A 57,671-nucleotide genomic window follows, 5' to 3' on the forward strand; every position below is an offset into this window, starting at 1 on the left:
CCGCAGGCGACACGATCGAGGTGTTCGGCGCGCGTGGCAAGACTGCCGCACTCGCCCACTGATCCCCGCCCAGCAATGTTTCGTTACAGGAAAGCAGCTTTTTGGCCATAATGCCGCGGTAGCGAAAGGGCGTCCGAGCAAGACCGGTGCCCCTTCGCATCCCGCGAGGCGAGCGCGCCGGCGGCGCGGACGCAGGAGGGACCTCCATCCACTCGAAAGGGGTCCCATGAAGTATCTTCTCCTCGCGGCTACCACGCTCGCTGCCGTGACTTCGATGCCCGCCGCGGCGCAGGACACCGCGCCGCCCAAGGCGGTCACCGTCTCCGGCAACGTCGCGCTCGTCTCCGACTATCGGCTGCGCGGCGTGTCGCAGACCGACAAGGAAGGCGCGGTCCAGGGCGGCATCACCATCGCGCACGAAAGCGGCGTCTACGTCGGCACCTGGGCGTCCAACCTCGCCGGCTGGGGCACGTTCGGCGGCTCCAACATGGAGCTCGACCTGATCGGCGGCTACAAACATGCGATCAGCGGCGGCGCGATCGATGTCGGCCTGACCTGGTATATGTATCCGGGCGGCGCGTCGAAGACCGACTTCGCCGAACCCTATGCCAAGCTGTCGGGCACGATCGGCCCGGTCAATCTGCTCGCCGGCGTCGCTTACGCGCCCAAGCAGGAGGCGCTCGGCAAATGGTATAACAGCGGCGCGGACTATGCGACCGGCGTGCCCAACCGTCCGGGCAAGAAGAACGACAATCTCTACCTGTGGGGGGATTTTGCCAGCGCGATCCCGACGACGCCGTTCACCGCCAAGGCGCATATCGGCTATTCGAAGGGCAATTCGGGCCTCGGCCCCAACGGCACCTCGGTGGCGCCGACCGGCGAATATTGGGACTGGCTGCTCGGCGCCGATTACGCGATCAAGGGCACGCCGCTGACGCTCGGCGTCGCCTATGTCGATACCGACATCACCAAGCGCCAGGCGGCCTATCTCCAGCCGAACTTCTCCTCGACCAAGAACGGCAGCAGCATCGCCGCCAGCCAGGTCGTGTTCGCGCTGACCGCGGCGTTCTGACGTCTCCCGTCATTCCTCCCCGCTCGCGGGGAGGTGGCACGCCGAAGGCGTGACGGAGGGGGGCTTCCGTAGGCGATACGGCGGTTGGCGAGCTCTCGCCCAGCGGACCGCTTGAGGAAGCCCCCCTCCGTCACCGCTTCGCGGTGCCACCTCCCCGCGCCGGGGAGGATTTTGGCGATGGAACCACTCCCTCGCCGCCGCGCTGTCGCCGTCATGCATGACGCCCTGATCTTCACCCCCGACGATGTCGATCTGACCCGGTCGCCGCTACGCCGCGGCATCGCCGAACCGACCTATGTGCTCGGCGCGTTCAACCCCGGCTTCACCCGCCTGCCGAACGGCAATCTGCTGCTGATGGTCCGCGTCGCCGAGGCGCTGCGCGAGCCGGTGCGCGACGGCCACGTCCATGCGATCCGCTGGACGCCCGAAGGCTATGTCACCGACGCCTGGCCGCTCGACGCGGTCGACATGACCGATCCGCGCCAGTTCGAGGTCAAGGGCAGCCGTCACCGCATCCTCGCCCTTACGTCGCTGTCGTGGCTGCTGCCGGTCGAGCTCGATCCCGCCGGCGAGCGGATCGTCGCGATCCATTACGACGCGGCGATCGAGCCCGCCGCCGGCTACCAATGCTATGGCGTCGAGGATGCGCGCATCACCCGGATCGGCGACACCTGGTACATGACGACCTGTTCGGTCGGCGCCGAGCGGCACAGCACGACGCTGCACAGCGCGCGCGACGGCCTCCACTACCGGCTCGACGGCATCGTCCTCGATCACCAGAACAAGGACATGATCCTGTTCGAAGGTCTGGTCGGCGGCCGCTTCATGGCGCTGACCCGGCCGCTCGGCGAGGTCTATTTCGCCTATCCGCCCGACAGCCCCTATGTCGGCGGCCCGTCGATCAACTTCGCGCAGAGCCCCGACGCGCTGCACTGGAAGCCGCTCGACGCGCCCGGCCTGCGCGCGCGCAAGGGATCGCAGGCGGCGATGAAGATCGGCGGCGGCACCCAGCCGGTGCTGACCCGCGACGGCTGGATGATGATCTATCACGGCGTCGAGGCGCGCGAGAGCGTCGGCATCTATCGCAGCTTCTGGGCCTTGCTCGACCGCGACGATCCCGCCCGCATCCTGCGCGTCGAGGATGAGGTGCCGTTGCTGGAAGCCAACCCCGCGCTCACCGCGCGGATCGCGCATCAGATGTACCTGCCCACCCCCGTGGTCTTCTCGACCGGGCTGGTCGACATGGGCGACGACTATCTGGTCGCGAGCGGCGAGGCGGACCTCGCCTGCCGGATGACCCGGCTGGCCAAGGAGCGGTTCGCATGACGTGGTGGCGGTCGGGGACGATCTACCAGATCTATCCGCGCTCGTTCCAGGACAGCGGCGGGGACGGCGTCGGCGACCTCCAGGGGATCGAGGCGCGGCTCGACCATCTCGTCATGCTCGGCGTCGAGGCGATCTGGATCTCGCCGATCTTCCCGTCGCCGATGCGCGATTTCGGCTATGACGTCGCCGATTATTGCGGGATCGATCCGCGCTTCGGCACGCTCGCCGATTTCGACAGCCTGCTCGCCGCGGCGCATGATCGCGGGCTCAAGCTGCTGCTCGACTTCGTCCCCAACCACAGCTCGACCGATCATCCCTGGTTCCAGGAGAGCCGCGCGTCGCGCGACAATCCCAGGCGCGACTGGTATATCTGGCGCGATCCCGCCCCCGATGGCGGACCGCCCAACAACTGGATCAGCGACTTCGGCGGATCGGCGTGGGAATATGACGCCGCGACCGGACAATATTACTATCACGCCTTCCTCAAGGAACAGGCCGACCTCAACTGGCGCAACCCCGATCTGCGCCGCGCGATGATGGAGGCGCTGCGCTTCTGGTTCGAACGCGGCGTCGACGGGTTCCGCATCGACGTGCTGTGGCACATGGTCAAGCACGCCGACTTCCCCGACAATCCCGCCAACCCCGACTATCACCCGGCGATGGGAGGGATGCATGCCGTGCTCCAGCAGCATTCGACCGACCAGCCCGAGGTGCACGGCATCGCCGCCGAGATGCGCGCGATCGCCGATTCCTACCCCGGCGACCGCGTGCTGATCGGCGAGATCTACCTGCCGGTCGAGCGGCTGATGCACTATTACGGCCTCGACGCGCCCGAGGTGCATCTGCCCTTCAACTTCCAGCTGATCGATGCGGCGTGGGACGCGCGCCACCTCGCCGGGCTGATCGCCGACTATGAGGCGGCACTGCCCGCCGACGGCTGGCCCAATTGGGTGCTCGGCAACCATGACCGGCCGCGGATCGCCAGCCGCGTCGGCGCCGCGCAGGCGCGCAACGCCGCGGTCCTGCTGCTGACGCTGCGCGGCACGCCGACGCTCTATTATGGCGACGAATTGGGCCTGACCGATGTCGCGATTCCGGCGGAGCGCGTGCAGGACCCGCGCGAGCTGCGCGAGCCCGGGCTCGGCCTCGGCCGCGATCCGGTGCGCACGCCGATGCCGTGGAATGCGAGCGCCCACGCCGGCTTCTCCACCGCCGAGCCGTGGCTGCCGCTCAACCCCGACTGGCCGACGCGCAACGTCGCCGCGCAGGCGGCCGATCCGGCATCGATGCTCGCGCTGCACCGCGACCTGCTGCGGCTGCGGCGCAAGCACGCGGCGCTGGCGGTCGGCGACTTCCGCCTGATCGCCGCGGAGGGCGACGTGCTCGCCTATGAGCGCAGCCACGGTGACGAGCGGATCGTCGTCGCGCTCAATCTCGGCGCGACGCCGCAGCCGGTCGAGCTGCCCGCCGGTACGCTGCTGCTGTCGACGTTGGGCGGCACCGCCGATCCGGCGACGCTGCGCGGCGACGACGCTATCATCCTGCGCGTAACCCGCTAAGCGAGCGTCATGAAAATCGCGATGCTCGCCCCCATCTCGTGGCGCACCCCGCCGCGCCATTACGGCCCGTGGGAACTCGTCACCAGCCTGCTGACCGAGGCGCTGGTCGCGCGCGGCGTCGACGTCACGCTGTTCGCGACGCAGGACAGCCTCACCGCCGGTACGCTCGCCGCCGTCGTCCCCGCGCCCTATTCGGAAGACCCGAGCGTCGATGCCAAGGTGTGGGAGTTCCGCCACCTCGCGCATCTGTTCGAACGCGCCGGCGAGTTCGACCTGATCCACAATCAGGCGGATTTCCCCGCCCATGCCTTCGCGCATCTGGTCGACACGCCGATGGTGACGACGATCCACGGCTTCTCGTCGGACCGCATCCTGCCGATGTACCAGCCCTATCAGGACCGGGTACACTATGTCGCGATCAGCGACGCGGACCGCTCGCCGCAGCTGCGCTATGCCGCGACGATCCACCATGGCATCGTCCTCGACGACTTCCCCTTCGATGCGCAGGGCAGCGACGCCTTGCTGTTCTTCGGCCGCATGCATCCCGACAAGGGCGCCGCCGAGGCGATCGCGGTGGGGCAGGCGACGGGCCGCGAACTCGCCATGTACGGCATCGTCCAGGATCAGGGCTATTACGAGCGCGCCGTCGTGCCGCATCTCGGGGCACGCATCCGCCACCCCGGCGCGGTCGGCGGCGCGGAACGGACTGCCGCGCTCGGCCAGGCCGCGGCGCTGCTCCACCTCATCAACTTCGACGAGCCGTTCGGCCTGTCGGTGATCGAGGCGATGGCCTGCGGCACGCCGGTGATCGCGATCAACCGCGGATCGATGCCCGAACTGATCGACGACGGCGTCACCGGCTTCCTCGTCGACAGCGTCGAGGCGGCGATCGCCGCGGTCGCGCGCCTGCCCGAGATCGACCGCGCCGCCTGCCGCGCGGCGGTCGCCGAACGTTTTACCGTGGAGCGCATGGCCGACCGCTATATCGCTTTGTATCGCGACATCTTAGGTGGTTGAACCGGCCGCGGCGATCGGGCCATAACGGGAATATGATCGCCCGCCTGCGCCGTTTCCTGTCCGAAGAAGACTGGACGTTCGCGCCGCAGGAAGTGCCGGTGCTGCCCGGCTCACCCGGCACGGTCGAGCATCGCACGCGCCATCGCATCGCTTATGGCGTCATCGCGGTGCTGCTCGGCCTGACCGGCGGCTTCGGCAATGCGCTGATCTCCGCCAACACCTATACGCTGCAAGGCGCGCTCGGCCTTGATCCGGCGGAGATCGCCTGGCTGCCGACCGTCTATGTGATGACCAACGTCAGCATCAACCTGCTGCTGATCAAGTTCCGCGCGCAATTCGGCCTGCGCCCGTTCGCGATGATCTTCCTCGGCCTCTACGTGCTCTTCACGCTCGGCCATCTGTTCGTGCGCGAATTCGATACCGCGATCCTGGTGCGCGCGGCGAGCGGCATGGCGGGCGCGGCGGTCTCCAGCCTGTGCCTCTATTACATGATGCAGGCGCTGCCGACCAAATGGCGGCTGAAGGCGGTGGTGGTCGGCATCGGCATTCCGCAATGCGCGACGCCGCTCGCCCGGCTGTTCTCGCCCGATCTGCTCGCCATGTCGCAATGGCGCACGCTGTACCTGTTCGAGCTGGGCCTCGCCTTGCTCAGCCTCGCCGCGGTCGCGCTGCTCCGCCTGCCGCCGACGACGCGGTCCAAGGCGTTCGAGCCGCTCGATTTCGTCACCTTCGTCCTGTTCGCGGGCGCGATGGCGCTGTTCGCCGCGGTGCTCGGCGAGGGGCGGATCGTCTGGTGGGCGAATGCGCGGTGGATCGGCTGGGCGCTGATCGCGGCGATCCCGATGCTCGCCGCGGCGCTGGCGATCGAGCATCACCGCGTCAATCCGTTGCTCAACACGCGCTGGCTCGGCAGCGCCGATATCGTCCGCTTCACCGTCGTCACGATCATGGCGCGCATCGTCCTGTCGGAACAGACCTATGCCGCGGTCGGCCTGCTCACCGTGCTCGGCCAGAACAACGACCAGCTCATCACCTTCTTCTCGATCATCTTCCTCGCCTCCCTCGCCGGCGTGGTGATGAGCGCAGTGACGCTCGACGTCGAGCGGCTGGCGCATCCGATCATGCTGGCGATCGGCCTCGTCGCGATCGCCGCTTATGCCGACAGCCATGCGACCAGCCTGACCCGCGCGCCGCAGCTCTACGCCAGCCAGGCGCTGATCGCCTTCGCCGCCACTTATTTCCTCGGGCCGGCGCTGCTGTTCGGCATGACCCGCGCGCTGAAGGCCGGGTCGGGCCATATCATCAGCTTCATCGCGCTGTTCGGCATGATCAACTCGATCGGCGGCCTTGCCGGGACCGCGCTGCTCGGCAGCTATCAGCAGATCCGCGAAAAGGCAAACAGCGCCGCTCTGGTGCAGGGCATCGACCCGACCGATCCGATCGTCACCCAGCGGTTGCAGGCGGGCGGCGCGGCGGTCGCCCGCGTCGTCGGCGATCCCGGCCTGCGCAGTGCCGAGGGCGCGGCGATCCTGTCGCAGACCGCGACGCGCGAGGCCAATGTCCTCGCCTATGACGACGTGTTCCGGCTGATCGCGCTGCTCGCCGCGCTCACCTTCTGTTATCTCCTCTTCCTCATCATCCGCCGGGCGCATCGCGAACGCCGCGCCGCGTCCAGCCAGAGTGCCGCATGACCGATAGCCGCAGCCCCGTCGATCCCACCCCCGCGACCGAGGAGGCGCAGGCCGCCGCCGCGCCTGCCGCTGCCGCTGCCGCTGCCGCCGCGCCCGTCGGCTCGGGCTGGAAGCCGCAGCCGCCGAGCCGCACCGCGCTCGTCGTCATCGCCGCGCTGGCGGTCGGCGGCGTGCTCGCGGTGCTCGCGGCGTGGCGGCTGCCGCCCTTCGCCACCGCCTATCAATCGACCGACAATGCCTATGTCCGTGGCCGCACCACGGTGATCGCGCCGCAGGTGTCGGGCTATGTCACCACCGTCTTCGTCCGCGACTTCGCCGACGTGAAGGCGGGCCAGCCGCTCGTCCGGATCGACGATCGCATCTATCGCCAGCGCGTCGACCAGGCGCAGGCGCAGGTCGATGCGCAGGCGGCGACGCTCGCCAACGCCAACCAGACCGAGCGCAGCCGGACCGCCAGCCTCGCCGCGCAGACCGCCGCGGTCGCCAATGCCGAGGCGCAGCTGATGCGCGCGCAGGCGGACATGAACCGCGTCAACGACCTCGTCACCGACGGCTCGGTCTCGTTGCGCGAACGCGACCAGACGCTCGCCGCGCTGCGCCAGGCGCAGGCAGCGGTGCAGCAGGCACGCGCGGCACGCGAGATCGCCCAACAGGATATCCGCACCGTGCAGGTCGGCCGCGGTGGCCAGCGGGCCGGCGTATCGGGCGCCGAGGCGGCGCTGCGCCTCGCCCAGATCGATCTCGCCAACACCGTGATCCGCGCGCCGGAGAGCGGCCGGCTAAGCGAGGTCGGCGTCCGCGTCGGCCAATATGTCACCGCGGGATCGCAGCTGATGTTCCTCGTACCGCCCGAAACCTGGGTGATCGCCAATTTCAAGGAGGCGCAGACCGCGCGGATGACGGTCGGCCAGCCGGCGAGCTTCACCGTCGACGGTCTCGCCAATGCGCGCCTGACCGGACATATCGAGCGCATCTCGCCCGCCGCCGGCTCCGAATTCGCGGTGCTCAAGGCGGACAATGCCACCGGCAATTTCACCAAGGTGCCGCAGCGGATCGCGGTCCGCATCCGCGTCGACCCGGGCCAGTCGCTCGCCGCGCGCCTGCGCCCCGGCATGTCGGTACAGGCGCGCGTCGATACGGCGAACGGGCCGGTGGTGAAGTGATGATCCGCGTGAGGGCGCGAAGCCGTGTCGAGGGTGCGCCTGCCGCGCCAGCGGCTCTCCCGTTGCTGCTCGATCGAAGCGTCGGCCTCGCCATAAAGGCCACCTCTTCGCGCCTTCGCGTCTTCGCGTGCACAACCCTTTTCGCCAACGATGCAGGGTTCACGCGGAGGCGCGAAGGCGCGGAGGACGTGCGCCGAGGATGGAACGCCCGCTCCTCCCCCTCTCGTGATCGGGAGGGCCGCTGCGCGGCGGATCAGCCCTGCGCATCCTCTGCGCCGCTACGCGCACCCTATTCAGCGGCCCTTCTCTGCCTCGCCCTCAGCGCCTGCATCGGCCCGCGGCCCGACGCGCCCGCGGCAAGCGCGGTGGTGCCCCCGCCGGCGTGGCGGACGGTGCTCGGCGAGGGCAGTCCGATCCGCGCCGACTGGTGGAGCGCGTTCGGCGATCCGGTGCTGACCAGCCTCGTCTCGCGTGCGCTCGGCAGCAACGTCGATCTCGCCGCCGCGGTCGCGCGGATCGACGAGGCGCGCGCCGCCGCCCGCCTCGCCCGCGCGCAGCAGACGCCGACGCTCGGCGGCGCGGTGCCGGGCACCACCGGCCAGACGGTGAGCCCCTTCGGCACGCCGAGCGACGCCTTCGGCGCGCAGCCCGCGCTCACCGCCAGCTACGACCTCGACCTGTTCGGCCGCCTGCGCGCCGCAAGCCGCGCCGCCCAGGCGCAGGCGCTGGCGAGCGAGGGTGCGCGCGACACCGTCCGCCTCGCCATCGCCAGCGGCGTTGCGAGCAATTACATCACGTTGCGCGCGCTCGACCAACGGCTCGCCGTCGCCCAGCAGACGCTGGCGGCGCGCGCCGAGGCGCTGCGCATCGCCCGCCGCCGCGCCGAGACCGGCTATACCTCCAACCTCGAACTGCATCAGGCCGAGGCCGAATATCGCGCGACGCAGCAGCTCGTCCCCGCCGCGGAGCTGGCGATCAGCCGTCAGGAAAATGCGCTCAGCCTGTTGCTCGGCGCCAGTCCCGGGCCGATCCCGCGCGGCCTGCCGCTCGACCGGCTGCTGTCGCCGGCGATTCCCGACGGGCTGCCCGCGGATCTGCTCCGCCGCCGTCCGGACCTGTTCCAGGCCGAACAGACATTGGTCGCCGCCGACCGCACGCTCGACAGCGCGCGCGCGGCGATGCTGCCCAATCTCGCGCTCACCGGCTCGGCGGGCGTCGTGCTGTCGACCGCGCTCGCCAATCCGATCGGCGTCTTTTCCATCGGCGCGAGCGTGCTGTCGCCGATCTTCGACGGCGGCCGGCTACGCGCGCAGAACGACGTCGCGGTCGCCCGCCGCGATCAGGCCGCTTATGCCTATCGCCGTACCGCGCTCGTCGCGTTCCAGGAGGTCGACAATGCGCTCGCCGGGGTGCAGCGATCGGGCGAGCAGGCGGTGGCGCTGGAGCGGCAGGTCGATGCCCTCGCCGCCGCGCTGCGCAACGCCAGCAACCGGTATCGGGCCGGCTATACCTCTTATATCGAACAGCTCGATGCGCAGCGCGGCCTGCTCACCGCCGAACTCGCGCTGGTCCAGGCGCGCGCCGACCGGATCACCGCCTATGTCGCGCTCTATCAGGCGATGGGCGGCGGCTGGTCGCCGGCGGATGTGACCGCGACGCAACGGTAACGTCAGTATTGCATCGCAATATGCCGACGGCCCGGATCGCTCTCAGATCCGATGCGTTTTGGCGAGCCCCCCCTCTTAACCTCTAGAAGCCTACCGTCGCTTATGCCCGAATCGACCAAGATCGCAGAGACGAGCAGCGTCGGCAGCTGGGATTGGGACGTCGTCGCCGACCGCGTCACCGCCGATGCCGATTTCGCCCGCCTCTACGGCGTCGATCCGGAGGAGGCGCAGCAGGGCGCGGCACTCGCGCGCTTCTTCACCAGGATGCATCCGGACGATGCGCCGCGCGTCCAGGCGGAGATCGCCGAGGCGCTCGCCAGCGGCGAACCGTTCGAGAGCGAATACCGGCTGCAACAGCCCGACGGTCGCGCGCGCTGGGTCGCGGCGCGCGGCCGGGTCAGCTACGACGAGGCCGGCCGTGCGGTGCGTTTCCCCGGCATCAGCTTCGACATCGACGCGCGCAAATCGGCCGAACTGCGCTTGCAGGCGCTGGTCCGGCTCAACGACCGGCTGCGTGGCGCCGGCGATCCCGAGGATCTCGCCTTCGCCACCGTCGAGACGCTCGGCCGGCTGTTCGACGTCAGCCGCTGCGGCTATGGCACGATCGACCGCGAGGCGGAGACGATCGTGACGACGCGGCCGTGGTGCGCGCCGGGGATCGATCCGCTGCCCGAGATCCTCCACTTCCGCGACTATGGCTCCTATATCGAGGACCTCAAGCGCGGCGAGACGGTGGCGATCGGCGACGTCCACCACGATCCGCGCACCGCCAGCACCGCCGAGGGGCTGAAGAGCCTCGCCGCCTTGTCGTTCATCAACATGCCGGTCACCGAACAGGGCGGGTTCGTCGCGCTGCTCTACCTCAACAATGCGCAGCCGCGCGCCTGGCAGCCCGAGGAGATCGCCTTCGTCCGCGACGTCGCCGAACGCACCCGCGACGCGGTCGAGCGGCGGCGCGCCGAACAGGCGCTTGCCGCGCTCACCGCCTCGCTCGAGGAACAGGTCGAGGAGCGGACGCGCGCGCTGATGACCGCCGAGGCGCACCTGCGTCAGGCGCAGAAGATGGAGGCGGTCGGCCAGCTCACCGGCGGGCTGGCGCATGACTTCAACAATATGCTCACCGGCATCTCCGGCGCGATCGAGATGATGCAGGTGCGCGTGCGGCAGGGCCGGTTCGACGAGCTCGACCGTTATGCCAATGCCGCCCAGGGTGCGGCGCGGCGCGCGGCGGCGCTGACGCATCGCCTGCTCGCCTTCTCGCGGCGGCAGACGCTCGATCCCAAGCCGACCGACATCAACCGGCTGATCGACGGGCTGCGCGAGCTGATCCAGCGCACCGTCGGGCCCAATGTTTCGATCGAGACGGTCGGCGCGGGCGGGCTCTGGCCCGCGATGGTCGATCCCAACCAGCTCGAGAATGCGCTGCTCAACCTGTGCATCAATGCGCGCGACGCGATGCCCGACGGCGGCCGCATCACGATCGAGACCGCCAACCGCTGGCTCGACGACCGCGCCGCGCGCGAACGCGACCTCGAACCCGGCCAGTATCTGTCCCTCTGCGTCACCGACACCGGCACCGGCATGACCCCCGAGGTGCAGGCGCGCGCCTTCGACCCCTTCTACACCACCAAGCCGATGGGCGAGGGCACCGGACTCGGCCTGTCGATGATCTACGGTTTCGCCCGCCAGTCGGGCGGGCAGGTCCGCATCTATTCGGAGGTCGGCCAGGGCACGACGATGTGCATCTACCTGCCGCGCCATTACGGCGACGCCGATCCGCATGGCGACACCGCCGTATCGTCCGCGATGCCGGCGGTAACCGAAGGCCGCCATACCGTGCTGGTGGTCGACGACGAGCCGACGATCCGCATGCTCGTCGTCGAGATCCTGCGCGAGATGGGCCATAACGTGCTCGAAGCCGGCGACGGCGCGACCGCGCTGCGGCTGCTCGGCACCGGCGCGCAGGTCGATCTGCTGATCACCGACGTCGGCCTGCCCGGCCAGATGAACGGCCGTCAGGTCGCCGATGCCGCGCTGACCCTGCTGCCGGCGCTCAAGGTGCTGTTCATCACCGGCTATGCCGAGAATGCGGTGATCGGCAACGGCCCGCTCGGCGCCAATATGGCGCTGCTCACCAAGCCCTTCGCGATGGACGTGATCACCGACCGCATCCACACGATCCTCGACAGCTAGGCGGCGAGATCGAGCGCGCACGCAGCTTTGGCGCGATCTCGTATCTTGAGCAACGAATCGCTCTCGCAGCCGCGCAGCTGGATCAATGAAGAGCTCCAGGCACGTATCGTGAGATCGCGTCGAGCGCTTCAGTTTCAGCGCCTCGGTAAGCTTGAACGCCATCGAGGCGCGACATTGCGAGTGCTTGAGTACCTTCGCTCAGCGGGTTAGCCTTGGCTCGCTCAACGAGTAACAAGACTGGGATATCTTGCCCCTGATATTTTTCCAATTCCATTTTGAGGACCAAAGCCTGAAGCCCCTTAGTGTTACTAGTCCCGATGATGACTGCCACAGGCGGCTTATTTGGCACCCTGATGACAGCATCGACAGGAATCGTACTAACTTTAGAAGTTACAGGCGCATTCTCTTCTATCTCTGCAATATCATCGAAACGGACGTGAATGTCATGAAGGGCATCATCCTTCCAAGATTGTTTCACGCGATCCGTGCTGAGCAGCGCTAGATCATGAACGCGCAGCATCAGAGCCGTGAAAGCGACTGATGCCTCTGGTGCTTCGTTCAGACGCATAGAGGACGATCGGATAACGCCCAAATGGTCATCGTAAGACGCCCCGTGTTGGCTCAATAGCTCGGTAAATGCGACAAACCGGCTACCCTTGGCATCAAGCGACACACCCGATGCTTCGAGTAAGGCAATGGTCGCTCCACTGTCCTCAAGATGGACGGCAGCATCCGTCTCGCCGACTATGAAAAACATGATCGGGTCGCCATCTGGCAGCTTGTACGGCGTCTGCACCGCCCAACCGGCGGGGACACGCTCGACGTGAAGCCGGGCGCAGAATGCCTTGCAAAGTTGGTCCTTCATAGACCCAACTCCCCAACGGGCGGGGTCACGTTAAACAGTCTGTAGGCCAATCCAAAAGCGTTGGCTTTCCCAACTGTGATGGTGTGGTCGCCGCAATTGCGGCGGCGTTCTTTGCCATAGGGGGCGTTGATTGCGCCTCGTCCGACCTCGTTCAGCGGACCAGTCTTCCAATGGCAGTGCCAGCCGTCATGTGTCGCATGGAGCTCGACGCGGGCGACAACGGCTTGGTCGGCTCCAAACGCAACACCGAGCCAAGCCATGTACTGGTTCTTTGTCGGCTCGAATGCGACGAGGAGACGATATATGCGCTGTCCGTCCTCAAGGGTATGGACTGACCAGTGCCAAGACCTGCCTAGCCTGATCTTGCCCTTGTGCGACAGCGGGAAAGCGGAATGGCTCACTGGCCCATTCTGCCACGTGGTGGCCTCAACAAACAACTTGGGGGTTCTCAAGGTTGCCAGCGCGTCCATGACATGATGCGTACGGCATGGAAGTTAAGGCTTCAACGCGGCTTTACTATGCACATGATGTTCCTAGCTCGCGAGCAGCCGCTCCGCCTCGGCGAGATGCAGGCGCTCGATCATCGCGCCGTCGAGCTGGATCGCGCCCTGCCCCGCCGCCTCGGGCGCGGCGAAGGCGGTGACGACCGCGCGCGCCCAGGCAAGCTGCTCCGCGCTCGGGCCGAAGGCGGCGTTGGCGGCATCGATCTGGCTCGGGTGGATCAGCGTCTTGCCGTCGAAGCCGAGCATCGCGCCCTGCGCACATTCCGCAGCAAGCCGCGCCTCGTCGCCGATCGCGTTGCAGACGCCGTCGAGTACGGTGAGGCCGCTGGCACGCGCCGCGATGACGAGGTGGCTCAGCGCCGGCAGCAGCGGCGTGCGCGCCGCATCGGGGCGGCAGCGCATCTCCTTGGCGAGATCGTTGGTGCCGGCGATCAGCAGCTCGGTCCGCGTCGCCGCCGCCGCCGCGACGATCTGGCCGAGGGCGAGGATCGCGCCGCAGGTCTCGATCATCGCCCAGATCGGCGGGCCGCCGGCGCCGACCGCCGCGCGCACCGCGATCAGGTCGTCGGCGCGCGCGACCTTGGGCACCACCACCGCCATCGCCCCGCCCACGGCTGCGGCATCGTCGCGGCCCCATGGCGTGTCGAGCGCGTTGATCCGCACCGCGCAGGCGCGCGCGCCCGCCGCCGCCGCGACCGCCGCCTCGCGCGCCGTCGCTTTCGCTGTCGGCGCGACCGCATCCTCGAGGTCGAGGATCACCGCATCGCAGGCGAGCGACGGCGCCTTGGCGAGCGCACGCGGATTGGAGGCGGGCATGAACAGCACGCTGCGGCGGCGGAACGACACATCACTCATCCGCAGCATCCTAGAGCAGCGATCAGGCGCTCACCAGCCGGGCAAGGTCGATCAGCGCGCGCGGCATCGCCGCACCGGAGGGGGTCGCGATATAGCGCGACACCCATATCGGCCCGAACTTCGCCTTGAACGCGCGCAGCCCGGCGAAACCGTAGAGCCGCTCGCCATTGGCGAACAGCGCATGGCCCAGCCGCGCCCACACCGGCGCGAGCCGCCCGCTCGGCATCCCCGACAGCGGCGCCATGCCGAGGTTGAACCGCTCATAGCCGGCGTCGCGTGCCCATTCGATCAGCCGGACGAGCAGCATCTCCATCGTGCCATAAGGCGCATCGGGATGATGGCGCATCAGGTCGACCGACACCTCGTCGCCGTCGCCCGAGGTCCAGATATTGGCGAAGGCGACGATCTCCCCCGCGACCCGCACCACCGCGACCGGGAAGCGGGTCAGATAGGCGGGCTCGAACGCGCCGAGGCTGAAGCGCTTCTCCTGCCCCGCCTTGCCGGCGAGCCATGCCGCCGACACGCGTCCGAGCGCGGGAAGCAGATCGGGTACCGCCTCTGCCGGCTCGACCGCGAAGACCGCGCCCGCCGCCTCGGTGCGCCGTACCGCGTGGCGCAGCGACTTACCGCGCGGCCCGGCGGTGGTGAAATCGGCGAGCACGACATGCGCCTCCTCGCCATATTTGATCGCCTGCAGGCCCAGCTCGACGAACAGCGGCAGCATCCGCTCGCTGGCCTGGTAGAAGCACAGACGCCCGGCGCGCGCGTCGCAGGCGCGGCGGATGCTCCATACCAATTCGCTCCATGCCGCCGCCGGGCCGACCGGATCGCCCATCACCACCCAGCTACGGCCCTGCACGCGATACATCAGAAAGGCATCGCCCGCCGCCGAGACGATGAAGCTCTTGTCGCCGGTAAAGGCGAGCGCGGCGTCGGTGCGCGGGCAGTGCGGCAGGGCGGCGGCGAGCACCGCCGGCGGCGGCAGAGCGTCGGGCATCGCGCGCGTCCGGCTCGCGGTGAGCAATTGCCACGCCGATACCGCGGTCAGCATCACCCCCGCCGCGAAGCTCGCGCGCAGGAAGCGCGGCGCGTTGCCGTCGAGCGCGAAGCGCCACCACAGATCGTCGCTGTACGGCGTCCGCTTATAGGCGAAGAAGCCCGCCCAGATGCTCAACGCCAGCGCCGCGGCGGCGGCGACCAGCCACGGCCAGCGCGGCCGGTCGGTGAGGATGCCGCCTTCGCGATAGAAGCTCGCCTGGCAATATTGCAGCACCGCCGCGACGATCAGCTGGAGCAGCGCCTCTTCGTAATCAAGACCCTTGAGCAGCGAGAAAAGCGCGCCGCCGATCAGCAGGAGGCGCGCCGCCGCCCAGCCCGAGCGCAGCCGCGCGGTCAGCGCCGGCGCGACGAGCAGCATCGCGGTGCCGATCAGGCTGCCCGCCATGTGCGATCCCTCGATGAACGGCAGCGGCACGAGGTCGGTCAGCTCGGTCAGCCGCCCCTTCACGCCGGGCAGGGCACCGGACACCAGCATCACGAAGCCGGCGACGAACACCAGCGCGGTCACCGCGCTCGGCGCGAGCAATTGCCCGGCGCGATCGACATAGCCGAGGCCGCGGCGGATCGGGTGGCGCAGCCGCCAGCCCTCGCTCGCGGCAATGCCGATCGCCGCGATCAGCAGCGGCAGCAGATAATAGATCAGCCGGTAGAGCAGCAAGGCCGCGAACAATGTCGGCCGGTCGCCCGGCACCGTCGCCAGCACCACCGTCTCGAACACGCCGAGCCCGCCCGGCACGTGCAGCAGCAGCGCGACGACCACCGCCACCGCATAAGCGACGACGAAGCCGGGAAAGGCCTCCGGCGCCGCGCCCGGCACCAGCACGAACAGCGCCGCCGACGCCATCGTCAGATCGGCGAGCGACAGGCCGGCGAGCGCCGCCATCTGCCGCAGGCTCGGCAGCGCGATACCGAACCGCGCCGGGCCGAGCGTCGTCGCGCCGCGCAGCCGCAGCAGCGGCAGCACCGTCAGCAGCGCGAGCAGCGCGGCGCCGAGCGATCGCGCGGCGACGGCGGACAGCGTCACCGGGCCGAGCGTCATGCCGTCGCCCGCGATCAGCCCGATCCCCGCCGCGCCGGCGACGCCTGCCCAGAAGGCGAGCGCGCAGATGCCCGCGACCTGCGCGATCTCCCCGAAGGCGAGCCCCGCCGCGCCGTAGAGGCGCAGCCGCGCCGATCCGCCGGTGATCAGCGACAGGCCGAGATTGTGGCTGAGCGTATAACTGGTGAACGACCCCGCCGCCGCGATCCGCCACGGCAGCGGTCGACCGACCGCCCGCAACGCCACCCAGTCGAGCCCGGTCAGCAGCAGATAGCTCGCCGCGGTCAGCGCCAGGCTGGCGGCGATGCGCGTATCGGGAATGGCGCGCAGCGCGGCGCGCACGTCGCTGAGATGCACCTCGCGCAGCACCAGCCGCAGCGCGGCGAAGCCGATCGCCGCGACGAGCAGCACCGCGGCGACCGTCAGGCTGCGGCGGTGCTGCTGCGCATAGGCGATCACCGCATCCAGACAGCCGACCGTCACGCCACCCGGTGCCAGACCTGCGACTTGCACAGCAAGCCGGCGACGACGCAGCCCGAGATGGTCAGCGTCGCCGGCGTCTCCTGGCGGATGCGCGACGAGAAGGTGCGGCGCATGTCGGGGACGAACACCCGCCCGACCCAGATGCCGGCGCGGTTGCGGTGATAACCGCGCAGCAATTGCGTTCCGACCAGATCGGGCAGGCCGGCGTTGCGCGCCTCGGCGCGCGCCTGCGGGCTCGCCCAGACGATCCGGCCGCACAGCGTACCGTCGGCGCAACGCCCGGTCTGCACCGCCAGCGTATTGCGCGGATTGGCCCAGCGGCCGATCACCGCCGGCGGCCTGGCCGGCACGTTGGCCTGCGCCACGGTCGCGCCGGTCAGGCCTGCGAGCACGAGCGCCCATCGCGTCATGGTCATGATCGTCTCCCCCACCATCTTACGATCATAGACGGCACAGGCCGCGCATTGCCGCACCTTTGCGTCGAATCATCGCGCGGCTTCCCCGGGTACCGCGCGGTGGATCGCCGTCAGCACGCGGTCCGCCAGCGCGGCATAATCGTCGTCGAGGAAATGGCCGCCCGGCATCGCGATCACCGTCGCGCGCGTACCGCGCAGCATCGGGCAGGCGCTGTCCGGCTCGGCGATGCCGTAGATGCAGGTCAGCGACGTCCAGCCGAGCCGCGGCAGCGTCAGGCGCGCGAGGCTGTCGGCGGTGCCGCGATAGGCTATACCGGACGGATCGGCGCGGAAATACACCGTCTCCCCCGGCACGATCAGCACCACCCCGGCGATCCGCGCCCGCTGATCGGCGGGCAGTGCGGCAAGGCCGGTCTGCAACACGTCGGCGCCATAGGATTGGCCGACCAGCATCAGCCGCGCCGCCCCGGTCCGGGCGAGCGAGGTGCGCACCGCATCGGCGATGATCGCATCGACGGTGCCGCGGTCGCGTCGTCGGCCGAACAGCGCCGGCGTGCTCCACGCCGCGACCGGCAGGCCGGCGGCCGCGAGCGCCGCGACGGTATGCGGATTGGGCCCGTAGCGCAGCCCCATGTCGCCCGACAGATAGAGGACGCCGATCCGCTGTGCCGGGCCGCGCGGGCGGACGAGGTGCAGCGGATCGCGATCGAGGAAGCCCGCCGAGGCGGCGACCCCGGCGATGATCGCCAGCACCACCGCCGCAACGCCGCCGACGCGGACGAGCCGCCGGCGCGACGATCGGATGCGGGACGCGGCCATCCTCCGGTCCTGCACCCGCGTCGCTGTCCGGACGAGGACGGGCCGATGAACTTTTCGTCACCCGTCGTACCGCGAGCTGCTAGCATGTCCCTATAAAAAATAAGAGGATGCTTATGACACCGATGCTGCTGCCGCTGTTCGCCGCCCAGGCCGCGCTCGCTCCGCCGGCGACGCTCGGCGCCACCGACCAGCGCGTCGACCAACCGATTGCCGCACCGGCGCGCGCGCCCGACGTCGCCGACGAATTCACCGGCCCGGCGATCGACGCGCGGCTGTGGCGCTTCGACACCGCCAATAACAAGCAGGGCTGGTTCAACCATGAAAAGCAATATTACGGCCCCGACAACGCCCGTATCCGCGACGGCGCGCTGGTGATCGAGGCGCGTGCCGAACGCCCGACCGCGGCGGACAGCGGCGGCCAATCCTATACCTCCGCCAAGCTCGTCAGCCGCCGCGCCTTCGGCTACGGCTTCTACGAGGTGCGCGCGAAGCTGCCCTGCGGGCGCGGCACCTGGCCGGCGATCTGGCTGCTGCCCTCGTCGGGGACGTGGCCGGCGATGGGCGAGATCGACGTGATGGAGATGGTCGGCTGGGACCCCAACGTCGTCCATGCGACGGTGCACAGCGCGCTCTACAATCACGTCAAGGGCACGCAGCGCGGCGCGCAGGTCACGGTGCCGAGCGCCTGCACCGCCTTCCACCGCTATCAGCTCGACTGGCGGCCCGACGCGATCCTGATCGGCATCGACGACCGCGCCTATATGCGCGTCGCCAACGATCGGCCCGGCGGCACCGGCGCCTGGCCGTTCATCCGCCCCTATCAGCTGATCCTCAACCTCGCGATCGGCGGCGACTGGGGCGGCAGCAAGGGCATCGACGACGCCGCGCTGCCGCAGCGGATGGCGGTCGACTATGTCCGCTTCTGGCAGCGGCCATAGGCGTCAGCGCCAGCTGCGCACGCCGAGCATGGCGAGTCCGCCGGCGACGGTCAGTCCGGCGAGCAGCAGCATCACCGCGCCGAAATCCTGCGGCGTCGCCAGCCACCAGGCGAGCGGCGGGCCGAGCAGCGACGGCACAGTGTTGGCGAGGTTGAGCAGCCCGAGGTCGCGCCCGCGATGGTCGGGGTTCGGCAGCAATTGCATCGCGAACGCCGCCTGCAGCGCGACGAACACCGACGCACCGGTGGTGTAGACGATGAAGGCGATCGCGCCCGCCGTCCAGCCGCTCGCCCCCGCCATGCCGACCAGCCCCGCCGCCGCGACCGCGCTGGCGAGCAGCAGGAACGGCTTGCGCCGCCGCGCCCGGTCCGACAGCCGGCCGAGCAGCAGCGCGATCGGCAGCGGCACGACGAAGGCCAGCGTCATCAGATGCCCGACCCGCGCCGGCAACAGGCTATGCCCCGCCGGCGCGACGATGCTCTCGAAATAGAAAAGCAGATAGCCCTGCGTCACCACGCTCGCGATCTGGAACAACAGGCGCGACACGCCGGCGACGATCAGGTCGCGGCGCGGCGGCAGCGCGAGCGCCGCCTGATCCGCGGCGACCGGCGCGGCGCGGCCGTGGACGAGCAGCAGCGGCACGATGCAGACCAGTACCACCGCCGGCACCAGCGCCAGCCGCATCTCGGCGGGCAGCAGCGCCTCGCCGACCAGCCATGCCGAAAAGGCCGAGGCGGTCGGCGGCCCGAGCGAAAGCAGCCCGCCGGCGACGCCCTTGTCGCCGTCGGCGATCTCTTCCGCCATGATCGCCATCAGCGGCGCGAGCATCGCATTGACCACGACCTGGAAGAAGGCGATCGCCGCGATCAGCGCCGCCGGCGTCGTCGCCAGCGCCACCGCCGCATAGCTCGCTGCGGTGGCGACGCCGCCGCCCGCGATCCATCGCCGCCGCCCGCCGCCGCGCTGTCGCGACCGGTCGCTCAGCCAGCCGAAGACGACGTTGGACAGGCTCGCCGCCACCGCCCCGGCGGTGACGCAGGCGGCGGACAGGCCGATCCGCCCCGCCCCGCTCAGCGCCTCGATCTTGAGCGGCAGCAGCAAGGTGAGCAGCGGCAGATAGGCGATCACCCCGCCGACATAGGCGAGCGCGACGATCGCCAGGAACAGGCGCGGACGGGGATTGGCGGACTGGATCATCGTCGGCCCGATCCTGCCCGCGATCCGGCCGGCAGGCAATGCGGGGCGCCCCCGGATAAGCGCGTCCGTCGCGCGACTTACGGCTTCATCGTCGCCCCCCGCAGCGTCGCGCTCGCCACCGTCGAACGATCGCCCGCATCATGCGCGAGCGCGACGCGATAGCGCCTTGCGGCGATCCGCCCGCCGGGCAGCGCACTATCGTGATCGGCGACGACGCGCGGCTCCGCGGCCAGCGTCACGCGCCGCGTCTCGCCGGGATGCACCGTCACGCGGGTGAGGCCGGCGAGGCACGTCGGCGCCGGCGCGCCCGCCGGTGTCGGTCACGTCGAAGCTGACGCGCAGGCGGCACCCGCCGGACACCACCGGGTTGCGATGGGCGAAGGCGGTGTAGCTCAGCCCGTGGCCGAAGCGGAACAGCAGCGTCAGCCCCTGTTTCTCATACCAGCGATAGCCGTCATCGGCGTCCTCGACATGATCGACCGGAAAGCTCTCCAGCGTCTTGCCTGCGCCCGCTTAGCCGACGAGCCTGCCACGCCGTATCGTCGTCGCAGGGGATCGGCACCGTCGGCGTATCGACAGCGTCCGCCCGCCGATGCCCTGTACCCGCGCGATGGCACATGACGCTGGCTGGCAGTGGCGCATACCGCTCCGGCATCGCGTCGCCGACGCCATCGTCTCGTGCAGCCGCCATCTCGACCATGATGCCGCGCTCGCCCGCCTGCTCGGCGACGTCGATTGCGAGTTGCGCAGCGCGCCCAACCGGCTGCGCTTCGTTACCGGCACGCGGCGGCGGCCATGGCATCGCAACCGCATCGCCCGGGCCTTGCCGGCGACTTCATGGAGCTGCTCGAATCGACCAGCAACAGCTCGATAGGGTGCAGACCCGCGACGTCCTGATCCTTCCCTACAAGGTCACCGAACGGCGCGACGGCTGCTGGCGATACGGCGCGGCAATGCCGATCCCCGACAGTCGCGCGCAGAAGATCGAGCTGTTCCGCGAGACCCGCCGCGCCTTCCGCCGCAATGAGGAGTTGTTCGCGGAGAAGAGCTGGGTACAGGTGATGATGGGTCAGGGGATCATGCCGCGCAGCCACCATCCGATCGCGGCCAATTCGAGCGACGCCGACCTCGCCCGGCTGCTCGACACGCTGCGCCGCACCGTAGCCGCGGCGGTGCGCGGGCTGCCCGACCATGCCAGCTATGTCGCGCATCATGGCGGCATCGCCCGCGACGCCGGCTGACCGATGGCCCGCCGTCGCCAGGCCGTCACCATCCGCCACGTCGCCGCCGATGCCGGCGTATCGTTGCAGACGGTGAGCCGCGTCATCAACAAGGAACCCAACGTCCGGCCCGAGATGATGCAGCGCGTGCAGGAGTCGATCGCCCGGCTCGGCTACGTGCCCTCGATCGCGGCGCAGCGGATGAGCGGATCGCGCTCCTATCTGATCCTCGCGCTCAACGATCGCGAGCGGACCATCGCCGACTGGCGCAGCCGTCAGGGCGCCGACTGGGTCGACCAGATGCTGCTCGGCGGCATGCTGACCTGCGCCGAGCACGGCTATCGATTGATCATCGAGCTGGTCGACACGCACAGCGACCATATCGAGCGCGAATTGGCGGGCGCGATCGCCGCCTTGCAGCCGGACGGCGTCATCCTCACCCCGCCGCATTCGGAGAACGCGCTGATCACCGGACTGCTCGACCGGCACGGCATCAGCTATGCGCGGATCGGCTCGCTGGCGCCGGGCGGCTTCGCGCTGACCATGGACGACGACAATGCCGCACGGCTCGCCACCGAGCATCTCGTCGCGCTCGGCCACCGGCGGATCGGATTCATCGCCGGGCCGTCCGACTATGAGCTGAGCGGCTGGCGCGTCGCCGGCTGGCGGCGGGCGATGGCGGGGGCGGGCCTTGCCACCGACGACCTGCTCGCCGAGGGTGACTTCAGCTTCGCCTCGGGCCGCGACGCGGCGCAGCGGCTGCTCGACTCGCCCGCCCCGCCGAGCGCGATCATCGCCAGCAACGACCAGATGGCGCTGGCAACGCTCGCGCTGCTGCGTACGCGCGGCCTCGACGTGCCGCGCGATGTGTCGCTGGTCAGCTTCGACGATACGCCGATCGTCCGCTTCACCCATCCGACGCTGACCGCGATCGTCCAGCCGATCGCCGAGGTCGCGGCCCGGGCGGTCGAACTGATCATCGCCGAACGCGCCGGCCGCGCGACGCCCGACGGACCCACCGTGGTTCCCGCCGGACTCGTCGTCCGCGGCTCGACCGCGCCGCCGCGCGACGCCATGGTGGTGGAAGAGGAGAGAGGATGATGTCGCTTCGAATGACCGCCGCCTTCGGCATGATCGCCCTGCTGCTCGCCGGATGCGGCAGCGGGGGCGCCCGCGACGATGCCGGCGAGACTGCCGCCGCCGCGGCCCCTGCCCCCCGCCCCGCCGGAACCAGCCCCGCCGCTGCCAGCCCCGCCGCGACCGCGCCTGCCGCCGCCCCTGCCGCTGCTGCCGAAACCGTGTCGCGACCGGCGGCACCGCGCGCATCCCCGCTCGCCTGCGCCGCCGAGATCGGCACCGCCGCGGCGGCGAAGCGCGTCGCCATCTGCCGCAACGTCTCGCCCGCCACGCACCCGCCGTGCAACGCCGTCAACAGCTGTGCGATGATCGACGACGAGATCGCACGCAGCTGCGCGCTGTTCGACGGCAAGGGCGCGCCGATCGCCGGCTGCACGCCCGCGCCGAAGAGTCCGGCCGCCGCCGCCGCGGTGGTGCGGCTCTACTATGCCGCGCTCAACGCGGGTGACTATGACACCGCCTGGCAGCAATGGGGCGACGGCGGCAAGGCCGGCCAGACGTTCGCCGCCTTCACACGCGGCTTCGCGCAGACCCGCGCGACACAGGTGACGATCGGCACGCTGCCGCCGGCGGAGGGCGCGGCGGGATCCCTCTACCAGACCGTACCGGTGACGGTCGCCGCGACGCTCGCCGATGGCCGTCGCCAGCGTTTCGCCGGCCGCTATGTCGTGCGCCGCGTCAATGACGTCGACGGCGCGACGCCGGGGAAATTGCGCTGGCACCTCGATTCGGCGCAGCTCAAGCCGGTCGGCTGATCCGCCGCTGTCATCAAGCGGTCACCGATACCGCGCATCGCAACAGCTTGGCAGGCGCGGGATCGAGGCGATGGTGACGACGACAGGACCGGCGCTGACCCGGCGCGCGATGATCGGCGGATCGGCGGCGCTGCTGTCGGTCGGCGCACGCGGTGCGGTGCCGCTGCCTGCCGGCCTGTTTTCGCTCGGCGTCGCCTCGGGCGATCCGCTGCCCGATTCGGTGATCCTGTGGACGCGGCTCGCGCCGGTGCCGCTCGATGCCGCGGGCGGCATGCCGCCGGTCGCCGTGCCGGTGCGCTGGCAGGTGGCGAGCGACGAAGGCTTCACCCGGATCGTTCGCGAGGGCGAGGCGCGCGCCGAACCGCGCTGGGGCCATGCGGTGCATGTCGACGTGCGCGGCCTGCGCCCCGCGTCGCGCTATTTCTACCGCTTCCTCGCCGCGGGGGAGGCCAGCGCCACCGGTCGCACCCGCACCGCGCCGGCGGCGGGCGCCGCGGTGGAGCGGCTGCGCATCGCCTATGGCTCGTGCCAGAAATATGAATCGGGCTTCTACGCAGCCTATCGCCATCTCGTCGCCGACGATCCCGATATCGTCCTGTTCCTCGGCGACTATATCTATGAGGGCGCACCCACCGCCAAGGATGCGGTGCGGCTGCACCAGAATCCCGAGCCGGTCGATCTCGCCGGCTATCGCGTCCGCTACGCCACCTACAAGAGCGATCCGCTGTTGCAGGCCGCGCATCAGGCGGCGCCCTGGGTGCTGACGTGGGACGATCACGAGGTCGCCAATGATTATGCCGACGCGCTCGACCAGAACAACACCGACCCCGCCGTCTTCCTGCGCCGCCGCGCCGCCGCCTATCAGGCGTGGTACGAGCACCAGCCGGTGCGCGCCGCGCCGCCGCTCGGGCCGGCGATGCGCATCTATCATCTGCTCGACTGGGGGCGGCTCGCGCAATTCCAGATCGTCGATGACCGGCAGTATCGCGGCCCCCGCGCCTGCCAGCCCGCCGGCCTCGTCGCCGCGCACCAGCGCTATCGGACGCTGATCCAGCCCTGCCCCGATCTCTCCGCGCCACGGACGATGCTCGGCGCGGCGCAGGAACGCTGGCTGTCGCAGGCGCTCGGCGACAGCCAGGCGCAATGGAATCTGCTCGCGCAACAGACGCTGATGCACCAGCAGGGGCGGATCGACGCCGAGCATCCCGAGCGCGGCGTGCAATATTCGGCGGACAATTGGTCGGGCTATCCCGCCGCCCGCGACGCCATCTACCGCCGCTGGCTCGCCGCCCGCACCTCCAACCCGATCGCGCTCGGCGGCGACATCCATGCCTTTGCCGCCGCCGACATCCACGATCCCGACCGCCCCGACGCCGCGCCGATCGCCGCCGAATTCGTCGGCGGATCGATCACCTCGCTGTTCCACGACGCGAGCTTCAAGCAGCAGGCGGCGGCGAACGGCCTCGTCTTCGCCGAGAATGAGGTGCGCGGCTACGGGCTGGTGGACCTGACGCCGCAGGGCGGCAGGATCGCCTTCCGCGGGCTGCGCGATGCGCGCGACCCGCAGTCCGGCATCCGCGACCTCGTCCGCTTCACGCTCGAACCCGGCCGGCCGGGCATCCGCGATCAGCAATCCGTCACCGACCTGTAGCGCCGGTGTAACCGACCGTCCTCCAACCCTGCGTTCACTCGCTCCCCGTCGCGGTCGCCTTGGCTGCCTTGTCGGGCGTCGTTCCCGCGCCGGTGAAGGGCGTCAGGCGGAAGGCGACACGCGTGGGAGCGAGCGATACGCGATATTGCGGCAGCGGCTTGCCGACTGAACTCCATTGCGTGTCGCCGCCGACGCCCCATTGCGCCGAATCGATCAGCAGCGTCACCTGATCGTGCGGCACGACATCGGTCGATTTCCACGTTCCCGGCGCATGGCGGTCGAGGTCGGCATAAGGGAAAGCGAGCGCATTCATCATCAGCGGCGTCGCGCCCTGTACGCGCACGCCGCGGCCCGCGCCCGACAGCTCCATCCAGCGCACGTCGACCTTGTTGCCGGTCTCCTGCGGGCGGATGTAATCGTGGTTCTGCTCGGCGATCGCGCCGCGCCACAGGCCGATCGGCGCCGAGGTCTTGCGATCGACATAGCTTTCGTGCGGACCGCGGCCATACCATTCGACCGTCGTCACATCGGTCGGCATCGCAAAGGCGAGGCCGACACGGAACGGCGGCGGCAGGTCGGTCCTGACCGGCGTCAGCATTCCCGTCACCGCGACCGATCCGTCACCCGCCATCGCATAACTGGTGGTGAAGGTCGCGGCGCCGTCGCCGAGCGCATAATCGACGGTGACGCTCGCGCCGTCGTCGGTGCGGCGGCTGCGCACCGCGGTGACGCGGCGGGTGTCGCTCATCGTCTTCCACATCTTGAGCTGTTCGGCGGTGCCGATGCCGAGGTCGTTGTCGGTGACCGCGCGCCAGAAATGCGGCGTGCCGCCGGTGGCGAGGTCGCGGCCGTCGGCGGTGTAGCGGCGTACCAGCCCGGTGGTGCGATCGATCTCAAGCCGCGCCGTGCCGGCCGACAGCGTGATCGCGCCGTCAGACTGGCGCAGATCGACCGCCCCTGCCGGCGCGGCGGGCAGCGCCGGCGCGCCGCCGAGCGCGAATTGCTCGAAGCCGACCGTTGCGCCCTCCGCCACCGCGGGCACCGCCCCCGCCCTGGCGCGGACGCGCACCGTCACATAATATTCGGTATCGGGCCGGCGGGCATAATGTGTCACCGGCAGCGTGATCGCCGTCGCGGCGCGCGGGCCGACCGCCGGGGTCGGCAGATCGCCGTGCGCGACCGCGACGCCATCCTCGAGCAGCGTCCAGTCGAAGGCGAAGCCCGACAGGTCGCGGAAGTCGTGCCGGTTGCGCACCGTCACCCGCCCGCTGGCGGGATCGAAGCCGTCGAACTGCACCGGCGCATAGACCTTTTTCAGCTCGAACAGTTGCGGATTGGGCGTCCGGTCGGACTGCAGCAACCCGTCGCCGAATTCGATGTCGCCGCCCGGATTGGGGCCATATTCGCCGCCGTCCCCCCAATAGCGCCGCCCATCCTTGGTATAGCGGTACATCGACTGGTCGACCCAGTCCCAGGCGAAGCCGCCCTGCAATTTGTCGGGATGGGCGTAGATCGTATCCCAATATTCCTTCAGGTCACCGCCCGAATTGCCCATCATATGGGCATATTCGCACTGGATGACCGGCTGTTTGTAGTTCCAGTTGATGGCGTAATCCGTGAGCTTGACCGCGGGATCGTACATCGGCGCGTAGATGTCGGCATAATCATTGGGGCGATGATCGCCGATCCCATCCCACGTTCCCCAGCCGAGATAGCTGATCAGCCGGCCGGGATCGCGCGCCCGCGCCGCCGCGGCGGCTGCCGCGAAATTAGGGCCGATCCCCGCCTCGTTGCCGAGCGACCAGAAGATCACCGAGGGATGGTTCTTATCGCGCTCGACCATGTTGACGACGCGGCTGACGTGCGCCTTCTGCCACGCCGGATCGAAGCCGACCTGATATTTCGCGCGCTCGCGCGGCCGCCGGTTGGCATAATCCATATAGGCGTGGCTCTCGATATTCGCCTCGTCCATCACATACAGGCCATAACGGTCGGCGAGTTCGTAGAGATACGGATCGTTGGGGTAATGCGAGGTGCGGATCGCATTGATGTTGTTCTGCTTCATCAGCTGGATATCGCGCTCCATCGACGCGCGGCTGACGACGTGGAAGGTTTCGGGATCATGTTCGTGGCGATTGACGCCGCGAATCGTGATCGGCTTGCCGTTGACGGTGACCTGGCCGCCGAGCATCGCGACGGTGCGGAAACCGATCGCGCGCGCGGTCGATTGCAGCAGCGCGCCGCGCGCGTCGAGCACCTCGGTGACCAGCGTGTAGAGTTGGGGCGTCTCCGCGGTCCACGGCCGCACCGCCGGCACCGTGCCGCGCAGCGTCACCGGGCGCTCGCGGGTCGAGGCCGCCAGCGGCTGCGTCTGCGTCAGCACCGGCCGCTCCCCGTCGAGCAGCACCATCCGCACACTCGCCGCGTTCCCCGGCGTCACCGCGACCTCGACGGCGAGCAGGCCGTCGCGATAGGCCGCGTCGAGCCCGGCATGGACGAAGACGTCGCGCGCGCGCAGCTTGGGCGCCGCGACCAGATAGACCGAGCGCTCGATCCCCGAGACTCGCCAGAAGTCCTGATCCTCCAGATAGCTGCCGTCCGACCAGCGGATCACCTGGATCGCCACGACATTCTTGCCGGGCCGGATCCAGCGGGTGACGTCGAAGTCGCTCGGCAGCTTGCTGTCTTCCGAATAGCCGACCTTCTCGCCATTGACCCAGACCGTATAGGCGGAGCCCGCCGCGCCGATATGGAGGATGACGTCCTGCCCGCTCCACGCCGCCGGCACGGTGACGTCGCGGCGATACGATCCGACCGGATCGGTGGCGTGCGGAATCAGCGGGCGGTTGGCGGGAAACGGATAGGTGATGTTGTTGTAGCGCGGCTGGTCATAGCCCTGCGTCTGCCAGTCGGCCGGCACCGGGATCTGCTTCCAGCCCGATACGTCATAGTCGGGCTTCTCGAACCCCGCCGGCAGACGGTCGGCATCGGGGGAGAAGGCGAAATGCCACAGCCCGTCGAGCGGCACGAAGCGCGCCGACGCCGCCTCGTCGCCGGCGAGCGCCTTGGCGCGCGATTCGAACGGAAAGCCGGTGGCGCTCGCCGGCAGCTTGCCGCGCGCGAACACCGCGGGGTTTTCCCAATCGGGGCGGGTGGGGTCGATCTGCACCGGCTGCACCTGCGGCGCGCCGTCCTGCGCCCAGGCGGCGCTCGCCACCACGCTGCCGATGATCCCCGCCCAAAGCCATGACGCCCGCATGTTGCCGCTCCCCCACGTTATCATGTCAGACATATCGTATACGAAGCGTCGTGCAAGCCATCTTGATCGCCAGTGTTCCCGGCCCGAGCGGAGACGGTGCTTGCGCCCTCCGTCGGCCGCTGCAATTCTACTCCGACATAAGGACTTGAAGCGAGAGGAAGCAGGATGAGCCATGTCAGCCGCAGGGGCGTCACGCGCCGGACGCTGCTCGCCGGCGCCAGCGCGCTGGTCGTCGCCGGGCGGGCAAGCGCCGCCCTGCCCGCCGATCGCATCACCAAGGTCGCGCCGGTGCCGATGCGCGACGTGACGCTCAAGCCGTCGCCCTTCGCCGACGCCTTCGCTGCCAACCGCCGCTATCTGCTGTCGCTCGATCCGGAACGGCTGCTGCACAATTTCTACGTCTCCGCCGGGCTGCCCGCGCCCCAGCCGGTCTATGCCGGCTGGGAGGCGCAGGGGATCGCCGGCCATTCGCTCGGCCACTGGCTGTCCGCCTGCTCCCTCGTCGTCGCCAATACCGGCGATGCCGCGGTCGCCGCGCGGCTCGACCATGCGCTCGCCGAGATGGCGCGCATCCAGGCTGCGCATGGCGACGGCTATTGCGGCGGCACCACCGTCGATCGCGACGGCAAGACGGTCGACGGCAAGATCGTCTTCGAGGAGGTGCGGCGCGGCGACATCCGCACCGGCGGCTTCGATCTCAACGGCGGCTGGGTGCCGCTCTACACCTGGCACAAGGTCCATGCCGGATTGCTCGACGCGCATCGCCTCGCCGGCAATCGCCGCGCGCTGCCGATCACGCTCGGCCTCGCCGGCTATCTCGCCGGCGTGCTCGAGCCGTTGAGCGAGGCGCAGATGCAGCAGGTGCTGCGCGCCGAACATGGCGGTCTCAACGAGGCTTATGCCGATACCTATGCACTGACCGGCGATCCGCGCTGGCTGCGCATGGCGGAGAAGATCCGCCACCGCGCGGTGCTCGACCCGCTCACCGCGGGGCGCGACCAGCTCGCCGGGCTGCACGCCAATACGCAGATCCCCAAGCTGATCGGCCTCGCCCGGCTGTACGAGCTGACCGAAACGCCGCAGCATGCCGCGGCGGCGCGCTTCTTCCACGATCGCGTCGTCCGCCATCACAGCTATGTCATCGGCGGCAATTCCGAACGCGAACATTTCGGTCAGCCCGACCAATTGTCGAAGCGGATCACCGAGGCGACGTGCGAGGCGTGCAACAGCTACAATATGCTGAAACTGACCCGGCACCTCTATGCGTGGCAGCCGAGCGCCGACTGGTTCGACACCTATGAACGGATCCAGCTCAACCATATCCTCGCGCACCAGCGCCCGGATACCGGCCAATTCGTCTATTTCATGCCGCTCGCGCCCGGCGCCCGGCGCAGCTATTCGACCGCGGAGGAAAGCTTCTGGTGCTGCGTCGGCTCGGGGATGGAGAGCCACGCCAAACATGCCGATTCGATCTTCTGGCACGATGTCGCCCCGGCCGGTGCGCTCTACGTCAATCTCTACATCGCCAGCCGCCTCGACTGGCGGGACCGCGGCCTCGCGCTCGATCTCGACACGCGGATGCCGGCGGAGGGCGAGGCGACGCTCACCATCCGCCGCGCGCCGCGCGCCGTGCAGCGGATCGCGCTGCGCATGCCGGGCTGGGCGGCGGGCGCGACCGTCGCGCTCAACGGCCGGCCCGCCGCGGCCACGATGCGCGACGGTTACGCCGTGATCGAGCGGCGCTGGCGCGCGGGCGACCGGTTGCGCGTCGTGCTGCCGATGCGGTTGCGCGCCGAGCCGGTCGCCGACGATCCGTCGCTGGTCGCCTTCGCGCACGGGCCGCTGGTGCTCGCCGCCGATTGCGGCCCGGCGTCGGCGGCCTATGACGGCATGGGTCCGGCGCTCGCCGTCGACGGACCGGCGGTGGCGGCGCTGCGCGCGGACGATGCGGCGGACGTCCATCGCTTCACCGCGCGGGGTGCGCTCGGCGAACCGCTGACGCTCAGCCCCTTCTACGCGCAATATGACCGGCGCACCGCGGTCTATTTCCCGACCTTCACCACCGCCGCCTGGGTCATGGCCAAGCCCGGCTATCTGCGCGCACAGGCCGAGCGGCAGGCGCTCGCCCGCCGCACCGTCGACGTCGCCTATCTCGGCGAGATGCAGCCCGAGCGCGATCACCTGTTCACCGCGAGCAAGCCCGAGACGGTGCAGCTGCACGGCCGCTCCGCCCGCAAGCTGCGCGCCGGCGAGACGATCACGCTGACGCTGCGCCGCCGCCCCGGCGCGGCGGTGCTGCGCGTCGTCTATTGGGGCGATCAGGTGAAGGACCGCGCGCTAACGATCCGCGTCGACGGCACCCCGGTCGCGACCGAACGCCGCGAGGGGCCGGCGCAGGAGGGGTTCGTCGCGATCGACTATCCGCTCCGCGCCGCGGGTGAACAGGGCAAGAGCGCGGCGGTCGTGCAATTCGCCGGCGAGACGGGCGAGATCGACCTGTACGAGGTGCGCATGATGAGCGCGGTGGAGGCCGGGCTGGTCTGATCGGCGGGGCGCCGGGCCGCATGCCTCCGGCGGGCGAAAGGCCCCTTGCATCCATCGTGTTGCCGCGGACATAAACATGTCCGAATCTGCCAGACAGTGGATAGCGAAAGGGACGCGATGCGAAGCGAGGCAATAGCGGACGGACGTTGGCACAGGCTGGTCACGCGGGTCGGTCTCGCGCTTGCGTTGCTGACCACCGCCGCGGCCCCCGCGCCGCTCGCCTCGCATACCGTCACCGTGACGCTGCGGCCGGCGATCGATCGCCCGTCGACGCGGTTCGAGGGCTGGGGCACCGCGCTCGCCTGGTTCGCCAACGTCACCGGCGGCTGGCCGGAGGCGGACCGCAGCCGCCTTGCCGACCTCTTCTACGGCACGAAGGGGCTGGGCTGGACGATCGCGCGCTACAATATCGGCGGCGGCGGCGCGGCGGATGCCAAGCCCTATCTGCGCACCGGCGCGGCGGTGCCCGGCTTCTGGCGGCTGCCGCCGGGCGTCGCCGGCACGGACTGGCGCGCCGACGATCCGTTGATGTGGGACTGGACGCAGGACGCCAACCAGCGCTGGTGGCTCGATGCCGTGCGGGATCGCGTGCCGGGTGCGATCTTCGAGGCTTTCTCCAACTCGCCGCCATGGTTCATGACCGTCTCGGGCCGCGTCTCCGGTGCCGAGCGGCGCACCGACGACAATCTGCTGCCCGGCCGCGAGCCGCTGTTCGCCGCCTATCTCGCGCGCAGCGTCGCCGAATTGCAGCGCCGCCACCATATCCGCTTCCGCACGCTGTCGCCGGTCAACGAGCCCAACACCGATTATTGGTATGCCGCCAATACGCAGGAAGGCGCGCACTGGAGCCCGGCGCGACAGGCGGCGATGATCGACGCCGCCGACACCGCGCTCAAGGCCGAGCGGCTGACCACCGTGATCGCCGCGCCCGACGAGACCAATGCGCGACTGTTCCTCGCCGACCTCGCCGCCTATCCGCCGGAGACGCTGGCGCGGATCGGCCAGCTCAACGTGCACAGTTACGGCACGCTGTATCAGACGGGTGCGCGCGATGCGGCGCGCGCCGCCGGCATCCGGCTGTGGATGAGCGAGAATGACACGCCGCTCGACGGCGACCGCGAGAATTTCGACGGCATGCCCTCGGCGCTCGCCTTCGCCGATCATGTCGTCGCCGATCTCAAGCGGCTCGAGCCCGCCGCCTGGATATTCTGGCAGGCGGTCGAGAACCTGTCCGGCGGCAACGGCAAGCCGACCTCCAACTGGGGGCTGATCAAGGCCGATCTCGCCGCGCCGGCCGCCGGGCCGCATGCGATCCACGTCACCCGCAAATATTGGGCGATGGCGCAGTTCAGCCGCTACATCCGTCCCGGCTACCGACTGGTCGCGGTCGACGACATGGACAGTGCCGCGGCGCTGTCGCCCGATGGCGCGACGCTGGTGCTGGTCCATGTCAACGGCGGCATCGCGCCGCGCCGGCTCGCTGTGCCCGCCGGCTGGCGCGTGCAGGCGGTGCGCACCGATGCGACGCATGACGCGCGCTGCGTCGCCGGGCTGATCGCGCCGCCGCAGTCCGTGACGACGCTGATCCTCACCCGCGGCGGCGCGCGCACCACCTGTGCGTAGCGCGCGGTGCACATTGGGCGGCACACGAAGGCATATGTAGGACAACACCGGACCGAAAAGCAGCGGCAAGAGTGCCTCAACCGCCGCGCATCGCCTGTTCGGTATCCTTGCGCGCCTGGTCGATCAGCGCGGTGGTGGCCGCATGCGCCGCCGCCGGATCGCCGCGGGCGACCGTCTCGAACAGCAGCTGATGCTGCGGGATCGAATCGACATATTCGGCGACGACGCGATATTTGAAGAAGGTCGTCCAGCGCACCGCCGACGAGATGCTGCTCGACAGGCTGGCGAGCAATTCATTGGCGGTCGCCTCGAGCAGGACCTGATGGAACTGCTCGTCCGCCGCTTGTCCCGCGACACTCTCCAGCCCGTGCTGCGTCATCAGTTCGAGCGCATGGCCGAGCCGCGCCAATTGCCGCGCCGTCCGGTTGGTTGCGGCGAGCGCCGCCGCGGCCGGCTCGACGATCAGTCGCAGCTCGAACAGGCTGCGCACGAAATTGACCGGCGGCGCGCCTTCGAACATCCAGCCGAGCATCTCGGTGTCGAGCAGGTTCCAGTCGGCCCGCTCGCGCACCCGCGTCCCCGTCTTGCGACGACTTTCGATCAGCCCCTTGGCGGTAAGCATGCGCAGCGCCTCGCGGATGACGTTGCGTGCGACACCGAATCGATCGGCGAGGTCGAACTCGCCGGGAATGGTCTGCCCGGGGTGATAGTCGCCGGTGACGATGGCGACACCCAATGTCCGGGCGATGGTGACATGGGCCGGCCTGATCCGCTCGCGCTTCGCCAATTGTGTGAACCTTCCCAACGATATGACCCCGGATCGTCGCGCCTTCCGACGACCGCGGCAAGCCATGCCGAAAATTTCCATTTGTAGGGCATTTTAGTCGTAGTTGCCCGATCCCCGCTTGCACGGGTGAAGCAAGTCCTCATACATGAAAGCTTGAGCGGACAGAGAGTTGGTCCGGGGGAGAGAGATATGATCAAGCCGACCGGGGTGATGCGCAGCATCGCGATCACCAAGCGCCTGCTCGCCGCCGGCGCGTCGCTTGCCGCGCTCGCCGCGCTGCCCGCCGCCGCCGACCCGCTCGCGATCGTCGATCGCAACGGCGGCATCGTCTCCATCGAACCCTATGCGCCCAACATCGTCCGCGTGACGATCGCGCTCGACAAGGCGCTGGCCGTCGCACCACCGGGCGAAGGCCCCAACGCCAAGCCCGACGCGAGCGGCTGGACCCACCGCAGCGATGCGAGCGGCGACGTCTTCGCCTCGCCCGCGCTGACGCTCACCGTCGCCGCACAGCCCTGGCCCGGCGCGCCGACGCAGATGCAGCGCTATTTCGCGCCGTCGCTGCCGCCGGTGGCCATCTCGGTGCGCGGTGCCGATGGCCGCCCGCTGCTCGACATGACCGGCTGGGAAATGGCGCCGCATACCGTCAACGACGAGAAGACCTTCCGCGTCGGCGCCAGCTTCGCGGTGCAGACGGGCGAACATTATTACGGGCTCGGCCAGAATCAGGAGGGCGTGCTCGACCTCAAGGGCCGGACGATCGACTGCCGCCACAATTACGATGCGCCGGCGGGCGAGAGCGTCTGCGTACCCTTCATGGTCACCAACAAGGGCTATGGCATCGTCTGGGACAATCCGTCGGCGACCATCGTCTCGCCCGGCCTCAACAATGCCACCCACTGGCAGTCCAACGTCGGCGAGCGCGTCTCCTTCTTCGTCATCACCGGCGACACCACCGACCAGCTCTACGCCGGCTATGCCAGGCTGACCGGCGCGACGCCGCTGCCGCCCAAGGCGGCGTTCGGACTGATCCAGTCGAAGGCGCGCTACGAGACGCAGAAGGAATTGCTCGACGTCGCGCAGGGCTATCGCCAGCGCAACCTGCCGCTCGACGTGATGGTGCTCGACTGGTTCTACTGGACGCGGATGGGGCAGCTCGACATCGATCGGACCTATTTCCCCGATCCCAAGGGCATGAACGACACGCTGCACCGGCTCGGCATGCATTCGATCATCAGCGTCTGGCCGCGGTTCGAGCGGGAGTCGCGCTATTACGACTTCCTCGGCGCCAAGGGCTGGCTGCTCCATGACAAGGACGGCAGCGTCGTCGACGGCCTGCCGATCCGTGCCGATCGCGCCGGCGCGCTGATCGATTCGACCAATCCGGAGGCACGCCAGTGGTTCTGGGGCAAGATCCGCGACAATATCGCCAGCCAGGGCTTCGACTGGTTCTGGCTCGACGAGACCGAGCCCGATCTGGTGCCCGATGGCCATCAATTCTCGATCGGCTCGGGTGACCGCTACCACAATCTCTATCCGCTGGTGCATACCAGCAGCGTCGCGGAGGGCTCGGCGAAGGACCGGCCCGACATGCGCAACCTGATCCTCGCGCGCGCCGCCTATCTCGGCACGCAGCGCAACGGCGCATTGTTCTGGTCGTCGGACGTCCAGTCGACGTGGGAGGCGCTGCGCCGCCAGGTGCCCGCCGGGCTCGGCTTCACCGCGACGGGCATGGCCTATTGGAGCAGCGATACCGGCGGCTGGCAATATCCCGCCGGGCCGAAGGCGGAACGACCGCCGCTGCTCGATCCCGCCGGGGCGACCGCGATGGCGCCGAGCTATGCCGACTATCCCGAGCTGTTCACGCGCTGGTTCGCCTATAACAGCTTCACCCCGACGCTGCGCATCCACGGCCAGCGGCCGGCGACCGCGCTATGGGACTATGGCACCGCGGCCGAGCCGGTGCTCGCCAACTTCCTGCGGCTGCGCTACGCGCTGATCCCCTATCTCTACGCGCTCGGCCATCAGACCGCGGAGACCGGTGCGCCGTTCATGCGCGCGCTGTTCATGGACTTCCCCAACGATCCCGCGGTGGCGACGATCGGCGACGAATATATGTTCGGCCCCGCCTTCCTCGTCGCGCCGGTGACCGATCAGGGCGTGACCAGCCGCAAGGTCTATCTGCCCGCCGGCGCGGACTGGTATGACTATTGGACCGACAAACGCTACACCGGCGGCCAGACGGTCGATGCCGCCGCGCCGATCGACAAGATCCCACTGTTCGTCCGCGCCGGATCGATCGTACCGATGGGCGTGCAGGTGCCGAGCACCGCGACCGCCCAGCCGCTGGAGAGCATCCGCGTCTATCCCGGCCGCGACGCCAGCTTCACGCTGTACGACGACGACGGCGTGACCAACGCCTATCGCAAGACCGGCGGCAAGACCGCGACGCTGCGCTGGAGCGAGGCGAGCGGCAAGCTCAGCGCCTCGGGCCGGCTGCCGACCGGCCAGGACGTGGGCGGACTGGTCCGCGTCGTCGCCGCCAAATAGGCCGTGCCACCTTCCCCGTCGAATACGGGGAAGGTGTGGCTTTCCAGACACGTACATTCACGAAGCCGACACAATCGGGTCTTAGCGCGAACCTCCGTCGGGGGGCGGGCACCACTATCACCGGCCGGCTGCACGGATCAATTCCGGCGCCGGTCGGGCGGGCCGCCCCCCTCTTCTTCAGGGGGACCATTCGTGACCAAGACGTTCAAGACCTTGCTGCTGCTCGGCGCCGCCGGCCTCGCCGCGCCCGCGCTCGCCCAGACCGCGACGCCCGCGACCGATGCTGCCGCCACCGACACCACCGCCACGCCCGACGCCGCCGCCGATCTCGGCGACATCGTCGTCACCGCCGAACGCCGCTCGGAGAATCTGCAGCGCGTGCCGCTGTCGGTCGCGGTCGTCGGCGGCAGCGATCTGCGCGCCTTCCAGGCGGGCGGCGAGGACATCCTCGCGCTGTCGGGCCGCGTGCCCGGCCTCTATATCGAGACGACCACCGGCCGCATCTTCCCGCGCTTCTACATCCGCGGCCTCGGCAATATCGATTTCTACCTCGGCGCGAGCCAGCCGGTGTCGATCATCCAGGACGATGTCGTCCTCGAACATGTCGTGCTCAAGTCCAACCCGGTGTTCGACGTCAATCAGGTCGAGGTGCTGCGCGGCCCGCAGGGCTCGCTGTTCGGCCGCAACACGACCGCGGGCATCATCAAGTTCGACACGATCCGCCCGAGCCAGACGTGGCAGGGCCGCGTCGCCGCCTCGGCGGGCAGCCTCGGCACCTTCACCTATGACGCCGGCGTCGGCGGCCCGCTCGTGCAGGACAAGGTGGCGATCCGCCTTTCGGGCCTGCTCCAGCACCGCAACGACTGGGTCGACAACAGCTTCGCCGGCACCAGCCAGGACGGCACGCGCACGCCGCAGAAGAACGCCATGGGCGGCTTCGACGAGCGCGACGTGCGCTTGCAGGTGCTGCTGACCCCGAGCGACGCCTTCTCGGTCAACGTCTCGGGGCACGCCCGCGGCTATCACGGCACCTCGACGATCTTCCACCGCGCCGCGCTGCGCAAGGGCTCGAACTCGGTCTCGGCCGAGCCGCGCGACCGCATCGCGCTCGACGAGGGCAACAACAACCCGCAGGATTACGACACCTACGGCACCTCGGTGAACGCGGCCTATGACTTCGGCCCGGTCACGCTGACCTCGATCAGCGCCTATGAGACCACCTCCGGCTACAGCCGCGGCGATACCGATGGCGGCGCCGGCGCCAACTTCCCGGTCAACGGCGTCGCCAACGGCTTCGGCCAGAGCCAGGGCAATATCCGCGCGCTCGGCCAATATACGCAGGAGGTGCGGCTCGCCTCGCAGGCCGGCCAGCGCTTCACCTGGCAGGTCGGCGGCTTCTACTTCCGCCAGAACGACACGACCGACTTCTACCAGCGCAGCTATTTCCTCACCACGGCGGCGCGCAATCCCAACAATTGGGTGCGCCTGCGCGACATCAACACCAGCTGGGCGGCCTTCGGTCAGGCGAGCTTCAAGGTGACCGACGCGTTCACGATCACCGGCGGCGCGCGCTATACGCAGGACATCAAGCGCACCACGCTGGTCAAGCCGGTGTTCAATGTCGCCGGCACGGTCAACCAGTTCCGCCTGATCAACCCGACCGCGCCGACGTCGGTGCGGCTGGAAGGCAAGGAGCCGAGCTGGGACGTGTCGGCGCTCTACACGATCGATCCGTCGAGCAGCGTCTACGCCCGCGTCGCGCGCGGCTTCCGCGGCCCGACGATCCAGGGCCGCTCGGCGGTGTTCAACTCGCCCTTCACCACCGCGTCGAGCGAGACGATCACCTCCTATGAGGTCGGCGCCAAGGGCATCTTCCTCGACGGCCGGCTGCGGCTCAATTCGTCGCTGTTCACCTATACGGTCCACGACATCCAGCTCAACGGCAACGACGTCAACGGCAATGGCGTGCTGTTCAACGCCGACAAGGCGCGCGCTTGGGGTGTTGAGATCGACAGCGAGTTCCGCCCGGTCCGCAACCTGACGCTGACGCTCGGCGCCAGCGCGCTCAAGTCGAAGATCGAGGACAAGCGCGTCTATGCGCAGGTCTGCATCCTCAACGGCGTGGTGGTCTGCACGGTGCAGGATCCGACGATCAAGGTCGGTGCCAACACCTTCGCGCAGATCGACGGCAATCCGCTGCCCAATGCGCCGCGCTGGAACCTCGACGCCACCGCCCGCTACGACCTGCCGCTGTCGAACGACGGCAAGCTGTTCGTCGCCACCGACTGGAACATCCAGGGCTATACCAACTTCGTCCTCTACAAGACCAAGGAGTTCTACGCCGACGGTAACTTCGAAGGCGGCGTGAAGGTCGGCTACACCTCGCCCGACAACAATTACGAGATCGCGGCGTTTGCGCGCAACATCACCAACGAGAAGAACCTCAAGGGCGTGATCGAGAATTATATGGCGGCGGTGTTCAACGAACCGCGCGTGATCGGCGTCTCGCTGAGCGGCCGGTTCCGGTAATCCGGGGGGTGCGCTTCGGTCTGCCGGGGCGCACCTGTCGGTCTTTTCCGGAGAGACCGGCACGCGTCAGACGTGACGGATCGCTTTCGGCGATATTCCGCAAGAGCGATCTTCCCGCGAACAGCACCACCTCACCCCCTGACGCGCCACCCCGGCGAAGGCCGGGGTCCAGATGGGTGACGGTAGGCATTATCCAATGGCGTTTTCCCAACTGGGCCACGCCTCCGCCGGAGCGGTCCGTGAAAACCGCTGACGCCTTACCGCCGGGAATATAGCAGCTGCGCAGAACAGAAGTGCACTGCTCCTCGTGTCTGGGCGGCCTCCAGCGCGGGAGCACCAGGACACCGCACGCTTCCCGAACAAAGCAGAGACAAAAAAGGCCGGTGGATCGCTCCACCGGCCCGTCTTCATTGCAGCGACTGGGTTACGCCGCCTGCTTCGCCCGGCTGGCGCGCTTGCGCTCGTTCGGGTCGAGGAAGCGCTTGCGCAGGCGGATCGTCTTCGGCGTGACTTCGACCATCTCGTCGTCGTCGATATAGGCGATCGCCTGTTCCAGCGTCATCTTCTTCGGCGGGGTGAGGCGGATCGCATCGTCCTTGCCGCCGCTGGCGCGGAAGTTGGTCAGCTGCTTCGCCTTCATCGGATTGACCTCGAGGTCATCCGTCTTGGCGTTCTCGCCGATGATCATGCCCTCGTAGAGCGCCTCGCCATGGCCGACGAACAGCACGCCGCGATCCTCGAGCGGGCCGAGCGCATAGCCCTGCGCCTCGCCGGCCCCGTTGGAGATCAGCACGCCGTTCTTGCGGCCTTCGATCGTGCCCTTGTGCGGACCGTATTTCTCGAACAGCCGGTTCATGATGCCAGTGCCGCGCGTGTCCGACAGGAACTCGCCGTGATAGCCGATCATGCCGCGCGACGGCGCCGAGAAGGTGATGCGCGTCTTGCCGCCGGTCGACGGACGCATGTCGGTCAGCTCCGCCTTCCGCAGGTTCATCTTCTCGACGACGGTGCCTGAATGCTCCTCGTCGACGTCGATGATGACGGTCTCATACGGCTCGGTCTTCTTGCCGTTCTCGTCCTCGCCGAACAGCACGCGCGGGCGGCTGATGCCGAGCTCGAAGCCCTCGCGGCGCATCGTCTCGATCAGCACGCCAAGCTGAAGCTCGCCGCGGCCGGCGACTTCGAAGCTGTCGCGGTCGGCGGCTTCGGTCACCTTGATCGCGACGTTCGATTCGGCTTCGCGCAGCAGGCGATCGCGGATCATGCGGCTGGTCACCTTGGTGCCCTCGCGACCCGCCATCGGCGAATCGTTGACCGCGAAGCGCATCGACAGCGTCGGCGGATCGATCGGCTGCGCGTGCAGCGGCTCGGTAACGGTCGTGTCGGCGATCGTATTGGCGACGGTGGCGACGGCGAGGCCGGCGAGGCTGATGATGTCACCCGCCTTGGCTTCCTCGACCGGCACGCGGTCGAGGCCGCGGAACGACAGGATCTTCGACGCGCGGCCCGTCTCGATGATGTTGCCGTCGTTGTCGAGCGCGTGGATCGGCTGGTTGAGCTTCACCGTGCCCGAATTCACGCGCCCGGTGAGGATGCGGCCGAGGAAATTGTCGCGGTCGAGCAGCGTCACCAGGAAGGTGAACGGCACGTCCTCCACTTCCACCTTGGGGGCGGGGACGTGATTGACGATCGTCTCAAACATCGGGATCAGCGTACCTTCGCGCGCGTCCATGTCGGTCGAGGCATAGCCGTTGCGGCCCGAAGCGTAGAGCACCGGGAAGTCGAGCTGCTCGTCATTGGCGTCGAGCGACACGAACAGGTCGAACACCTCGTCGAGCACTTCCTGGATGCGCGCGTCGGGACGGTCGACCTTGTTGACGACGACGATCGGCTTGAGGCCGAGGGCCAGCGCCTTGCCGGTGACGAACTTGGTCTGCGGCATCGCGCCTTCCGACGAATCGACCAGCAGGACGACGCCGTCGACCATGCTGAGGATGCGCTCCACCTCGCCGCCGAAATCGGCGTGGCCGGGCGTGTCGACGATATTGATCCGCACCGTCTCGCCGCCGCCCGGAGGCGCCCAGTCGACCGAGGTCGGCTTGGCGAGAATGGTGATCCCACGCTCCTTTTCGAGGTCGTTCGAATCCATGGCGCGCTCTTCGACACGCTGGTTGTCGCGGAAGGTGCCGGACTGGCGGAAGAGCTGGTCGACCAGCGTCGTCTTGCCGTGATCGACGTGCGCGATGATCGCCACGTTGCGGAGGCTCATGGGAATTCCTGAATCAATGGAGCTTGGATTGCGCGCCCCCATAGCCGAAATGTTGCGCCGCGGGAAGGGGAGGCGTTCGGGGCCGCTCCCCGCCCGGCCATTGCACGGCACCGCCTGCGCGTATTACAGCTCCAACACACTTGCCGTCGCGCGCGAACGCGACCATTTTGCGCAAAGCTGGTTGGGAGACGAATGGCATGGCGACGAATCTGGATACGCCCGAACGCGACCTGGTGCTGACGCCGCCCGATCCGGTGCCGACCGTCGCCGCCGAGCGCGCCGCCGGGCTGGTACCGATCGACGACGCCAAGAAGACGCAGCTCGAACAGCGCGTCGACGCCTTCGTCGCCGATCTCGTCGCCGAGGACGTCAACAGCCCCGAATTTGGCAAGCGCGTCGATGCGATCACCGCGATGGGCGCCAAGGAGATCCGCGAGGCGGCCGGCCAGTCCAATCGCTTCCTCGACCGGCCGATCCGCGCGATGGACAAGGACAGCGGCGTCGGCGCCGATCTCGCCCAATTGCGCCGCGTCATCGAAGAGCTCGATCCCGGCCGCAAGGGCGCGCTGTCCGGCCCCAAGAAGATCTTCGGCATCATCCCCTTCGGGTCGAAGATGCGCGACTATTTCGAAAGCTACCAATCGTCGCAGACGCATATCAGCGCGATCCTCAAGAACCTCGCCGCCGGCAAGGACGAGCTGCTGATGGACAATGCCGCGATCGATACCGAGCGCGCCAATCTGTGGAGCGCGATGGGCCGGCTCGAACAGATGATCCACCTCAGCAAGGCGATGGACGCCAGGCTCGAGGACAAGGCGAACGAGCTCGACGCGACCGATCCCGCCAAGGCCAAGGCGATCCGCGAAACCGCGCTCTTCTACACCCGCCAGCGCACGCAGGACCTGCTCACCCAGATGGCGGTGACGGTGCAGGGCTATCTCGCGCTCGATCTGGTCAAGAAGAACAACGTCGAGCTGGTCAAGGGCGTCGACCGCGCCTCGACCACCACCGTGTCGGCGCTGCGCACCGCGGTGACGGTCGCGCAGGCGCTGACCAACCAGAAGCTGGTGCTGGAGAGCATCACCCAGCTCAACACCACCACCGCCAACATCATCGATTCGACCGGCAAGCTGCTGCGCTCGAACACCGCGGCGATCCACGAACAGGCCGCCGCATCGACCATCCCGCTGGAAACGCTGCAGCGCGCCTTCCAGAACATCTACGACACGATGGATGCGATCGACACGTTCAAGCTCAAGGCACTCGATTCGATGAAGACCACCGTCACCACGCTCGGCAACGAGGTCGAGAAGTCGAAAGGCTATATCGCCCGTGCCGAGGGCGCGAACCAGGCCGCGCTCAAGGGTCCGGGCGCGACCGATACCTTTCGGCTCGAGGCGGTGTAAGCGATGACCGAGGTCGACCAGCAGATCGAACGCGCCCGCGCGGTGATGGCGCGGATCAGCGAGGATTATCGCGGTCAGGCCGGCGCCGCCTATCGCGCGCACGGCAAGCGGATCAAGCGCCGCGCGACCAGCGTCGGGCGGCGGCTGGCGCTGATCTGCGCGGTCGATGCGCTGATCCTGATCGCCGCCGCGGTGATCGGCATGATCGTCCCGCTCGGCCTGTTCGGCGCGCTCGCCGTGCTGCTGCTGATGGCGGCGGTGACGATCGGCATCGCGCTCGCGCCCGTCGCCCGCGCCCCCAGCGAGAAGGTGCTGCGCGAGGCGGACATCAAGGCGCTGCCCGCCAAGACCGAACGCTGGCTGGAAGCACAGCGCCCCGCTCTGCCCGCCCCGGCGCGCGGGCTGGTCGACCAGATCGGCGTGCGGCTCGAGACGCTGTCGCCGCAGCTCGGCCGGCTCGACGGCAAGGAGGAGGCCGCCTATGAGGTGCGCCGGCTGATCGGCGAGCAGCTCCCCGCCTTCGTCAACGATTATGCCCGCGTCCCCGAACCGCTCCGCCGCGTCGAGCGCAACGGCCGCACGCCGGACGCCGAGCTGATCGCCGGCCTGCAACTGATCGAGCGCGAGATCGCCGACATGACCGCGCGGCTCGCGCAGAGTGACCTCGACAGCCTGTCGACCCGCGGCCGCTATCTGGAGATCAAATACCGCGACGAGGGGCATGGCGCGGGGTGATGGTGGGCGATGACGGGCTCGAACCGCCGACATTCTCGGTGTAAACGAGACGCTCTACCAACTGAGCTAATCGCCCCCTCTCGGGAGAACCCGCGTCATACCGTCATTTTCGGGACGGGCAAGCGGCGGATCGTCTCCCGCCCGATCAATCCGCCAGCGGCGCATCCGGCAGATAGCCGACCTTGCTGATCGCGGTGCCGTCGGGGTTCTTGCCGGCGCGGTAGAAGGCGCTGACCTTCTGGCGCTGGGCCCAGGTGAGTTCGTCCCAGTCGGCGCGATCGTTGCTGGGGTGGCGCTGGCCGACCGCCACCCGGTCGGTCGCCCCGGCCTTCGCCGGCGCCGGCCGCGGCCTGGGGCGGCCGATGCCCTTGTCCTTCAGCTCGTCGTCGAACTCTCCCTCGCCCACCGCCTGTTCGAACATGGTGAGGAATTCGGCGAAGCGATCGACCGGCAGGTGATTGGTCGCGGCGCCGTTGATCTCCAGCACCTCGCCGCCGACCTTGACGGTGAAGGCGACGACGTTGTTCTTGATCTGCCACCAGCGGCTGGCGACGCGCGTCTGATCGTCACCGCGGCTGGCGAATTGCTCGCGCGCGCGGCGGATGCCGTCGAGCACCGGCTTGCGGATCTTGCCGGGATCCTCGACCTGATTGTTGAAGGCATCCGCCAGACCGACATTGTCGATGAAGCCCGCCAAAGTCCCTTTGATGCCCATAACGCTCCCTCGTCAGGGAAGGGCGGCTACGCATCAAAACTTACCGATTGGTCAACATTTGCGGCGTGCGGCCGCCCCTCATCCCATCGCCTCGATCTTGCGCATCGCCAGCATATAGGCGCGCATCGCCTCGCTCGCGCGCGGCGAGAGCGTCATGAAGGCGCGGCGGCGATCGGTCGGATCGGGGTGGCGGATGAACAGGCCGAGTTCGGTCATCTTGGCGATCCAGCGCAAGGCGGTGGTCGGCGCGACGCCGGCGGCGATGCACAGGCTCGACACGCTGACCTGTGCGCCCTCCAATTCGGCGGCGAACAGGTCGAGCAGCATGTCCCAGGCCGGGTCCTCGAACAGCGCCTCGCCGCCGAACTGGCCGAAGAACTTGCTGCGCAGCTGGCGGCACTGGATCAGCCGGCGCACCTCCTGCGCGCGCACCGCGGCACCGACCGCCGGCTCGCTGCCGTAACTGGCGCGGCGATCGCCGAGGTCGGCGGGGGTGCCGCTCATCCGCATCACCTCGGCGGCGAAGCGCGAGATGCGCGCCATGCCGTCGGTTAGGCGGCGCAACCGCTCCTCGTCGGTCTCGCGGATATTGGGCTGGTACGGCTCGCGCTCGGTCTGCACCGCGTCGCGCAGCCGGTCGCGCAGCCGCGGCCGTGCCGGACGCATCGCCGCGACAAGGCTGGTGACGCGCTGCTGCGGATCGGGATCGCAGAGCAGGTCGGCGGCGGCGCCGAGCAGGTGCCGCGCGATGACGTCGATCTGCACGCCGTCGAAGGCGATCACCGCGGCGACGTCATGCTCGGCCAGATGCGCGGCGATCAGCGGCAGCGTCTCGTCGAGCACCGGCGCGGCGAGGCCGCTCGCCTCGACGACGATGACGTGCCGGCCGGCGAGCAGCGGCAGCGTCGCGGCCACCTGCGCCCAGCCGATCCGCCGCAACAGCCGGCCGCCCGCCTGCGCGACGGCCGTCTCGAACGGGACCGAAACCGGGGGTTCGGCGATCAGCAGCACCGGGCGCCCTCGATCGACATAGGATCGCGTTCGCTCTTCGGTCTCATCGATTGTGGTAAACGTCGCGGTCCCCATGTTCGTAGGATAAGCGGCACGGCAAACGGATCGCGTCTATTCACCTCCATTTCCGGCCCACTCATGGACCTGAAAACATTGGTTCCGACCTTATCATCTCCAGAATGGATATACCGCAGAGTCAGTCGAGTGATTTAACGATTTCCTCCACCATCTTTTTAGCGTCGGCGAGCAGCATCATGGTATTGTCTCTGTAGAAAACATCGTTGTCGACGCCGGCATAGCCGACCCCGCCCATCGACCGTTTGATGAACAGGACGGTCTTGGCCTTCTCGACGTCGAGCACCGGCATGCCGTAGATCGGCGAGCTGCGGTCGGTTTTCGCGGCCGGGTTGGTGACGTCGTTGGCGCCGATGACGAAGGCGACGTCGGTTTGCGCGAATTCGGAGTTGATGTCCTCCAGCTCGAACACCTCGTCATAGGGAACGTTCGCCTCGGCGAGCAGCACGTTCATATGCCCCGGCATCCGCCCGGCGACCGGGTGGATGGCATATTTGACGCGGACGCCGTGCGCCTTGAGCTTGTCGGCCATCTCGCGCAGCACGTGCTGCGCCTGCGCCACCGCCATGCCATAGCCGGGCACGATGATGACCTGTTCGGCCTGGCTCATCAGGAAGGCGGCATCCTCGGCGCTGCCGCGCTTCCACGGCCGGTCGACCTTGGCGCCGTCACCGCCGCCGCCGCTCTCCGCGCCGAACCCGCCCGCGATGACGCTGACGAAGCTGCGGTTCATCGCCCGGCACATGATATAGCTGAGGATCGCGCCCGACGATCCGACCAGCGCGCCGGTGATGATCATCGCGCTATTGTGCAGCGTGAAGCCCATCGCCGCCGCCGCCCAGCCCGAATAGCTGTTGAGCATGCTGACCACCACCGGCATGTCGGCCCCGCCGATCGGCACGATCAGCAGGAAGCCGATCGCGAAGGACAGGATGGTAATCGTCCAGAAGATCCACGCGCTCTGATCCTGGGTGAAGGCGACGATCAGCACCAGGATCGCGGCGAGCACGCCGAGGTTAATGAGGTGGCGACCGGGCAGCAGGATCGGTTTGCCGCCCATGTTGCCGTTGAGCTTGAGGAAGGCGATGACGCTGCCCGAGAAGGTGATCGCGCCGATCGCGACGCCGAGGCCCATTTCGATCCGGCTGACGGTGTGGATCACCGCGAACGGCTGGCCGATCATCGGGATCACCCGATCCGCGATGCCGAAGGCGAGCGGGTTGAGGAAGGCGGCGGCGGCGACGAGGACGGCGGCAAGCCCGACGAGGCTGTGGAACGCCGCGACGAGCTGCGGCATCGCCGTCATCGCGATGCGGCGCGCGGTGACGATGCCGATGGCGGCGCCGATACCGATCGCGGCGAGCAATTCGGCGATCGTCGCGCTGTTCAGGCCTCCGCCGTCTGCCGCTGGCACGTGCGTCACCAGCGTCGTCACCACCGCGATCGTCATGCCGATCATGCCGAAGCGGTTGCCGCGCTGGCTCGACACCGGCGACGACAGGCCGCGCAGCGCGAGGATGAAGCACATTCCCGCGATCAGATAGGCGAGTGCCGCCCAAGGATTGCCCGCTACCTGCTCCATGTACCCCCCAACCGTCATCCCGGCGAAGGCCGGGATCCACCACGCCGCGAGCGCTGGTGGATGAATGGACCCCGACCTTGGCCGGGGCGACGAAATCAGTGTTTCGAGGCCGCCGCCGGCCGATCCTTCTTCTTGTACATCGCGAGCATCCGCTGCGTCACCGCGAAGCCGCCGAAGATGTTGACGCTGGCGAGCACCACGGCGAGCAGCCCCAGCCATTTCGACCCGGCGCTTCCCGCCGCCGCCCCGGCGATCAGCGCCCCGACGATGATCACGCTGGAGATGGCGTTGGTCACCGCCATCAGCGGCGTATGCAGCGCCGGCGTCACCGACCAGACGACATAATAGCCGACGAAGCAGGCCATCACGAAGATCGACAGGATCGCAACGAAATCCATCTATTCCTCCCCGGAACGGGGAGGGGGACCGCTCGCCGCAGGCGAGTGGTGGAGGGGCGTCGCCGCATACGCGCGGATCGCGGTGGGAACCGCATCCATGTCCCGCAATATGGCGACGGCACCGATCCGCAGCACCCTGTACCCGTTCTCTTCCATGAAGCTGTCGCGAACGGCGTCGCGACCCGGCCGATCGCCGCGGCCGTGCGCTTCACCATCGACCTCGATGACCAATTTCCGCTCCGCACAGAAGAAGTCGGCAGCGTAAGGGCCGATCGGATGCTGCCGACGAAACCGGAGCTGGCGTTGCTGCCGCCGAAGCTGTTGCCACAGCAGCACTTCGGGCAGGCTCATTTCCCGCCGCAGGCGACGGGCTCGCGCCACCTCAAACCGCGGTGTCTGCGGCACGCCCCCTCCACCACCCGGCTGCGCCGGGCGGTCCCCCTCCCCGTGCCGGGGAGGAATGGTCACGACAGCAACCGCGGATGCACTACCCGCCCGCCCTGCGTCAGCCGGATCGCGTCGCCGATCTCCGCGTCGAGCACCGGGCGGCCGGCGTCCTTGTCCCAGAAGGTCGACAGGAAATTGTAGAGGTTGCGCGCGAACAGCGCCGAAGCGTCGGCGGCGAGGCGCGAGGGGACGTTGCGGTGGCCGACGAGGCGGACGCCGTGCCGGTCGACCACCTGCCCCGCCACCGCGCCCTCGACGTTGCCGCCCTGTTCGACCGCCAGGTCGACGATCACGCTGCCGGCGCGCATCGTCGCGATCTGCGCGTCGCTGATCAGCCGCGGCGCCGGTCGGCCGGGGATTAGCGCGGTGGTGATGACGATGTCCTGCTTGGCGATATGCGCGGAGACCAGTTCGGCCTGCGCCGCCTTATAGGCGTCGCTCATCTCGCCGGCATAGCCGCCGCTGCCCTCGCCCGCGATCCCCTCGACCGCGTCGACGAAGATCGGCTTGGCGCCGAGCGACTGGATCTGCTCGCGCGTCGCGGCGCGCACGTCGGTGGCGGAGACCTGCGCACCGAGTCGCCGCGCGGTGGCGATCGCCTGCAGGCCGGCGACGCCGACGCCCATCACGAACACCCGCGCCGCCGAAATCGTCCCCGCCGCGGTCATCATCATCGGCAGCGCGCGGTCATATTCGGCCGCGGCATCGAGCACCGCCTTGTAGCCGGAAACGTTGGACTGCGACGACAGGATGTCCATCGCCTGCGCGCGGGTGATGCGCGGCATCAGCTCCATCGCCAGCGCCTCGACGCCGGCCGCGGCATAGGCATCGACGCGGTCGCGGTGGCCGAACGGATCGAGCGCGGCGACGATCCACGCCCCCGGCGCCGCGCCCTGCAGGGCGGCCGGCTCCGGTCCCTGCACGCCCAGCACGATCTGCGCATCCGCGACCACCGCGGACCGCTCGGCGACGCGCGCCCCCGCGGCGGCATAGGCCGCGTCGGGACAGGCCGCGGCATCCCCCGCGCCGCGCTCGACCGCCACCTGCGCGCCGAGCGCGATGAATTTCCTGACGGTTTCAGGGGTCGCCGCGACCCGCCGTTCGCCGTCTGCTGCTTCCTTGAGGACGGCGATCTTCATGGCGGCGGCTATGCGATCAGCCAGATCACCAGCGCGACGATCACCGCACAGGCGATCGCACCCCAGAACAGCATCTTGGTGACGCTGATATAGGTCGATTCATGCGCCTTGAGGTCGCCATTGCCGGCCATCATCCATCCCTCATCCGTCATGGCCTGTCCGCCATTGTCGACGATACCTGCCCGCAAAGCCGCGCGGCCGTCAAGACGATGCCCTCAATTCGGGTTTAAGTCGGCCTTTACCCGTGACTTGTATCAGATGCCCCGAACCGGGACGGGAAAGAATCATGACGCGCAATGGACAGCGCCTGCTTTTGCTGATCGACGACGAGCCGGCGCAACGCCGCCTCGTCTCGGCGCTCGCGGCGCGCGCCGGCTGGCGATCGATCTTCGCCGACGATGGCGAGATGGCGCTCGCACAGCTCGGCACGCAGGACGGGATGCAGCTCGATGCGATCCTGCTCGATCACTGGGCGCCAGACGCCGATGCCGCGCCGCTGATCGCCGAGCTGCGCGAGCGGCGTCCGGCGCTGCCGCTGCTGATGCTCACCGCCAACGGATCGGTCGCGCATGCGGTCGCCGCGATGCGTGCCGGGGCGACCGACTTCCTGGTCAAGCCGCTCGCGCCCGAACGGCTGCTCGCTGCGCTCGAATCGGCGGTCGCCGGCACCGCCGCGGGCGAATTGCGGCCGCTGACCGAAAAGATCCCGGCGCTGCTCGCCTTCGACGAGATCGTCGGCTCCTCGCCCGACTTCCGCGCCGCGCTGGCGATCGCCGCCAAGGCGGCGCGCGCCCGCGTGCCGGTGCTGGTCGAGGGCGAGAGCGGCGTCGGCAAGGAGGTGGTCGCCGACGCGATCCACGCCGCCAGCCCGCGCGCCAAGAAACCGATCGTCACCGTCAATTGCGGCGCGATCCCCGCCAATCTGGTCGAATCGGAATTGTTCGGCCATGAGCGCGGCGCCTTCACCGGCGCGTTCGAACGCAAGATCGGCAAGTTCGCCGATGCCGACGGCGGCACCATCCTGCTCGACGAGATCGGCGAGATGCCGCTGGAAACCCAGGTCAAGCTGTTGCGCGTGCTGCAATCGGGCGAGATCCAGCCGATCGGCGCGCGGCATGCGCGCGAGGTCGACGTCCGCGTCATCGCCGCGACCAACAAGAAACTGCTCGAGGAGGTCGAGGCGGGGCGGTTCCGCGAGGATCTCTATTACCGGCTCAACGTCGTCCAGGTGACGATCCCGCCGCTGCGCGAACGGCTTGCCGACGTGCCGGCGCTCGCCCGCCATCTGCTCGCGCGGATCGCGCAGCAACCGGGGCTGCGGCCGCTCGGCATCACCGACGATGCGCTCGCACTGCTCGTCCAGTACGACTGGCCGGGCAACGTCCGCCAGCTGCAGAACGCGCTGTTCCGCGCCGCGGTGCTGTGCGAGGGCGCGGCGCTGACCCGCTCCGACTTTCCGCAGATCGCCGCGCTCGGGAACCGGCGCGGCGCCGCGACCGGATCGGCCAATGGCTCGGCGGGCGGCATCACCCTGTTCCGGCCCGACGGCAATCTGCGCCCGCTCGAGGATATCGAGGCCGATGTCATCCGCCTCGCCATCGGCCATTATCGCGGCCGGATGACCGAGGTGGCGCGCCGGCTCGGCATCGGCCGCTCGACGCTCTACCGCAAGCTCGGCGAACTCGGCATCGACAACGCCGCCTGACTTTCCGCAGCGCGCCCGCCCCTCTATGAAGAGAATCATGCCGGCGCGTCACATCCTCGTCACCGGTGCCGCCTCCGGCATCGGCCTCGCCACCGCGACGCAGCTCGCTACCGGGGACACGCGGCTGGTGCTGGTCGATCGCGATGCCGCGGCCCTGGCGCGTGTCGCGCTGCCCGGCGCGGTCGAGACGCTGGCCGGCGACGTCGCCGACGAGCGCTTCTGGGAGGAGGCCGCATCGCGGCTCGCCGGGATCGATGCGGCAGTGGTGAATGCCGGCGTCGCCGGGGCGGGTGCGATCACCGATCTCGCCTTCGCCGAATGGCGGCGCATCCTCGGCGTCAATCTCGACGGCGCTTTCCTGACGCTGCGCGCGGCGATGCGCGCGATGACCGGCGGCGGTGCGATCGTCGCGACCGCCTCGGCGGCGGGGATCAAGCCCGAAGCCGGCGTCGCCGCCTATGGCGCGTCGAAGGCGGGGCTCATCCACCTCGTCAAGGTCGCCGCCAAGGAAGGCGCGGCGCGCGGCATCCGCGTCAACGCGATCGCGCCCGCAGGTGTCGAGACGCCGGTGTGGGATGCGGTGCCGATGTTCGCCGACCGTGCCGCGGCGATCGGCCGCGACGCGGCGTTCGCCGAACTGGCTGCGCTCGCGACCCCGCTCGGCCGCTATGCCAAGCCCGCGGAGATCGCCGCGCAGATCGCCTTCCTGCTGTCGGATGCGGCGGCGCTGATCACCGGTGCCTGCCTGGTCAGCGACGGCGGCTATACGCTGTAATCACCACAAGACGCCCTTGACCGGCTTCAGCGGCTCGGGCGCCGGATCGCCGATCGACTGGAGCAGGTCGATCTCGATCGTCCGGCACATCGCGGTCAGCGGCACGTCGTGGACGGTGTTGGCGAAGGGATCGACCAGATCGTCGCCGATCTGCAGCACCGCGAGGAACATCAGCCCGGCGAGCGTCGAGCCGAGCGGCGTCGCATAGCCCAGGGTCTCGACCAGCCCGATCGGCAGCAGGATGCAGAAGATGTGGGTGAACAGCGTCGGGAAGAAGCGATATTGATTGGGCAGCGGCGTGTTCTTGATCCGCTCCATGCCGCCCTGCGCGTTGGCGATATCGACCATCGTCGCTTCCATCCGCGTCTGCTGGATGGTGTCGATCCAGCCGCGGCGGCGGGCATCGTCGACGCGGCGGCCGGTGCCGTCGAGCAGGCCGTTGGCGATGTTGGTGCGGGTCAGCGCCGGTTCGGCCTCGCCGCGCGACAGGAACTTGAGCACCTGCTCGTCGACCGGCTGGCGTCGCAACTGACAGCGCAGCGCGTTCACATAAGCGATCTGGCGGATGACGATCGTCCGGCGCAGGTCGTGCGCCTCGTCCGCCGGCAGGAAGTTGCGCGCCTCACGGCTGAGGCTGCGCGAGGCGTTGATCATCGCGCCCCACAGGACGCGCCCTTCCCACCAGCGCTGATAGGCCGAATTGTCGCGGAAGCCGATCAGCAGCGCGAGCACGGTGCCGAACAGCGTCAGCGGCAGCGACGGCGCCTTGAACTCGAGCGCATAGTAACTGACGGTGACGATGACGTCCCAGATGAACAGGATCACCAGAGGTTTCCAGACCTCGGCGACAACGCGGGTGAAGCGGGGCGTGGTTGCAACGATCATAGTGCGTCCAGATGGGATCGAAGCGGCCCGAACGCATCAACATTCGCTTCGCTGCAACGCAAAATCACAATTCAGCCACCGACCAGCGCCTGGTCGCGCAGCCCGCGCCAGACGCGCAGCGCCTGCACGCTCGCCTTGACGTCGTGGACGCGGAGGATCTGCACGCCCGCCTCCGCCCCCTTGAGCGCCAGCGTCAGGCTGCCGCCGAGCCGCTCCGCCACCGGCGCCTCATGATCGAGCGCGCCGATCATCCGCTTGCGGCTCGCGCCGAGCATGATCGCGCAGCCGAGCCCGTGAAAGATGGCGAGGCCGTTGATCAGCGCCAGATTCTCGGCGAGCGTCTTGCCGAAGCCGATGCCGGGATCGACGACGATCCGCGCGCGATCGACCCCCGCCGCAACCACCGCCGCGATCCGCGCCTCCAGCCAGTCGAACACCTCGGTCAGCACGTCGCGATAGCCGGTGCGGGCGTGCCCGCCCTGTTTGGGATCGGGCGAGTGCATCAGCACCACCGGGCAGGCCGCCGCCGCGACCACGCCGAGCGCCTCGTCATCCCACAGCAAGGCCGATACGTCGTTGACGATATGCGCCCCCGCGGCGAGGGCGGCGCGCATCACCGCCGCCTTGCGCGTGTCGATCGAGACCGGCGTACCGCTGCGCGCGAGCCGTTCGACCACCGGCAGGATGCGCGCGATCTCATCGCCTTCCCACACCGCCGCCGCGCCGGGACGGGTCGATTCGCCGCCGAGGTCGATCAGCGCCGCCCCCGCCGCCGCCATATCGACCCCCGCCGCCGCCGCCGCGGCGGGATCGTCGCCATAGCCGCCGCCGTCGGAGAAACTGTCGGGCGTGACGTTGAGGATGCCGGCGACGAGCGGCTGGTCGAGCCGCAGCGTCCGCTCGCCGAGGTGCAGCGGCGGGCGGGGCGCGGTGATCGCGGCATGGAGGCGGACGGCATGCTCGCCGAGCGTGGCGACCGCCGTAACGGGGATCGTCCGGCGTTTACCGGCTTCGATCACCTCATAGCCGGCGAACCATTGCAGCCCGCCCGCCAGCCGGGCCACCGCGCCGTCGGCCTGCGTGACCGCGCTGTCGACGAACTGGACGGGGCGGAGATGGAAGCGCATCGCCGATCCATCCGATGCGGACGCCATCGACGCAAGCGCCAATCCTCCCCGGCACGGGGAGGGGGACCGCCGCGAAGCGGTGGTGGAGGGGGGCTTCCACGAACGACACCGCCTGGGGAAGCCCCCCTCCACCAGCCTGCGGCTGGTCCCCCTCCCCGTGCCGGGGAGGTTTTTATGGTTGCGTCGCCAGCAGGTAGGTCTGCCGCAGCGTATCGATCGGCTGGAGCTTGCCGGCGCCGTCGTGGTGCCAGAAGGTCCAGCCGTTGCACGCCGGCGCACCCTGCAAGGTCGCGCCGAGCTTGTGGATCGACCCCGCCGCGCCGCAATCGGAGACGAGGCTGCCGTCGGCGCGCACCGTCACGCGGAAGCGGCGCTTGGCGTCGGTCAGCGTCGCGCCGGGGTGGAGATAGCCGTTCTCGACCAATATGCCGAACGCCACCTTGGGCTGCTGGCGCGGGCTCTGCATCGTCGCCAGCGCCGATTCGTCGAGCGGCAGCGCCGCCGCGATCCGCTCTTCCGCGGCGGCGATGTAATCGCCTTCGCGCTCGATGCCGATCCAGCGCCGGCCGAGCCGCTTCGCCACCGCGCCGGTGGTGCCGGTGCCGAAGAAGGGATCGACCACCACGTCACCCGGCTTGGTGCAGGCGAGCAGGATGCGGTACAGCAACGCCTCGGGCTTCTGCGTCGGATGGACCTTGACGCCGTCCTTCTTGAGCCGCTCGCCGCCGCCGCAGATCGGGAATTCCCAGTCGGAACGCATCTGCAACTCGTCGTTGAGCGTCTTCATCGACCGGTAGTTGAAGGTATATTTGGCGCCCTCGCCCTTCGCCGCCCAGATCAGCGTCTCATGCGCATTGGTGAAGCGCGTGCCGCGGAAGTTGGGCATCGGATTAGCCTTGCGCCAGACGATGTCGTTGAGGATCCAGTAGCCGAGGTCCTGCACCGCCGCGCCGACGCGGAAGATGTTGTGATAGCTGCCGATCACCCAGATGGTGCCGTCGTCCTTGAGAATCCGTCGCGCCTCGGCCAGCCAGGCGCGGGTAAAGGCGTCATAGGCGGCGAAGGTGTCGAACTTGTCCCAATCGTCGGTGACCGCATCGACATGGCTGCCGTCGGGGCGGAACAGCTCGCCGCCGAGTTGCAGGTTATAGGGCGGATCGGCGAACACCATGTCGACCGACTTGTCGGGCAGCGCACGCATCGCCGCGATGCAATCGCCACGGACGATCGTGTCGAGCGGCAACGCCGGTGCCGCCATCGGCGCCGCGACGCGCGTCGCCACCTGCACCTGCCTGAGCTTGTCGATAACCGCCATGAGGTCCCCCTTGCCGGCCCATTCGCGCGAAACCGGGGACTCGCGTCAAGCGATCATTGGTTAATCCATCGCCGGCACGCGGCTCTGCCGCGGCGGGCGGAAGCGGCCTCAACCCAGATATGGGGAATCGGCGGCGCGCCCTGCCCCCAAGGCTAGCGTGTGTGACTCAAAAGACTCATCGGCCAAATTGGTGACCGGCGCAGCGCCGATTTCGGCGCCGGCGGGGGTCTCGACGCGCCCGGCGGTGATTCGGGCGACGGCGGCGGCGACCGGCGCGAAGCTGCGGCGGTGGAGCGGCGTCGGGCCATGCTCGCGCAACGCGGCGAGATGGTGCTTGCAGCCATAGCCCTTGTTCGAATGCCAGTGATATTCGGGATGGACCAAAGCATGGTCGCGCATGATGCCGTCGCGGACGTGCTTGGCGACGATCGACGCCGCCGCGATCGACAGGCTGTGCGCGTCGCCCGAGACGATCGCGGTGGCCTGGTACGACCAGCGCGGCAGACGGTTGCCGTCGACCAGCACATGGCCGGGATCGCAGCCGAGCCGCGCGACCAGCGCATCGACCGCGAGTGTCATCGCCTTCATCGTCGCCCAATAGATGTTGAGCGTGTCGATCTCGGCCGGCTCGACGATGCCGACGCCATGGACGCCGCGGGTCGTGATCAGCCCGTACAGGCGCTCGCGCTCGGCCGCGGCGAGCTTCTTCGAATCGTCGATGCCGCGCGGCGTACCCCTGGCGGGCAGCACCACCGCCGCGGCGACCACCGGCCCGGCGAGCGGCCCGCGCCCCGCCTCGTCGACCCCGGCGACCGGCGGCAGGCACGCCTTCTCGTGCTTCCAGCCCGGCACGTCAGCTCTCCATCGCATCGAACGGCACCACGCCGAGCGTATGGCCGATCGGCCCATGGCCGCCGCCGAGCGCGGGCGCGTTGACGATCGCGATGCGGACGAAGCGCACCGCGCGGCGGAACGCCGCCTCGATCCCCATGCCGCCCGCCAGCCCGGCGGCGAGCGCGCTCGCCAGCGTGCAGCCGGTGCCGTGCGTGTCGACGGTGTTGAAGCGCCGTCCGACCGCGCGCGCGATCTCCCCCTGCGGCGACAGCAGCCGGTCGACGATCTCCTCGCCGTCGCCATGCCCGCCCTTGGCGACGACGTGACAGCCATGCGCGAGCACCGCCGCCTCGCCGCCCAGCACCGCCATTTCGGGGACGTTGGGCGTCACCACCGAGGCGACGTGCATCAGCCGCCCGAACGCACCCATCGTCGCGGCATCGGCGAGCACCGCGCCGCTGGTCGATATCATCACCGGATCGAAGACGATCGGCACGTCGAGCTGTTCGAGCAGGTCGGCGACGGCATGCGCGACGCTCGCCGAGCCGATCATGCCGATCTTGACCGCATCGACGCCGATATCCTCGATCACCGAGCGCATCTGCGCGCCGACGACATCGGCGGGGATCGGGTGGATCGCCTGCACGCCGAGCGTATTCTGCGCGGTCACCGCGGTGATCGCGGTCATCGCATGGCCGCCGAGCATCGTCACGGTCTTGATATCCGCCTGGATTCCCGCGCCGCCACCCGAATCGGAGCCGGCGACGATCAGCACGCGCGGGATCATCCTGCGCGGCCGGCGTGGCGGTGGTGGCGGGGCTGGCGGATCGTCGATGCCATGCCGCGCCCTTGCCACAGCTTCACCCGTCGAAACAGGGGAAGGTTGCGGCGCCCTCCTCGCCGACGCTCCGCCAACCCACCGGAACGTCCGATGCCTCGGACGCGCAGCGTCGCCAGCGCTAGCTCTGAAAGCGGCGCTCCCCCGCCGCGGGATGCGCTTTCAGCACCTTGCCGGAGCGCGTCGGCCGGTCGAGCAGTTCGCCGCCGCATTCCGGGCAACGCTCGTCGAGTTCGTCCGCGCATTCCGCGCAGAAGGTCGTCTCGAGCGAGCAGATGAACGCGCCCGGCGCGTCGGCGGGCAGATCGGCGCCGCAGCGCGCGCAATCGGGGTGCATCGCCAGCATCAGGCGGCCGCCTGCCGCACGGCGTCGCAGATGCGATCGACCACGGTCTCGACCTGCCGCGCGTCGTCGCCCTCGGCCATGACGCGGATCACCGGCTCGGTGCCCGACGGGCGGATGACGAGGCGGCCGGTGCCGGCGAGTTCCGCCTCGGCGTCGGCGATCACCGCCTTCACCGCCTCGTCGTCGAGCGGCTTGCCGCCGGCGAAGCGGACGTTCTTGAGCAGTTGCGGCAGCGGCGCGAACCGGTGCAGCACCTCGCTCGCCGGCGCACCGGCGCGCTTGATCTCGGCGAGCACCTGCAACGCCGCGACGAGGCCGTCGCCGGTGGTGCCATAGTCGGACAGGATGATATGCCCCGACTGTTCGCCGCCGACGTTATAGCCCGAAGCGCGCATCTTCTCGAGCACGTAGCGGTCGCCCACCTTGGTGCGGACGAGGCCGAGCCCCTGCGCCTTGAGGTGGCGTTCGAGGCCGAGATTGGACATCACCGTCGCGACCAGCCCGCCCCCGGCGAGCCGCCCGGCGCGCGCCCAGCCCGCGGCGATCGTCGCCATCAGCTGGTCGCCGTCGACCACCGTGCCGGTCTCGTCGACGACGATCAGCCGGTCGGCGTCGCCATCGAGCGCGATGCCGATATCCGCCCCCGCCGCGACCACCGTCTCCGACAGCGTCTGCGGCGCGGTCGAGCCGACGCCGTCGTTGATGTTGGTGCCGTTGGGGGTGATGCCGATCGACACGACGTCGGCGCCCAGCTCCCACAGCGCCATCGGCGCGACCTTATAGGCGGCGCCATTGGCGCAATCGATGACGATGCGCAGGCCGTCGAGCCGCAGGTCGCGCGGGAAGGTCGATTTGGCGAAGTGGATATAGCGGCCCTGCGCATCGTCGATACGGCGCGCGCGCCCGATCTGCGCGGGCTGCGACAGCGGCACCTCGCCGTCCTTGGCGCTGTCGATCAATTGCTCGATCGTCGCCTCCGCCTCGTCGGACAATTTGTAGCCGTCGGGCCCGAACAATTTGATGCCGTTGTCGGCGAAGGGATTGTGGCTGGCGGAGATCATCACGCCGATGTCGGCGCGCATCGACTGGGTCAGCATCGCCACCGCAGGGGTCGGCAGCGGGCCGACCATGATGACGTCCATGCCGACGCTGGTGAAGCCGGCGACCAGCGCCGATTCCAGCATATAGCCCGACAGCCGCGTGTCCTTGCCGATCAGCACGCGATGCTTGTGATCGCCGCGCTGGAAGTAGGCGCCCGCCGCCATCCCGACCTTCATCGCCATGCTGGCGGTCATCGCGCCGCTGTTGGTGAGGCCGCGAATCCCGTCGGTACCGAAATATTTCCTTGCCATCGCGTGACATCCGCTCCGCTATGCCGTCTGACCAGCTTCCCGATGCGCCAAGGAACCCGATGTCGCAAGCCACCCGTATCCTGCTGGCGCTGATCGCCGGCATCGCGCTCGGCATCCTTGCCGTGACGATCGACGGACCCGTCGCGCTCGCCATCGCCAGCGTCACCCGGCCGATCGGCGAGGCGTGGCTGCACGGGTTGCAGATGGTGATCGTACCGCTGATCGTCGGGCTGCTCGTCACCGGCATCGCCGCCACCGCCGAGGCGGCCAAGGCCGGGCGGATCGCCGGGCGCGCGGTGCTGTTGTTCGTGATCGTCTTGTGGGGGACGACGCTGATGGCGGCGGCGGTGATGCCGCTGCTGCTCGACCTGTGGCCGCTGCCCGCCGCCTGGTCGGCGGCGCTGCGCCAGGCGCTCACAGCGGCACCGGCGGTCGGCACGGTGCCGACGCTCACCGATTTCTTCGATACGATCGTGCCGACCAACGTCGTCGCGGCGGCGGCGGGCGATGCCTTCCTGCCGCTCACCGTCTTCACGCTCGCCTTCGCCTTTGCGATCACCCGGCTGGAGGATGCGGCGCGGCATCGCCTGACCGAGCTGTTCCGTGCGATCACCGACGCGATGCTGGTGATCATCGGCTGGGTGCTCAAGCTCGCGCCGATCGGCATCTTCGCGCTCGCCTTCGGCGTCGGCGCGCGGACCGGCGCGGCGGCGTTCGGCGCGCTGATCCATTATATCGCCATGGTCTCGACGATCGGGGTGATCGTGCTGCTCGCCGCCTATCTGGTCGCGCGCTTTGCC

Annotated in this window: 48 protein-coding genes, 1 tRNA gene and 1 pseudogene (2 of these 50 only partly in view); 24 read left to right on the forward strand and 26 right to left on the reverse strand. The window is 69.0% G+C overall.

Annotated features, from left to right (window positions below; translation table 11 throughout):
* The 9 genes from PBN85_RS15905 to PBN85_RS15945 form a co-directional block, all read left to right on the forward strand.
* Positions 1-62 carry the 3' end of a SulP family inorganic anion transporter gene (locus PBN85_RS15905; RefSeq protein WP_271299599.1) on the forward strand. 1,456 nt of this gene lie to the left of the window's left edge, so only the last 62 of its 1,518 coding nucleotides appear in the window; the start codon falls outside the window, past its left edge; it ends in the stop codon at positions 60-62.
* Between the two features lie 164 nt (positions 63-226).
* Positions 227-1,072, forward strand: a complete 846-nt coding sequence (locus tag PBN85_RS15910) for a TorF family putative porin (protein ID WP_271299600.1) — start codon at positions 227-229, stop codon at positions 1,070-1,072.
* A 213-nt stretch (positions 1,073-1,285) separates the two neighbouring features.
* Positions 1,286-2,398 carry a glycosidase gene (locus PBN85_RS15915; protein ID WP_271299601.1) on the forward strand — a complete coding sequence of 371 codons (1,113 nt, stop codon included), beginning with the start codon at positions 1,286-1,288 and terminating at the stop codon, positions 2,396-2,398.
* Complete coding sequence (locus tag PBN85_RS15920) at positions 2,395-3,957, forward strand: alpha-amylase family glycosyl hydrolase (RefSeq protein WP_271299602.1); 1,563 nt, start codon at positions 2,395-2,397, stop codon at positions 3,955-3,957. Before PBN85_RS15915 ends, PBN85_RS15920 begins: the two co-directional genes overlap by 4 nt.
* 9 nt (positions 3,958-3,966) lie before the next feature.
* Positions 3,967-4,974, forward strand: coding sequence for a glycosyltransferase family 4 protein (locus PBN85_RS15925; protein WP_271299603.1), 1,008 nt, complete (start codon positions 3,967-3,969; stop codon positions 4,972-4,974).
* Positions 4,975-5,006: 32 nt separating this feature from the next.
* Entirely contained in the window at positions 5,007-6,665 is a 1,659-nt protein-coding gene (locus tag PBN85_RS15930; protein ID WP_037534968.1) for an MFS transporter, read from the forward strand.
* Positions 6,662-7,828: an HlyD family secretion protein gene (locus tag PBN85_RS15935; protein WP_037534967.1), complete on the forward strand. Its 1,167-nt coding sequence runs from the start codon at positions 6,662-6,664 to the stop codon at positions 7,826-7,828. The genes PBN85_RS15930 and PBN85_RS15935 overlap by 4 nt, the downstream gene beginning before the upstream one ends.
* A 329-nt stretch (positions 7,829-8,157) precedes the next feature.
* Complete coding sequence (locus PBN85_RS15940; protein ID WP_271300913.1) at positions 8,158-9,495, forward strand: efflux transporter outer membrane subunit; 1,338 nt, start codon at positions 8,158-8,160, stop codon at positions 9,493-9,495.
* A gap of 102 nt (positions 9,496-9,597) precedes the next feature.
* The gene (locus PBN85_RS15945) at positions 9,598-11,688 is read left to right on the forward strand and encodes an ATP-binding protein (RefSeq protein ID WP_037534966.1); all 2,091 of its coding nucleotides are present in this window, start codon (positions 9,598-9,600) and stop codon (positions 11,686-11,688) included.
* Positions 11,689-11,770: 82 nt separating this feature from the next.
* Here PBN85_RS15945 and PBN85_RS15950 read toward each other — a convergent pair whose 3' ends face one another.
* The 6 genes from PBN85_RS15950 to PBN85_RS15975 all read right to left on the reverse strand — a co-directional run bounded on the left by PBN85_RS15950 (position 11,771) and on the right by PBN85_RS15975 (position 17,727).
* A complete protein-coding gene (locus PBN85_RS15950) occupies positions 11,771-12,553 on the reverse strand; it encodes a DUF1828 domain-containing protein (RefSeq protein WP_271299604.1) in 783 nt (260 codons plus the stop codon).
* Positions 12,550-13,023, reverse strand: a complete 474-nt coding sequence (locus PBN85_RS15955) for a hypothetical protein (RefSeq protein WP_271299605.1) — start codon at positions 13,021-13,023, stop codon at positions 12,550-12,552. The genes PBN85_RS15950 and PBN85_RS15955 overlap by 4 nt, the downstream gene beginning before the upstream one ends.
* A gap of 63 nt (positions 13,024-13,086) precedes the next feature.
* A complete protein-coding gene (locus PBN85_RS15960; RefSeq protein ID WP_271299606.1) occupies positions 13,087-13,911 on the reverse strand; it encodes an HpcH/HpaI aldolase/citrate lyase family protein in 825 nt (274 codons plus the stop codon).
* Between the two features lie 22 nt (positions 13,912-13,933).
* On the reverse strand, positions 13,934-16,522 hold the full coding sequence (gene mprF, locus PBN85_RS15965; RefSeq protein WP_271299607.1) for a bifunctional lysylphosphatidylglycerol flippase/synthetase MprF: 2,589 nt from the start codon (positions 16,520-16,522) through the stop codon (positions 13,934-13,936).
* Positions 16,489-16,908 carry a DUF2147 domain-containing protein gene (locus PBN85_RS15970; protein ID WP_081793089.1) on the reverse strand — a complete coding sequence of 140 codons (420 nt, stop codon included), beginning with the start codon at positions 16,906-16,908 and terminating at the stop codon, positions 16,489-16,491. The genes mprF and PBN85_RS15970 overlap by 34 nt, the downstream gene beginning before the upstream one ends.
* Before the next feature lie 69 nt (positions 16,909-16,977).
* On the reverse strand, positions 16,978-17,727 hold the full coding sequence (locus tag PBN85_RS15975; RefSeq protein WP_271299608.1) for an AcvB/VirJ family lysyl-phosphatidylglycerol hydrolase: 750 nt from the start codon (positions 17,725-17,727) through the stop codon (positions 16,978-16,980).
* A gap of 113 nt (positions 17,728-17,840) precedes the next feature.
* Here PBN85_RS15975 and PBN85_RS15980 point away from each other — a divergent pair, with 113 nt between their 5' ends.
* Positions 17,841-18,665 (forward strand): glycoside hydrolase family 16 protein, encoded by an 825-nt coding sequence (locus PBN85_RS15980; protein ID WP_235199763.1) that lies wholly within the window; start codon positions 17,841-17,843, stop codon positions 18,663-18,665.
* Between the two features lie 3 nt (positions 18,666-18,668).
* On the opposite strand, the gene PBN85_RS15985 is transcribed toward PBN85_RS15980, so the two are convergent.
* The gene (locus PBN85_RS15985; protein ID WP_271299609.1) at positions 18,669-19,862 is read right to left on the reverse strand and encodes an MFS transporter; all 1,194 of its coding nucleotides are present in this window, start codon (positions 19,860-19,862) and stop codon (positions 18,669-18,671) included.
* Between the two features lie 77 nt (positions 19,863-19,939).
* Positions 19,940-20,131 carry a hypothetical protein gene (locus PBN85_RS15990; protein ID WP_271299610.1) on the reverse strand — a complete coding sequence of 64 codons (192 nt, stop codon included), beginning with the start codon at positions 20,129-20,131 and terminating at the stop codon, positions 19,940-19,942.
* Between the two features lie 341 nt (positions 20,132-20,472).
* Between PBN85_RS15990 and PBN85_RS15995 the strand changes: the two genes are divergently transcribed.
* The 5 genes from PBN85_RS15995 (at position 20,473) to PBN85_RS16015 (ending at position 24,625) form a co-directional block, all read left to right on the forward strand.
* Complete coding sequence (locus tag PBN85_RS15995; RefSeq protein WP_051583486.1) at positions 20,473-20,736, forward strand: tryptophan 7-halogenase; 264 nt, start codon at positions 20,473-20,475, stop codon at positions 20,734-20,736.
* A gap of 1 nt (position 20,737) precedes the next feature.
* Complete coding sequence (locus tag PBN85_RS16000) at positions 20,738-21,103, forward strand: tryptophan 7-halogenase (RefSeq protein WP_271299611.1); 366 nt, start codon at positions 20,738-20,740, stop codon at positions 21,101-21,103.
* A 3-nt stretch (positions 21,104-21,106) separates the two neighbouring features.
* Entirely contained in the window at positions 21,107-22,183 is a 1,077-nt protein-coding gene (locus PBN85_RS16005) for a LacI family DNA-binding transcriptional regulator (protein ID WP_271299612.1), read from the forward strand.
* A complete protein-coding gene (locus PBN85_RS16010) occupies positions 22,180-22,974 on the forward strand; it encodes a hypothetical protein (protein WP_271299613.1) in 795 nt (264 codons plus the stop codon). Before PBN85_RS16005 ends, PBN85_RS16010 begins: the two co-directional genes overlap by 4 nt.
* Before the next feature lie 70 nt (positions 22,975-23,044).
* Positions 23,045-24,625 carry an alkaline phosphatase D family protein gene (locus tag PBN85_RS16015; protein WP_271299614.1) on the forward strand — a complete coding sequence of 527 codons (1,581 nt, stop codon included), beginning with the start codon at positions 23,045-23,047 and terminating at the stop codon, positions 24,623-24,625.
* 34 nt (positions 24,626-24,659) lie between these two features.
* On the opposite strand, the gene PBN85_RS16020 is transcribed toward PBN85_RS16015, so the two are convergent.
* A complete protein-coding gene (locus PBN85_RS16020; protein WP_271299615.1) occupies positions 24,660-27,884 on the reverse strand; it encodes a glycoside hydrolase family 2 TIM barrel-domain containing protein in 3,225 nt (1,074 codons plus the stop codon).
* A 165-nt stretch (positions 27,885-28,049) separates the two neighbouring features.
* On the opposite strand from PBN85_RS16020, the gene PBN85_RS16025 reads away from it, so the two are divergent.
* Entirely contained in the window at positions 28,050-30,428 is a 2,379-nt protein-coding gene (locus PBN85_RS16025; RefSeq protein ID WP_271299616.1) for a glycoside hydrolase family 127 protein, read from the forward strand.
* 117 nt (positions 30,429-30,545) lie between these two features.
* Positions 30,546-32,051 (forward strand): glycoside hydrolase, encoded by a 1,506-nt coding sequence (locus PBN85_RS16030; RefSeq protein ID WP_271299617.1) that lies wholly within the window; start codon positions 30,546-30,548, stop codon positions 32,049-32,051.
* A gap of 76 nt (positions 32,052-32,127) precedes the next feature.
* Here the strand turns inward: PBN85_RS16030 and PBN85_RS16035 are convergent, their stop codons facing one another.
* Positions 32,128-32,838, reverse strand: a complete 711-nt coding sequence (locus PBN85_RS16035; RefSeq protein WP_037535138.1) for a FadR/GntR family transcriptional regulator — start codon at positions 32,836-32,838, stop codon at positions 32,128-32,130.
* Positions 32,839-33,027: 189 nt separating this feature from the next.
* On the opposite strand from PBN85_RS16035, the gene PBN85_RS16040 reads away from it, so the two are divergent.
* Complete coding sequence (locus PBN85_RS16040; RefSeq protein ID WP_443026752.1) at positions 33,028-35,388, forward strand: glycoside hydrolase family 31 protein; 2,361 nt, start codon at positions 33,028-33,030, stop codon at positions 35,386-35,388.
* A 192-nt stretch (positions 35,389-35,580) separates the two neighbouring features.
* Positions 35,581-37,917, forward strand: a complete 2,337-nt coding sequence (locus PBN85_RS16045; RefSeq protein ID WP_037535139.1) for a TonB-dependent receptor — start codon at positions 35,581-35,583, stop codon at positions 37,915-37,917.
* Positions 37,918-38,341: 424 nt separating this feature from the next.
* Here the strand turns inward: PBN85_RS16045 and typA are convergent, their stop codons facing one another.
* The gene (gene typA / locus PBN85_RS16050) at positions 38,342-40,186 is read right to left on the reverse strand and encodes a translational GTPase TypA (RefSeq protein WP_037535140.1); all 1,845 of its coding nucleotides are present in this window, start codon (positions 40,184-40,186) and stop codon (positions 38,342-38,344) included.
* 197 nt (positions 40,187-40,383) lie between these two features.
* On the opposite strand from typA, the gene PBN85_RS16055 reads away from it, so the two are divergent.
* Both PBN85_RS16055 and PBN85_RS16060 read left to right on the forward strand, forming a co-directional pair.
* Positions 40,384-41,592 (forward strand): toxic anion resistance protein, encoded by a 1,209-nt coding sequence (locus PBN85_RS16055; RefSeq protein ID WP_037535141.1) that lies wholly within the window; start codon positions 40,384-40,386, stop codon positions 41,590-41,592.
* Between the two features lie 3 nt (positions 41,593-41,595).
* Positions 41,596-42,327, forward strand: a complete 732-nt coding sequence (locus PBN85_RS16060; RefSeq protein WP_037535142.1) for a hypothetical protein — start codon at positions 41,596-41,598, stop codon at positions 42,325-42,327.
* Here PBN85_RS16060 and PBN85_RS16065 read toward each other — a convergent pair.
* The 8 genes from PBN85_RS16065 to PBN85_RS16100 form a co-directional block, all read right to left on the reverse strand.
* Positions 42,328-42,403, reverse strand: a tRNA-Val gene (locus tag PBN85_RS16065).
* 69 nt (positions 42,404-42,472) lie between these two features.
* Positions 42,473-43,042 carry a hypothetical protein gene (locus tag PBN85_RS16070; protein ID WP_271299618.1) on the reverse strand — a complete coding sequence of 190 codons (570 nt, stop codon included), beginning with the start codon at positions 43,040-43,042 and terminating at the stop codon, positions 42,473-42,475.
* A 78-nt stretch (positions 43,043-43,120) separates the two neighbouring features.
* A complete protein-coding gene (locus tag PBN85_RS16075) occupies positions 43,121-44,053 on the reverse strand; it encodes a MarR family winged helix-turn-helix transcriptional regulator (RefSeq protein ID WP_235199774.1) in 933 nt (310 codons plus the stop codon).
* 196 nt (positions 44,054-44,249) lie between these two features.
* The gene (locus PBN85_RS16080; protein ID WP_271299619.1) at positions 44,250-45,710 is read right to left on the reverse strand and encodes an NAD(P)(+) transhydrogenase (Re/Si-specific) subunit beta; all 1,461 of its coding nucleotides are present in this window, start codon (positions 45,708-45,710) and stop codon (positions 44,250-44,252) included.
* 95 nt (positions 45,711-45,805) lie between these two features.
* Positions 45,806-46,108, reverse strand: a complete 303-nt coding sequence (locus PBN85_RS16085) for an NAD(P) transhydrogenase subunit alpha (RefSeq protein ID WP_037535146.1) — start codon at positions 46,106-46,108, stop codon at positions 45,806-45,808.
* Positions 46,109-46,513 (reverse strand): endonuclease domain-containing protein, encoded by a 405-nt coding sequence (locus tag PBN85_RS16090; RefSeq protein WP_271299620.1) that lies wholly within the window; start codon positions 46,511-46,513, stop codon positions 46,109-46,111.
* Between the two features lie 59 nt (positions 46,514-46,572).
* The gene (locus PBN85_RS16095) at positions 46,573-47,694 is read right to left on the reverse strand and encodes an NAD(P) transhydrogenase subunit alpha (protein WP_271299621.1); all 1,122 of its coding nucleotides are present in this window, start codon (positions 47,692-47,694) and stop codon (positions 46,573-46,575) included.
* 8 nt (positions 47,695-47,702) lie between these two features.
* Entirely contained in the window at positions 47,703-47,846 is a 144-nt protein-coding gene (locus PBN85_RS16100) for an aa3-type cytochrome c oxidase subunit IV (protein ID WP_235199775.1), read from the reverse strand.
* Between the two features lie 134 nt (positions 47,847-47,980).
* Between PBN85_RS16100 and PBN85_RS16105 the strand changes: the two genes are divergently transcribed.
* On the forward strand, positions 47,981-49,399 hold the full coding sequence (locus tag PBN85_RS16105; protein ID WP_037535149.1) for a sigma-54-dependent transcriptional regulator: 1,419 nt from the start codon (positions 47,981-47,983) through the stop codon (positions 49,397-49,399).
* A gap of 37 nt (positions 49,400-49,436) precedes the next feature.
* Positions 49,437-50,174 carry an SDR family NAD(P)-dependent oxidoreductase gene (locus PBN85_RS16110; protein WP_271299622.1) on the forward strand — a complete coding sequence of 246 codons (738 nt, stop codon included), beginning with the start codon at positions 49,437-49,439 and terminating at the stop codon, positions 50,172-50,174.
* On the opposite strand, the gene PBN85_RS16115 is transcribed toward PBN85_RS16110, so the two are convergent.
* The 7 genes and pseudogenes from PBN85_RS16115 to glmM form a co-directional block, all read right to left on the reverse strand.
* Positions 50,175-51,059, reverse strand: coding sequence for a bestrophin family protein (locus tag PBN85_RS16115; protein WP_037535151.1), 885 nt, complete (start codon positions 51,057-51,059; stop codon positions 50,175-50,177).
* A 71-nt stretch (positions 51,060-51,130) separates the two neighbouring features.
* Positions 51,131-52,186, reverse strand: a complete 1,056-nt coding sequence (gene folP / locus PBN85_RS16120) for a dihydropteroate synthase (protein ID WP_271299623.1) — start codon at positions 52,184-52,186, stop codon at positions 51,131-51,133.
* 172 nt (positions 52,187-52,358) lie between these two features.
* Positions 52,359-53,501: a site-specific DNA-methyltransferase gene (locus tag PBN85_RS16125; RefSeq protein WP_037535152.1), complete on the reverse strand. Its 1,143-nt coding sequence runs from the start codon at positions 53,499-53,501 to the stop codon at positions 52,359-52,361.
* A gap of 258 nt (positions 53,502-53,759) precedes the next feature.
* Positions 53,760-54,353, reverse strand: a pseudogene (locus PBN85_RS16130) (ribonuclease HII); the annotation flags it as partial.
* Position 54,354: 1 nt separating this feature from the next.
* Positions 54,355-55,122 (reverse strand): bifunctional hydroxymethylpyrimidine kinase/phosphomethylpyrimidine kinase, encoded by a 768-nt coding sequence (gene thiD / locus PBN85_RS16135; RefSeq protein WP_037535153.1) that lies wholly within the window; start codon positions 55,120-55,122, stop codon positions 54,355-54,357.
* A 172-nt stretch (positions 55,123-55,294) separates the two neighbouring features.
* On the reverse strand, positions 55,295-55,519 hold the full coding sequence (locus tag PBN85_RS16140; protein WP_271299624.1) for a DUF1272 domain-containing protein: 225 nt from the start codon (positions 55,517-55,519) through the stop codon (positions 55,295-55,297).
* A complete protein-coding gene (gene glmM / locus PBN85_RS16145) occupies positions 55,519-56,871 on the reverse strand; it encodes a phosphoglucosamine mutase (RefSeq protein ID WP_037535155.1) in 1,353 nt (450 codons plus the stop codon). The genes PBN85_RS16140 and glmM overlap by 1 nt, the downstream gene beginning before the upstream one ends.
* Before the next feature lie 59 nt (positions 56,872-56,930).
* On the opposite strand from glmM, the gene PBN85_RS16150 reads away from it, so the two are divergent.
* A protein-coding gene (locus tag PBN85_RS16150; RefSeq protein WP_271299625.1) for a dicarboxylate/amino acid:cation symporter crosses the window boundary here: on the forward strand, positions 56,931-57,671 show its 5' portion. 480 nt of this gene lie beyond the right edge of the window; 741 of the gene's 1,221 nt are visible here — the first part of the coding sequence; its start codon is at positions 56,931-56,933; its stop codon lies off the right edge, out of view.

Origin of the sequence: Sphingomonas sp. CV7422, assembly GCF_027945725.1 — a bacterium.
GTDB classification, from domain to species: domain Bacteria; phylum Pseudomonadota; class Alphaproteobacteria; order Sphingomonadales; family Sphingomonadaceae; genus Sphingomonas; species Sphingomonas kyungheensis.

Excerpts from the sequence above, each read along its gene's own strand:
- PBN85_RS15910 (WP_271299600.1), top strand. The coding sequence starts at position 227 with ATGAAGTATCTTCTCCTCGCGGCTACCACGCTCGCTGCCGTGACTTCG.
- PBN85_RS15915 (WP_271299601.1), top strand. The coding sequence starts at position 1,286 with ATGCATGACGCCCTGATCTTCACCCCCGACGATGTCGATCTGACCCGG.
- PBN85_RS15920 (WP_271299602.1), top strand. The coding sequence starts at position 2,395 with ATGACGTGGTGGCGGTCGGGGACGATCTACCAGATCTATCCGCGCTCG.
- PBN85_RS15925 (WP_271299603.1), top strand. The coding sequence starts at position 3,967 with ATGAAAATCGCGATGCTCGCCCCCATCTCGTGGCGCACCCCGCCGCGC.
- PBN85_RS15930 (WP_037534968.1), top strand. The coding sequence starts at position 5,007 with ATGATCGCCCGCCTGCGCCGTTTCCTGTCCGAAGAAGACTGGACGTTC.
- PBN85_RS15935 (WP_037534967.1), top strand. The coding sequence starts at position 6,662 with ATGACCGATAGCCGCAGCCCCGTCGATCCCACCCCCGCGACCGAGGAG.
- PBN85_RS15945 (WP_037534966.1), top strand. The coding sequence starts at position 9,598 with ATGCCCGAATCGACCAAGATCGCAGAGACGAGCAGCGTCGGCAGCTGG.
- PBN85_RS15950 (WP_271299604.1), bottom strand. The coding sequence starts at position 12,553 with ATGAAGGACCAACTTTGCAAGGCATTCTGCGCCCGGCTTCACGTCGAG.
- PBN85_RS15955 (WP_271299605.1), bottom strand. The coding sequence starts at position 13,023 with ATGGACGCGCTGGCAACCTTGAGAACCCCCAAGTTGTTTGTTGAGGCC.
- PBN85_RS15960 (WP_271299606.1), bottom strand. The coding sequence starts at position 13,911 with ATGAGTGATGTGTCGTTCCGCCGCCGCAGCGTGCTGTTCATGCCCGCC.
- PBN85_RS15970 (WP_081793089.1), bottom strand. The coding sequence starts at position 16,908 with ATGACCATGACGCGATGGGCGCTCGTGCTCGCAGGCCTGACCGGCGCG.
- PBN85_RS15975 (WP_271299608.1), bottom strand. The coding sequence starts at position 17,727 with ATGGCCGCGTCCCGCATCCGATCGTCGCGCCGGCGGCTCGTCCGCGTC.
- PBN85_RS15980 (WP_235199763.1), top strand. The coding sequence starts at position 17,841 with ATGACACCGATGCTGCTGCCGCTGTTCGCCGCCCAGGCCGCGCTCGCT.
- PBN85_RS15985 (WP_271299609.1), bottom strand. The coding sequence starts at position 19,862 with ATGATCCAGTCCGCCAATCCCCGTCCGCGCCTGTTCCTGGCGATCGTC.
- PBN85_RS15995 (WP_051583486.1), top strand. The coding sequence starts at position 20,473 with ATGGCACATGACGCTGGCTGGCAGTGGCGCATACCGCTCCGGCATCGC.
- PBN85_RS16005 (WP_271299612.1), top strand. The coding sequence starts at position 21,107 with ATGGCCCGCCGTCGCCAGGCCGTCACCATCCGCCACGTCGCCGCCGAT.
- PBN85_RS16010 (WP_271299613.1), top strand. The coding sequence starts at position 22,180 with ATGATGTCGCTTCGAATGACCGCCGCCTTCGGCATGATCGCCCTGCTG.
- PBN85_RS16015 (WP_271299614.1), top strand. The coding sequence starts at position 23,045 with ATGGTGACGACGACAGGACCGGCGCTGACCCGGCGCGCGATGATCGGC.
- PBN85_RS16020 (WP_271299615.1), bottom strand. The coding sequence starts at position 27,884 with ATGCGGGCGTCATGGCTTTGGGCGGGGATCATCGGCAGCGTGGTGGCG.
- PBN85_RS16025 (WP_271299616.1), top strand. The coding sequence starts at position 28,050 with ATGAGCCATGTCAGCCGCAGGGGCGTCACGCGCCGGACGCTGCTCGCC.
- PBN85_RS16030 (WP_271299617.1), top strand. The coding sequence starts at position 30,546 with ATGCGAAGCGAGGCAATAGCGGACGGACGTTGGCACAGGCTGGTCACG.
- PBN85_RS16040 (WP_443026752.1), top strand. The coding sequence starts at position 33,028 with ATGATCAAGCCGACCGGGGTGATGCGCAGCATCGCGATCACCAAGCGC.
- typA (WP_037535140.1), bottom strand. The coding sequence starts at position 40,186 with ATGAGCCTCCGCAACGTGGCGATCATCGCGCACGTCGATCACGGCAAG.
- PBN85_RS16055 (WP_037535141.1), top strand. The coding sequence starts at position 40,384 with ATGGCGACGAATCTGGATACGCCCGAACGCGACCTGGTGCTGACGCCG.
- PBN85_RS16060 (WP_037535142.1), top strand. The coding sequence starts at position 41,596 with ATGACCGAGGTCGACCAGCAGATCGAACGCGCCCGCGCGGTGATGGCG.
- PBN85_RS16070 (WP_271299618.1), bottom strand. The coding sequence starts at position 43,042 with ATGGGCATCAAAGGGACTTTGGCGGGCTTCATCGACAATGTCGGTCTG.
- PBN85_RS16080 (WP_271299619.1), bottom strand. The coding sequence starts at position 45,710 with ATGGAGCAGGTAGCGGGCAATCCTTGGGCGGCACTCGCCTATCTGATC.
- PBN85_RS16085 (WP_037535146.1), bottom strand. The coding sequence starts at position 46,108 with ATGGATTTCGTTGCGATCCTGTCGATCTTCGTGATGGCCTGCTTCGTC.
- PBN85_RS16095 (WP_271299621.1), bottom strand. The coding sequence starts at position 47,694 with ATGAAGATCGCCGTCCTCAAGGAAGCAGCAGACGGCGAACGGCGGGTC.
- PBN85_RS16100 (WP_235199775.1), bottom strand. The coding sequence starts at position 47,846 with ATGACGGATGAGGGATGGATGATGGCCGGCAATGGCGACCTCAAGGCG.
- PBN85_RS16105 (WP_037535149.1), top strand. The coding sequence starts at position 47,981 with ATGACGCGCAATGGACAGCGCCTGCTTTTGCTGATCGACGACGAGCCG.
- PBN85_RS16110 (WP_271299622.1), top strand. The coding sequence starts at position 49,437 with ATGCCGGCGCGTCACATCCTCGTCACCGGTGCCGCCTCCGGCATCGGC.
- PBN85_RS16115 (WP_037535151.1), bottom strand. The coding sequence starts at position 51,059 with ATGATCGTTGCAACCACGCCCCGCTTCACCCGCGTTGTCGCCGAGGTC.
- folP (WP_271299623.1), bottom strand. The coding sequence starts at position 52,186 with ATGCGCTTCCATCTCCGCCCCGTCCAGTTCGTCGACAGCGCGGTCACG.
- PBN85_RS16125 (WP_037535152.1), bottom strand. The coding sequence starts at position 53,501 with ATGGCGGTTATCGACAAGCTCAGGCAGGTGCAGGTGGCGACGCGCGTC.
- thiD (WP_037535153.1), bottom strand. The coding sequence starts at position 55,122 with ATGATCCCGCGCGTGCTGATCGTCGCCGGCTCCGATTCGGGTGGCGGC.
- PBN85_RS16140 (WP_271299624.1), bottom strand. The coding sequence starts at position 55,519 with ATGCTGGCGATGCACCCCGATTGCGCGCGCTGCGGCGCCGATCTGCCC.
- glmM (WP_037535155.1), bottom strand. The coding sequence starts at position 56,871 with ATGGCAAGGAAATATTTCGGTACCGACGGGATTCGCGGCCTCACCAAC.